Source organism: Hymenobacter lucidus (assembly GCF_020447265.1).
Lineage (GTDB): Bacteria > Bacteroidota > Bacteroidia > Cytophagales > Hymenobacteraceae > Hymenobacter > Hymenobacter lucidus.
Window position 1 is genome coordinate 1 of the sequence record NZ_JAJADR010000016.1, and the last position, 50050, is coordinate 50050.

The 50050-nt window shown below is 59.5% G+C and carries 44 protein-coding genes; 23 read left to right on the forward strand and 21 right to left on the reverse strand.

What is annotated here, in order from left to right; translation table 11 throughout:
- Nucleotides 1–379: 379 nt before the first annotated feature.
- From LGH74_RS24475 to LGH74_RS24495, 5 genes are all read left to right on the forward strand, one after another.
- A complete protein-coding gene (locus LGH74_RS24475; RefSeq protein ID WP_226180774.1) occupies nt 380–2443 on the forward strand; it encodes a BatA domain-containing protein in 2064 nt (687 codons plus the stop codon).
- 52 nt (nt 2444–2495) lie between these two features.
- Nucleotides 2496–3026, forward strand: a complete 531-nt coding sequence (locus LGH74_RS24480) for a DUF4199 domain-containing protein (protein WP_226180776.1) — start codon at nt 2496–2498, stop codon at nt 3024–3026.
- Between the two features lie 36 nt (nt 3027–3062).
- Nucleotides 3063–3590, forward strand: a complete 528-nt coding sequence (locus tag LGH74_RS24485; protein WP_226180778.1) for a DUF4199 domain-containing protein — start codon at nt 3063–3065, stop codon at nt 3588–3590.
- Nucleotides 3583–4569, forward strand: coding sequence for a glycosyltransferase family 2 protein (locus tag LGH74_RS24490; protein ID WP_226180780.1), 987 nt, complete (start codon nt 3583–3585; stop codon nt 4567–4569). The genes LGH74_RS24485 and LGH74_RS24490 overlap by 8 nt, the downstream gene beginning before the upstream one ends.
- Nucleotides 4570–4716: 147 nt before the next feature.
- Entirely contained in the window at nt 4717–5841 is a 1125-nt protein-coding gene (locus LGH74_RS24495) for a glycosyltransferase (RefSeq protein ID WP_226180782.1), read from the forward strand.
- 195 nt (nt 5842–6036) lie between these two features.
- On the opposite strand, the gene LGH74_RS24500 is transcribed toward LGH74_RS24495, so the two are convergent.
- Entirely contained in the window at nt 6037–7134 is a 1098-nt protein-coding gene (locus tag LGH74_RS24500; RefSeq protein WP_226180783.1) for a glycosyltransferase family 9 protein, read from the reverse strand.
- Between the two features lie 274 nt (nt 7135–7408).
- Between LGH74_RS24500 and LGH74_RS24505 the strand changes: the two genes are divergently transcribed.
- The gene (locus tag LGH74_RS24505; RefSeq protein WP_226180785.1) at nt 7409–7894 is read left to right on the forward strand and encodes a hypothetical protein; all 486 of its coding nucleotides are present in this window, start codon (nt 7409–7411) and stop codon (nt 7892–7894) included.
- On the opposite strand, the gene LGH74_RS24510 is transcribed toward LGH74_RS24505, so the two are convergent.
- The 3 genes from LGH74_RS24510 to purB all read right to left on the reverse strand — a co-directional run bounded on the left by LGH74_RS24510 (nt 7881) and on the right by purB (nt 12020).
- Complete coding sequence (locus LGH74_RS24510) at nt 7881–8549, reverse strand: helix-turn-helix transcriptional regulator (RefSeq protein WP_226180787.1); 669 nt, start codon at nt 8547–8549, stop codon at nt 7881–7883. The two genes, LGH74_RS24505 and LGH74_RS24510, sit on opposite strands and share 14 nt — an antisense overlap.
- 223 nt (nt 8550–8772) lie before the next feature.
- The gene (locus LGH74_RS24515) at nt 8773–10455 is read right to left on the reverse strand and encodes an autotransporter outer membrane beta-barrel domain-containing protein (RefSeq protein WP_226180789.1); all 1683 of its coding nucleotides are present in this window, start codon (nt 10453–10455) and stop codon (nt 8773–8775) included.
- 200 nt (nt 10456–10655) lie between these two features.
- Nucleotides 10656–12020 carry an adenylosuccinate lyase gene (gene purB / locus LGH74_RS24520; protein WP_226180791.1) on the reverse strand — a complete coding sequence of 455 codons (1365 nt, stop codon included), beginning with the start codon at nt 12018–12020 and terminating at the stop codon, nt 10656–10658.
- A 161-nt stretch (nt 12021–12181) separates the two neighbouring features.
- Here purB and LGH74_RS25170 point away from each other — a divergent pair, with 161 nt between their 5' ends.
- Entirely contained in the window at nt 12182–14326 is a 2145-nt protein-coding gene (locus tag LGH74_RS25170) for a transglycosylase domain-containing protein (RefSeq protein WP_226180793.1), read from the forward strand.
- Between the two features lie 71 nt (nt 14327–14397).
- Here LGH74_RS25170 and LGH74_RS24530 read toward each other — a convergent pair whose 3' ends face one another.
- Genes LGH74_RS24530 through hemG form a run of 3 tightly spaced genes read right to left on the reverse strand, consistent with a single transcriptional unit; the run spans nt 14398 to nt 17537 of the window.
- On the reverse strand, nt 14398–15339 hold the full coding sequence (locus tag LGH74_RS24530; RefSeq protein ID WP_226180796.1) for a TerC family protein: 942 nt from the start codon (nt 15337–15339) through the stop codon (nt 14398–14400).
- Between the two features lie 42 nt (nt 15340–15381).
- Nucleotides 15382–16188, reverse strand: coding sequence for a polyprenol monophosphomannose synthase (locus tag LGH74_RS24535; protein ID WP_226180797.1), 807 nt, complete (start codon nt 16186–16188; stop codon nt 15382–15384).
- A 17-nt stretch (nt 16189–16205) separates the two neighbouring features.
- Entirely contained in the window at nt 16206–17537 is a 1332-nt protein-coding gene (gene hemG / locus LGH74_RS24540) for a protoporphyrinogen oxidase (RefSeq protein WP_226180799.1), read from the reverse strand.
- 83 nt (nt 17538–17620) lie between these two features.
- Here hemG and LGH74_RS24545 point away from each other — a divergent pair, with 83 nt between their 5' ends.
- Nucleotides 17621–18157, forward strand: coding sequence for a D-glycero-alpha-D-manno-heptose-1,7-bisphosphate 7-phosphatase (locus LGH74_RS24545; protein WP_226180801.1), 537 nt, complete (start codon nt 17621–17623; stop codon nt 18155–18157).
- A 439-nt stretch (nt 18158–18596) separates the two neighbouring features.
- On the opposite strand, the gene LGH74_RS24550 is transcribed toward LGH74_RS24545, so the two are convergent.
- Nucleotides 18597–18746, reverse strand: a complete 150-nt coding sequence (locus tag LGH74_RS24550) for a hypothetical protein (protein WP_226180803.1) — start codon at nt 18744–18746, stop codon at nt 18597–18599.
- Between the two features lie 102 nt (nt 18747–18848).
- Nucleotides 18849–20249: a type III PLP-dependent enzyme domain-containing protein gene (locus LGH74_RS24555; RefSeq protein WP_226180805.1), complete on the reverse strand. Its 1401-nt coding sequence runs from the start codon at nt 20247–20249 to the stop codon at nt 18849–18851.
- 268 nt (nt 20250–20517) lie between these two features.
- Between LGH74_RS24555 and LGH74_RS24560 the strand changes: the two genes are divergently transcribed.
- The 9 genes from LGH74_RS24560 to LGH74_RS24595 all read left to right on the forward strand — a co-directional run bounded on the left by LGH74_RS24560 (nt 20518) and on the right by LGH74_RS24595 (nt 30443).
- A complete protein-coding gene (locus tag LGH74_RS24560) occupies nt 20518–21492 on the forward strand; it encodes an arginase (protein ID WP_226180807.1) in 975 nt (324 codons plus the stop codon).
- A 307-nt stretch (nt 21493–21799) separates the two neighbouring features.
- Nucleotides 21800–23593 (forward strand): arginine--tRNA ligase, encoded by a 1794-nt coding sequence (argS, locus tag LGH74_RS24565; protein WP_226180809.1) that lies wholly within the window; start codon nt 21800–21802, stop codon nt 23591–23593.
- A gap of 71 nt (nt 23594–23664) precedes the next feature.
- Nucleotides 23665–24246: an LOG family protein gene (locus tag LGH74_RS24570; protein WP_226180811.1), complete on the forward strand. Its 582-nt coding sequence runs from the start codon at nt 23665–23667 to the stop codon at nt 24244–24246.
- Between the two features lie 115 nt (nt 24247–24361).
- Entirely contained in the window at nt 24362–24961 is a 600-nt protein-coding gene (locus LGH74_RS24575; RefSeq protein ID WP_226180813.1) for a glutathione peroxidase, read from the forward strand.
- Between the two features lie 134 nt (nt 24962–25095).
- The gene (locus LGH74_RS24580; RefSeq protein ID WP_226180815.1) at nt 25096–26052 is read left to right on the forward strand and encodes a 1,4-dihydroxy-2-naphthoate polyprenyltransferase; all 957 of its coding nucleotides are present in this window, start codon (nt 25096–25098) and stop codon (nt 26050–26052) included.
- A gap of 28 nt (nt 26053–26080) precedes the next feature.
- Nucleotides 26081–26647: a hypothetical protein gene (locus LGH74_RS24585; RefSeq protein ID WP_226180817.1), complete on the forward strand. Its 567-nt coding sequence runs from the start codon at nt 26081–26083 to the stop codon at nt 26645–26647.
- A gap of 175 nt (nt 26648–26822) precedes the next feature.
- On the forward strand, nt 26823–27422 hold the full coding sequence (locus tag LGH74_RS24590; protein WP_226180818.1) for a glutathione peroxidase: 600 nt from the start codon (nt 26823–26825) through the stop codon (nt 27420–27422).
- A gap of 225 nt (nt 27423–27647) precedes the next feature.
- The gene (locus LGH74_RS25000) at nt 27648–27782 is read left to right on the forward strand and encodes a hypothetical protein (RefSeq protein WP_262904773.1); all 135 of its coding nucleotides are present in this window, start codon (nt 27648–27650) and stop codon (nt 27780–27782) included.
- Between the two features lie 138 nt (nt 27783–27920).
- The gene (locus LGH74_RS24595; RefSeq protein WP_226180820.1) at nt 27921–30443 is read left to right on the forward strand and encodes a DUF5686 and carboxypeptidase-like regulatory domain-containing protein; all 2523 of its coding nucleotides are present in this window, start codon (nt 27921–27923) and stop codon (nt 30441–30443) included.
- Nucleotides 30444–30866: 423 nt separating this feature from the next.
- Here the strand turns inward: LGH74_RS24595 and LGH74_RS24600 are convergent, their stop codons facing one another.
- From LGH74_RS24600 to LGH74_RS24610, 3 genes are all read right to left on the reverse strand, one after another.
- On the reverse strand, nt 30867–31442 hold the full coding sequence (locus LGH74_RS24600; RefSeq protein WP_348533010.1) for a hypothetical protein: 576 nt from the start codon (nt 31440–31442) through the stop codon (nt 30867–30869).
- An 11-nt stretch (nt 31443–31453) separates the two neighbouring features.
- Nucleotides 31454–32614, reverse strand: coding sequence for a zinc-dependent alcohol dehydrogenase (locus LGH74_RS24605; RefSeq protein WP_226180822.1), 1161 nt, complete (start codon nt 32612–32614; stop codon nt 31454–31456).
- Between the two features lie 529 nt (nt 32615–33143).
- On the reverse strand, nt 33144–34814 hold the full coding sequence (locus LGH74_RS24610) for a DEAD/DEAH box helicase (protein ID WP_431357461.1): 1671 nt from the start codon (nt 34812–34814) through the stop codon (nt 33144–33146).
- 220 nt (nt 34815–35034) lie between these two features.
- Between LGH74_RS24610 and LGH74_RS24615 the strand changes: the two genes are divergently transcribed.
- On the forward strand, nt 35035–36207 hold the full coding sequence (locus LGH74_RS24615; protein WP_226180824.1) for a CaiB/BaiF CoA transferase family protein: 1173 nt from the start codon (nt 35035–35037) through the stop codon (nt 36205–36207).
- Between the two features lie 162 nt (nt 36208–36369).
- On the forward strand, nt 36370–37218 hold the full coding sequence (locus LGH74_RS24620; protein WP_226180826.1) for a hypothetical protein: 849 nt from the start codon (nt 36370–36372) through the stop codon (nt 37216–37218).
- A 289-nt stretch (nt 37219–37507) separates the two neighbouring features.
- On the opposite strand, the gene trpS is transcribed toward LGH74_RS24620, so the two are convergent.
- The 7 genes from trpS to LGH74_RS24655 all read right to left on the reverse strand — a co-directional run bounded on the left by trpS (nt 37508) and on the right by LGH74_RS24655 (nt 44081).
- Nucleotides 37508–38485 carry a tryptophan--tRNA ligase gene (trpS, locus tag LGH74_RS24625; RefSeq protein WP_226180828.1) on the reverse strand — a complete coding sequence of 326 codons (978 nt, stop codon included), beginning with the start codon at nt 38483–38485 and terminating at the stop codon, nt 37508–37510.
- 96 nt (nt 38486–38581) lie between these two features.
- Nucleotides 38582–39334 (reverse strand): queuosine precursor transporter, encoded by a 753-nt coding sequence (locus LGH74_RS24630; RefSeq protein ID WP_226180855.1) that lies wholly within the window; start codon nt 39332–39334, stop codon nt 38582–38584.
- 46 nt (nt 39335–39380) lie between these two features.
- Nucleotides 39381–39704, reverse strand: a complete 324-nt coding sequence (locus LGH74_RS24635; protein ID WP_226180830.1) for a hypothetical protein — start codon at nt 39702–39704, stop codon at nt 39381–39383.
- 31 nt (nt 39705–39735) lie between these two features.
- Complete coding sequence (locus LGH74_RS24640) at nt 39736–40653, reverse strand: ribonuclease Z (RefSeq protein WP_226180833.1); 918 nt, start codon at nt 40651–40653, stop codon at nt 39736–39738.
- Between the two features lie 133 nt (nt 40654–40786).
- On the reverse strand, nt 40787–41161 hold the full coding sequence (locus tag LGH74_RS24645; RefSeq protein WP_045687338.1) for an STAS domain-containing protein: 375 nt from the start codon (nt 41159–41161) through the stop codon (nt 40787–40789).
- Between the two features lie 99 nt (nt 41162–41260).
- Nucleotides 41261–42034, reverse strand: a complete 774-nt coding sequence (locus LGH74_RS24650) for a DUF4198 domain-containing protein (protein ID WP_348533011.1) — start codon at nt 42032–42034, stop codon at nt 41261–41263.
- Nucleotides 42035–42236: 202 nt separating this feature from the next.
- Nucleotides 42237–44081, reverse strand: a complete 1845-nt coding sequence (locus LGH74_RS24655; RefSeq protein ID WP_226180837.1) for a glycosyltransferase — start codon at nt 44079–44081, stop codon at nt 42237–42239.
- Nucleotides 44082–44256: 175 nt separating this feature from the next.
- On the opposite strand from LGH74_RS24655, the gene LGH74_RS24660 reads away from it, so the two are divergent.
- Entirely contained in the window at nt 44257–44661 is a 405-nt protein-coding gene (locus LGH74_RS24660; protein ID WP_226180839.1) for a hypothetical protein, read from the forward strand.
- A 71-nt stretch (nt 44662–44732) separates the two neighbouring features.
- Here LGH74_RS24660 and LGH74_RS24665 read toward each other — a convergent pair whose 3' ends face one another.
- Complete coding sequence (locus LGH74_RS24665) at nt 44733–46547, reverse strand: alpha-amylase family glycosyl hydrolase (protein WP_226180841.1); 1815 nt, start codon at nt 46545–46547, stop codon at nt 44733–44735.
- A gap of 172 nt (nt 46548–46719) precedes the next feature.
- On the opposite strand from LGH74_RS24665, the gene LGH74_RS24670 reads away from it, so the two are divergent.
- Both LGH74_RS24670 and LGH74_RS24675 read left to right on the forward strand, forming a co-directional pair.
- Entirely contained in the window at nt 46720–47448 is a 729-nt protein-coding gene (locus LGH74_RS24670) for a hypothetical protein (RefSeq protein WP_226180843.1), read from the forward strand.
- A gap of 120 nt (nt 47449–47568) precedes the next feature.
- Nucleotides 47569–47970: a DUF6960 family protein gene (locus LGH74_RS24675; protein ID WP_226180845.1), complete on the forward strand. Its 402-nt coding sequence runs from the start codon at nt 47569–47571 to the stop codon at nt 47968–47970.
- Nucleotides 47971–48187: 217 nt separating this feature from the next.
- Here LGH74_RS24675 and LGH74_RS24680 read toward each other — a convergent pair whose 3' ends face one another.
- A complete protein-coding gene (locus LGH74_RS24680) occupies nt 48188–49534 on the reverse strand; it encodes a YfcC family protein (protein WP_226180847.1) in 1347 nt (448 codons plus the stop codon).
- Between the two features lie 134 nt (nt 49535–49668).
- On the opposite strand from LGH74_RS24680, the gene LGH74_RS24685 reads away from it, so the two are divergent.
- Nucleotides 49669–49911 carry a hypothetical protein gene (locus tag LGH74_RS24685; RefSeq protein WP_226180849.1) on the forward strand — a complete coding sequence of 81 codons (243 nt, stop codon included), beginning with the start codon at nt 49669–49671 and terminating at the stop codon, nt 49909–49911.
- The last annotated feature ends 139 nt before the right edge of the window (nt 49912–50050 follow it).

Sequence of the window (50050 nt, forward strand, 5' to 3'; positions counted from 1 at the left end):
AGCGCCTATGGTACTGCCTTCACCGGCGGGAGAGTCGGTCGCCGCCAACCTTTTCTTTGCCAATGCCCCCTCCGCGCCTCGTGCTGCGGACGGGGCATTGCTCGTTTACAGCCCTCCCTACCCGCCCCACCACTCCTCACTGGATGGGGTAGTTAGAGGGTACATGGTGGATTATCCTTTACTTTTTGAAAGGATAGGTACAGAATAACTCTGGCAGCTGAGCTTCCTTTCGGATATTCCTGTGGCATTTTTATTAGGATACATTCAATTAGAGCGGCTGTATTTGATTAACGGCCTTTGTGTGGCTGCTGAAATTGATTCTGGATTGAGTAAGTAAGGCAACTTTGATTGTTACCTTCACATACTCATTTTGATCCTGATGGCTTTAGCGTATCCGTGGTTTCTGTTGGGCCTACTGGCCGTAAGTATTCCGATTGCAATTCATTTTTTTGAATTACGTCGGCCGCAGCGGCTCTTATTTACTAACGTTGGCTTTATTCGAGAAATAAAGCTTGTCACCGCCCGGCAGCGAAAGGTGAAGCATTTATTGGTGCTGGCCGCGCGTATTGGTTTTGTGGTAGCATTGGTGCTGCTCTTCTGTCAGCCTTTTCTACCGGCTCCCGAACAGAAGCTGCTTGGTGAAACAGGGACGGTTGCTGCTATTATTGATGCATCCCCGAGTATGGTGGTGGAAGGCAAAGCCGATACACCATTGCTGGACGAGGCTGTGGAGCAGGCGGAAGAACTCACAACCGTATATCCGGCCTCCGCACGCTATTTGCTCCCTACAGTTTCCTCGTCTCTGCTGTCAGCAACAGCTTTCCAGACTGCAGTCCGGCAGCTTGCTGTAACGGGGCAGGCCAAAAGTCTGAACTCTTGGTTAGGGCGGGCTGGTAGCACCGAGAAAGCTCAGCAGACATTCGTTTTCTCTGATTTTCAGAAGAAGGGAATAACTCCACAGCAGCTGCTGGCCGACAGCACTAGTCAGGTGTATCTGGTGCCGCTACAGGCCAAGGAAACGGCGAATATATACGTAGACAGTGTGCTGCTGGACGATGCCTTTGTGCGCTCTAGTGCTGATGTGAGTCTGCGTGTGCGGCTACGTAACGGCGGTATGCTGGCTACCTCCAACGTTCAGGTTAAAGTATTTGTAGGAAGCCGGCAGGTGGCGGCGTATCAGGCCAGCGTGCCGGCTCATGAGAGTGTGGTAACGGCAGTGCAGGTACAGCTACCCGATGGGGCAGTACAGCCATGCCGGGTAGAGGTGGAGGACTTCCCCGTGACGTTTGATAACACGTATTATTTCACGCTGCAGGCTTCCCCACAGATTCGCATCATAAACATTGGCGCGCCGCAGACTGCCCGGGCCGGCCGTGTATATGCCAATGAAACCATGTTTGCGGCCAGCAGCAGCGCGGCTCAGGGGCTGAATTACAGCCAGCTTAACGCGGCTAATCTGCTGGTACTAGAAGAAATACCCCGTCTTGATAATGCTTTGCGCGAAAATCTGCGACGGGCAGTGTTGCAGGGCGCTACATTGGTAATTGTGCCGCCAGCCGGGGGCACCGAAATGCAGGAAGAGTACAGCCGATTGTTCCGGGAACTGGGCATCGGGGGCGTGCAGTGGGAGAAAAGCCCTGGCACTACGCCCGTGTTGCAGGACGTAGCCGCTCCAAACCTGCAGAACCCGTTCTTCCAGGATGTGTTTGCCGCTTCCAACCAGCGGGCAGTAATGCCTAAGGCTGCCCCAGTGCTACGCTGGTCCCGCTCGGGCACGGATGTACTGAAGATGCGCAACGGGGACGGATTTCTGGCGGGCTTCACCAGCGGTAAAGGTAAAGTTTACCTTTTTGCCGCACCGTTTCAGCCCAGCTACTCCGATTTTACCCAGCATGCCCTGTTTGTGCCCGTGATGTACCGCTTGGCGATGCTCAGCTACCAGACCGAGCAGCGCGTGGCCTACCGGCTCAACCAAAGCACCATTGCCCTTAACCTGGTGCTGCCGGCCGGCCGGAGCCAACGAGATGAGCCCGTGGTGAGCTTGCGCAAAGATAGCCTGACGGTCGTTCCGGCCCAGCGCTGGGAAGCTGGCACGTTGCGGCTCACGATTCCGGCTACGGTACAGGAGGCTGGTTTCTATCAGGTGGTGTACAACAACCGGGTGCTGACTACGCTGGCCCTGAACATCGACAAGGACGAATCGGAACTGAGCTACTATTCGGCAGCAGAGCTGCGGCAGCTGATCGGGCCGAACCGGCCGAACATTCAAGTGTATGAGAGTGGTACCGACCGTTCGGTGGCGGCGCACTACAAAGCCCAGCGTGTGGGTACGCCCCTGTGGCGCTACTGCCTGCTACTGGCTCTGGTGTTTCTGCTGACCGAAGTGTTGCTGTTGCGCTTTATGGGCCGCCCGCAACGAGTAGCGGCCGCAGTAGCGGCCTAAGGCATAATTCGGGCAAAGTCCTCTATCTTGCCGCCTCACTTGCTTTTCGTCCGTGTCGTCTGAAGTTACCCCTGCCCAAACTGTATTGCGTACGGCCCTGCGTTTTGGCGTCGGCGCTGGTTTGTTGTGTACTTTCTGGCTGCTGGGCCTGTTGCTAACCGGCAATGACCCCTTCGGGCCCAAGCGGCTTATGTCGCTCTTTATTCCCCCGGTGGCCGTAATTGCCAGCCAGTGGATGCTACGCAGATATTTGCAGCCGGAAGGCCCGGGTATGAAGCGCGCCATCAGCGTGGGGCTGCTGACGGGCTTGCTGGCGGCCAGCACCTCGGCTATGGGCGTGTATGGGGTGGCCCAGTTGGCCGGCCCCGAGAAGGTTGAGGCTAGCAAAGCTTCCATGATTCGGATTGCTCAGGGCTCCAAAGCCGACTACTTGCGGCAGCCTGGCGGTAAGGAGGCATACGAGCGCACGATTCAGGGGCTGAGGGCCCTGAACCCCCAGGGGCTGGCTACCGACGACTTCATGAAGAAGCTGCTGTTTGTGCTCTTGCTGAGCTTCCCCGGCGGCGTATTTCTGCGCAAATAGTACCTATCGTTTTACCGTTTTACTACCCTTCGGAACATGGAAAACTCTACTGCTCCCGCCGCTTCCACCACCAGCATTGCCATCCGGTATGGCTTGCTGGCCGGCCTGGTGATGTGCCTGCTTTCGTTTGTCATCAGGCTGCTGTTCACCGACCCTGCCAATCCGGTCAATAACGTTATTTATCTGGCGCTGATTGCCGGAATCATTTTGGCGCATAAGGACTATAAGCGGCAGCATCAGGGCTTCATGTCATTTGGGCAGGGGCTGGGCTTAGGCCTGCTCATTGCTTTGGTGGCAGGAGTGGTATCGGGTCTGTTTTCTTACGTCTACGCCGAGTTTATTGACCCGGAATCTGTAACGAACATGATAGAAGGCATGCGGGCGAAGATGGAAACCGAAGGCCGCAGCCAGGACCAGATAGATACGAGCATCAGCTGGATGCAAAAGATGATGACCGGCCCGTTCATGATAGCCACCGTAATACTGGGCGTGCTGTTCTGGGGGCTGATTATTTCCCTGGTTGCCTCGGCTTTCACCAAGCATAACCGTCCCGAGTTTGAGTAAGCGTTTGTCGTCCCATTTCCCCGTTGAGCTCTCCATCGTCATTCCCCTGCTCAACGAAGCCGAGTCGTTGCCGGAACTCACCCGCTGGATCAACCGGGTACTTACCCAGCACGGGCTGACCTATGAGGTTATTCTGGTGGACGACGGCTCGACGGACAACTCCTGGGACGTAATTGAGGAATTGGCCCAGACCGATACCCACCTGCGCGGTATCCGCTTCAACCGCAACTACGGCAAGTCGGCGGCCCTGAACACGGGCTTCCGGGAAACGACCGGCCGCGTGGTGTGTACCATGGATGCCGACCTGCAGGACTCGCCCGAAGAGCTACCCGAGCTCTACCGCATGATTGTGGAGGAGCGCTACGACCTGGTGAGCGGCTGGAAAAAGAAGCGCTTCGACCCGCTGAGCAAAACTATTCCGACTAAGCTCTTCAACGGCGCCACCCGCTGGATTTCGGGTATCAGCCTGCACGACTTCAACTGCGGCCTGAAAGCCTACGACCAGCGCGTGGTCAAGAGCATTGAGGTCTACGGCGAGATGCACCGCTACATCCCGGTTATTGCCAAGTGGAACGGCTTCGGGCGCATCGGCGAAAAGCCCGTGCAGCACCAGGAGCGCAAGTACGGCGTCACCAAGTTCGGGCTGGAGCGGTTCGTTTATGGCTTCCTGGATTTGATGTCCATTACCTTCGTGAGCCGGTTTCGGCGGCGGCCCATGCACTTTTTCGGTACGCTGGGCTCGGTGTCGTTTCTGCTGGGCATGCTCATTACGCTCTGGTTGGTGGGCGAGAAGATGTACCTGGCGTTCCACAATATGCGCGCCCGCGACGTGACGGATCAGCCCCTGTTTTTCCTGGCCCTGGTAGCCGTTATTGTGGGCATGCAGCTGTTTCTGGCGGGTTTTCTGGCCGAGATGGTGCAACTCAACGGCCCGCGAATCAATGACTACCTGATTCGGGACAAGCTGAACGTCGAGTGAGGTAGTGCAGTCGTAGCAAGCCATGTCGACCAGCGGGAGACATCTCACGTGCAATGGTAATCTGATTACTATTGCACGCGAGATGTCTCCTCTCTGCTTGAGGCGCAGAATGATCGACAGGAAGTTTTTACTTTACCCTGATAACCTATGAAAGTCGTCATTATCGGTCCGGCTTACCCGCTGCGCGGCGGCCTTGCTACCTACAACGAGCGGCTGGCGCGGGCATTTCAGCAGGCCGGGGATGAGGTACGGCTCGTCACGTTCAGTTTGCAGTACCCCGACTTTCTGTTTCCGGGTCAAACCCAGTTCAGCACCGAAGCCGGCCCCACCGACCTCGACATTGAAGTCAGCATCAACTCCGTCAATCCGCTGTCGTGGTGGAAGGTGGGGGAAAAGCTGCGCCGCGAGAAGCCCGATCTGGTCATCTTCCGGTTCTGGCTGCCGTTTATGGGGCCCGCCCTGGGCTACATAGCCCGCCGCATCCGGCGCAACCGCCACTCGCGCATCGTGGCCATTACCGACAACGTCATTCCGCACGAGAAGCGCCCCGGTGACCGGCCGCTTACGCGCTACTTCCTCGCGGCCTGCCACGGCTTCGTGACCATGAGCCGCGCAGTGCTGGCCGATTTGCGCCGGCTCCACTTCAAACAGCCCGCTCAATATCAGCCCCATCCGCTCTATGACAACTTCGGCCCGCTGAAGCCCAAACCTGCGGCCGTGCAGGCTCTGCAACTCGACCCACAGTTCGGCTACCTGCTTTTCTTCGGCTTCATCCGGGCCTACAAGGGGCTCGATATACTGCTCGAAGCCTTTGCCGACGAGCGGCTGCGCCAGCTGCCCGTCAAGCTTATCGTGGCCGGCGAGTATTATGAGGATGCCGCGCCCTACGAGGCTCTAATCCGGCAGTACGACCTGGAAAGCCGCTTGGTGCGGGCCACCGACTTCATCCCCAACGAGAAAGTAGCCGACTACTTTTGCGCCGCCGATATGGTGGTACAGCCCTACAAAAACGCCACCCAGAGCGGCGTCTCCCAGATTGCCTACCACTTTGAGCGGCCTATGCTGGTAACCGACGTGGGCGGCCTGGCCGAACTCATTCCCGACGGTGAAGTGGGCTACGTGGTGAAGCCCACCCCCAAAGCCATTGCCAACGCCCTGGTTGATTTCTACGAGCACCGACGCGAAGCTGAGTTTACGGCCGGCGTGTGGGCCAAGAAAAAGGAGTTTTCGTGGAGCGAGATGATAACAGCTCTAAAAGCCGTAGCGGGGTAGGCGTATAAAGGTTTCGTCTGTCATCAGGAGCGGAGCGAAGCAATCCATCCTCTGAAATGTGACGAGCTTCCTTCAGTGAAAAGCCCTTTCCCATGCGCAACAGGAAAGGGCTTTTCTGATAAAAGGTCATTTTGTGCTTCGCAGAGGATGGATTCCCACGGCTGCGTCTTGCAAGGACACACAACTCAAACGGCGTTACACCGCCACGCTGGCCTGCACTGCCCCAAACACCTTCGCAGCCGGCAGCTCTTCCATGCAGCTAGTGCCTAGCTTGCAGCTGCCCCGGTAGAAGCATACGCACGCCCGCTCGGGCTGCACGATCTGGCCGCGGCCGTAGAGGTCGAATTCGTAGGGGTTGAAGATATTGTTCATCAGCACCGTGGGTTTCTGGAGCGCGATGCTGATGTGCATGGCCATCGTCACCTGCGTCACGATGCCGTCCATCTGATACATAAGGTTGATAAACTGCTCCAGCGGAAAGGTGCCCAGGTAGGCCGCGCCGGTAGCGGCGTATAGGCGCTGGTTGCGCTCATCCTCGGCCGTGCCGCCCAACAATACCGGTGCGTAACCGGCCTGCTGCAGCTTTCCGATTAGCTCCAGCCACTTCTCGTCGCTCCACAGGCGCGTCGTCCACCGGTCGCCGCAGCCGGTGTTCAGGCCGATGCGGGGCTTGCCCACCGGCAGGGCGCTCCAGTCGTAGCCTTTGTCCTGGTGGGTGTCGAAGACGTACTCCTCGTGCCGGAACTCGTAGCCGCAGAGCTCGAATATCTCCTGCACGTAGGGCTTTTGGTTTAACTGGCTCAGCTCGTCGAACACCCCGGTCAGGAACTTGTGGTTGGCCAGCTCATTGCCGGGCCAGGCCACGCCGTACTCTGGGTGCAGGGTGTAGCCGAATTTCTGGGTGGCCCGAATGGTGTCGTGCAGGGCGCAGGCTTCCTTGTCCTTATCGAGGTTGAAAAGCAGATCAAACTCGCGGGCCTGCAGCTGCAACACGCTGGTTAAATCCAGCTTCAGAATCTCGTCAATGGCCCCGCTGGGCAGAATGGCGGGCGTGAGCGTGAGCCAGGTGATTTTGCTGTTGGGGTAGTCCTGGCGCAGGCGGCGCAGCAGGGGCGTGGTCCGGATAACGTCGCCGATGGCCCCGAGCTTGATGATGAGGATACGCTGCTCAATGGGCGCGTAGCTGGGGCAGCCGGCACACTGGTAGCCGTGCTCTTTGTTGGGACGGCAGGGAATATCACCACGGAAGTGGCGGCAGTCGGGATGAACGGTAACGCCGTTGAGAGAAGCCATGCGGGAGGGAGTATCCCGCAAAGGTAGCCGAAGGGGCGACGCCTGCCGCAGCCCGCTTCGAAAAAGCTCCCTCACGGCAAGCAGTATCTCCGGAATTTGTGTCAACTTACTTTGTGACAAAAAATTTTGCCACAAAGTAAGTTGACACAAATTTTCAGCAGGCCGCTGCTACTATCGTATGGCACTGAGTAATTTCTCTCATGGCCGGGGGCCAACCCCGTTTCTTGGCCGCTTACAGTTGGTGCAGGCTCATTTTGGCCTTGCTCAGCAGCGCGTGGCCGACTTACTGCTCGTGCCACGGGCCACTCTGACGATGGACGAAAAGGGCCAGCGCCTAATGCCCCTGGCCGCCAACCAGCGCCTCGATGCGCTGCGCCGGCTGCTGCCGGTACCCTACGGCCCCGCGCCCGCGCCGCCCTTACCGGAGCCACGCCTCTCGCACGAGGAGCAGCAGCAGCTACAAAGGCGGCAGCGGAAGATTGCTTTGGAAGAATACCAGCCCCAGGAGGCCCTGAACCGGGTGCAGCAGCGCCTGCGCCAGGCCCAGCTGCGCCTGCAGGTGCTGCCCGCGCTGCGGGAGGCTTTCCCCGACGAGTGGGGGCAAACCTGGCTGAACACCTTCGAGGCCGAAGCCCGATTGTGGCTGGAGAGTGACGCCGGCACACCCGCGCTGCTGGCGCTGCGCCTGCGGGTACTGGCCTTCGAAAAGGATGAAATAGCCCGGCTGCTGGCTGCGCAGGAGCGGCCTACACCAGGTTGAAGGCCCGGGCGTAGAGGCCCAGCTCGGCCGCCGACTGGGGCTGGAGCTTCTGGCGAATGTTGCGGCGGTGTGTTTCGGCCGTTTGCACCGAGAGGTGCAGGGTTTGGGCAATCTGGGGGGAGCTGTGGCCCAGGGCCAGATGGCGCAGCACTTCCCGCTCCCGGCTGGTGAGCGTGGCAAAGGTGGCGGCGTTGCGGCGCAGAAACTCGTTTTCGTCGAGCAGACGCTGCACCCGCATGGCTAAGTGGGTTTCGGGCTGCACCGGCGAGGCTACGCAGAGCAGCAGCAGGGGCGCGCCCTGAGTATCGTGCAGCAGCAGGCGCATGGAGGTGAAATACCAGGTCCAGGGCGTGTGGGCATTGGCGCGCACCTGCTGAAAAAACGTAGCCACCGGCCCCAACTCGTTTTGCTCAATCAGCTGCCAGATCTTGGGGGCGTACTCGGCCGCATCGGCCGGATTGAAAAACCGCGTGTGGTAGTCGGCGCCCAGGGCCCGCAGCTCTGGCATGGTAATCTGGAGTAGCTCCAGCCCCCACGGCGACATATACTCCACGCCCTGGGTCTGAATGTTGTTGATGATAATGACGCCTGGGTACTGGGCCGCCGTAGCGGCTATTTCCGCCACTTTATGCGAAATGGCTTCTTCGTTGGACATGCAGCAGGTGGTAAATGCAGATAGGTTGGATCGGAGCGAGGAGCGGCCCGGAGGCCAACAGCTAACATAGAGAATATTCAATGACAGTTGCAATACTCCACGACCAAACAGCAAAAAGCCGGGACGAACTGCCCGCGCAGTTCATCCCGGCTTGCAAGCCGATTGATTTCAGGAATACTTACCGAGGCCAATTAGCTGCACGCATAGGTGCAGCCAACCAGCATTATTCCACTACCAGCTGGGTACGGCTCAGGCCGGCTTCGAGTAGGTAAAGGCCGGGCGTGAGGCCGGCCGTGGGCACCAGTACTTCCTGGCGGCCAGCTGGAATGCTGAGCTGACGAGCAACGCGGCCTAGTCCATCCCGCAGCACCAGCGGCTGGGCAGTTGGGGTGGCCGCGGGCAGGCGCAGTGTAATCGAAGCGCCGGCGGCAGTGGGATTGGGGTACACAACCAATGACGCGACGCCGGCCGCCTGGCGCACGCCTAGCATCAGGCCGGAGGTGCGGGTTACGAAGCCCGTGTCGTCGGTCGAGGTAGTCGACGTCAGAGTAGTAAAGTCAATGGTGGTAGTGCGTAGGTAGAGCCCGGCAATGGTAGCTTCACCGGAGCTGTTCAACGCTAGGTCCACAACGGTTTCATCACTGCCGCCCCCGGCCCGGACCGCTTGCGTCCAGGCCGAGCCCTCGACGTTAAGGCGGGCCACAAATAGGTCGTAGGAGTTGCCGCCAGCATCGGCATTGGTGAGCGACAAACCGCCAAACGGGGCACTAGGACTGGTAAACAACCCACCAACCGTGGCCTGCCCATTAGCGCTGATGGCCACTGCCAAGGCGGCTTCGGAGCCGCTGCCACCAGCCTGCACAGCCTGGCTCCAGATGCCAGCCGGGGTAAATCGGGCAGCAAAGACGTCGGAGGTACCGGTAGTGCCGCCGGCATTGGTCAGGGGCAACGTCCCAAAGCTGATGGTCGGGCTATTGAACGAACCCACAACGGTGGCATTGCCGGCGGCATCGAGGGCCACGCGCCGGGCTTGGTCAGACCCAGGGCCACCCATGCGGGCAACCTGGGTCCAGGTGCCCGTGCTGCCCAGACGGGCCACAAATGCATCATTGGTCAACCCCGCCGCATCTGCGTTGGTCAGCGAGAAGCTACCCACGCTCATGCTTGGGCCCTGGAAAGAACCTACTACCAAAGCCGTGCCGTCGGCCGCTAGGGCTACTCCTTCACCCCGGTCGTCGCCACTGCTGCCCGCGCGGACCGCCTGCGTCCAGGTACCGGCGCTGCTTAAGCGAGCCACAAAAACATCGGCTGTGCTACCGGTCGGATTGGTATTGGACAGGGTCGTGGAGCCGAAGCTGGTCGTGGGACCGTAGAAAAAGCCCGTTATGATGGCATCACCAGCGGTATTCAGGGCCAGTGCCGCCGGGTAGTTTGCAGCCAGGCTGCCGCCCTGCACGGCCCGCGTCCAGGTGCCTGTGCTGCTGAGCTGGGCCACGAAGACCTCGGCTCCGTTGGTAGTACCTGCTTTGGCCAGGCTCGTAGCGCCAAACTCGGCGGTGGCGCTATAAAAACCGCCCAGCACGGTGGCCGTACCATCGGCGGCCAGGGCCATGGCCCTGGCGTAGTCTTCGGCTGGTCCGCCGGCCCTTACGGCTTGGGTAAAGGTGCCGCCGCTATTCAGGCGGGCGACAAACACGTCCCGGTTGCCGGCGCTGGTGAGCGTGAAGCTGCCCAGCCTGATAGTGCCGGTGAAGTCGCCGGCTACCGTGGCCCCGGAGGCGTCGGTGGCGCTGGCGTAGATGCGGGCATTACCGGTACCGGTGGCAGCGGCCACCCATTGCCAGCTTTGCGCCTGAGTTAAGCCGGGGCCCGCCAGCAGCGCGGCTAGTAGTAGAATTTTTTTCATAGAGGTAGAATAAGAAAGAGACGTATTGGCAACAAATACGAAAGCGGCTTAGAAAGTCATACAAAACCCATTAACCCGTCATGTCGACTATTCTGCACTTCAAGCCTAGCGAGACATCTCACGTGCTGAGGTTGCCAAAGTAATCTGGTTACTGTTGCACGCGAGATGTCTCGCTAGGCTTGGCAGTCTTAACAGCTTCACTAGATGCCCACGTAAGTATGCGGCGTAATGGCCCGCAGCTCCGTCTTCACGGCTTCACTCACGTCCAGCGTGTCGATGAAGGATTGGATGCTGGTTTCGGAAATGGCCTCGCCGGTGCGGGTCAGAGCTTTGAGGGCGTTGTAGGGGTCGGGGTAGGCCTCGCGACGCAGCACAGTCTGGATAGCTTCGGCTACCACGGCCCAGTTGGCGTCCAAGTCGCGGTGCAGGGCCGCTTCGTCGAGGGCCAGCTTGTCGAGGCCGCGCTGCAGCGAGTTCAGCGCAATAAGCGTGTGGCCCAGCGGCACACCCAGGTTGCGCAGCACCGTGGAGTCGGTCAAGTCGCGCTGCAGGCGGCTGATAGGCAGCTTGGCGGCCAGGTGCTCCAGCAGGGCGTTGGCTACGCCCAGGTTGCCCTCGGCATTTTCAAAGTCGATGGGGTTCACCTTGTGCGGCATGGCCGACGAGCCCACTTCGCCCGGCTTGATAGTCTGGCGGAAGTAGCCCAGCGAAATGTACTGCCACACGTCGCGGGCCAGGTCGGTGAGGATGTTGTTGAGGCGCTTGAGTCCGTCGCAGGTGGCGGCCAGGTGGTCGTAGTGCTCAATCTGGGTGGTAGGCTGGCTGCGGTGCAGCCCCAGGCGGTTATTCACAAATACGTCGGCAAACTGCTTCCAGTCGACCTGCGGGTAGGCTACCTGGTGGGCGTTGAAGTTGCCGGTAGCCCCGCCGAACTTGGCTCCAAATGGCACCTGGGCCAGCAGCTCCACCTGGGCATCGAGGCGGGCCACAAACACCTGGATTTCCTTGCCCAGCCGCGTAGGTGAGGCCGGCTGGCCATGGGTACGGGCTAGCATTGGAATGGCGGCCCACTCGGCGGCGCGGGCGGCCAGCTGGTTGCGCACCAGCGCGTAGGCCGGCAGCAAAGAATGCAGCAGCGCGTGCTGCAAACTCAGCGGAATAGCCGTGTTGTTGATATCCTGCGAGGTCAGGCCGAAGTGGATGAACTCCAGGTAGCCGCCCAGGCCCAGGGCCGCAAACTTGTCGCGCAGGAAGTATTCCACGGCCTTCACATCGTGGTTGGTTACTTTCTCGTGGGCTTTCACCGCCTCGGCATCGGCCAGGGTAAAGTCCTTATAGATACCGCGCAGCGCCCCGAAAACAGCCGCATCCACGTCCTGTAGCTGGGGCAGAGGCAGCTCACAGAGCGCAATGAAGTATTCGACCTCGATGAGCACCCGGTAGCGGATCAGAGCCAGCTCCGAGAAATAGGCGGCCAGCGGCAGCGTTTGGCGGCGGTAGCGGCCATCGAGGGGCGAAACGGCAGTAAGTGGGGAGAGGGCAGCGTAGTCGGCAGCAGCAGTCATGCGTAGAAGGAAGTTGGCCAGAGTGCGCCAAAGGTAGCAAATGAGGCGGCGCGGCTACGGCCCGCGCAGTGCTTTTCGCTACCTTTGTTACCCGAGCGGCGGCAGGTTCGGCACGAAACTGGCCTATGCCTGCCGCTTCTGTTTCTTCTCTCCCCGTTCGCGTGACTTCAGCTACAAAGAAAAAAATAGGCATTGGCCTGGGCATCCTCGTGGTGCTATTGGGCGTGGCCCTAGGCGTATTTCTGCTCAAACGACAGGAACTGCTCGACTACGCGCTGCAGCAGGTAAAAGCCAAAGTAGAGCGGAAATATCCAGTTAGCCTGACGCTGGGAACCGCTCGTTTCACCGACCTCAACACCGTGCGCATCGATGGTATGAGCATGGTGCCCACCACCGCCAGCGCCGATACGCTGCTGCGAGCCCGCCAGCTCACGGTGTCCCTGAGCGTCCGGTCATTGTTTGCCGGGCGGCCCGTCTTCAGCAACCTCGAAATCAGTGATGCCCAACTCACGGCCCGCAAAACGGCCCGTACCGACAACTTCTCCTTCCTCTACAAGAAGAAGGGTGCCAAGCCCACGGTAGCCCGCGACACGACCAAGGGCGTGAACTACGGCCTGCTAGCCAACCAACTGCTCGAAGGCGCTTTCGACAACATTCCTGAGGAAGCCGATTTCCGCAACTTCCTCGTGACTTACAGCAGCCCCACCCACGAGGCTCGCATCACGATGCCACGCTTGGCTATTGAAGATGGCGACATCAGCGGCCAGCTTACGGCCGTCGTCGATTCGGTCGAAAACCGCGTGGGCGTGCAGGGCCACGTCGAGCCCGGCGACTATGCCCTCAATGCCGAGGTGTTTGGTCTGAACCGCCGCCCCGTAACGCTGCCCTACGTGCTGCGCCGCTACGGTGCCCGGGTGCAGTTCGACACGCTGCGCTTCAGCCTGACCGATAAGGAGCTGGACGACGACGAACTGACGGTGCGCGGCACCGCTTCGGCCGCCAATTTCATCGTGAATCACCCGAAGCTCTCCGACCGGGACGTGCGTTTCCCGCGCGGCGGTATCGAGTTTGTAGCCCGGCTGGGGCAGGCGTTTGCCGCCCTGGAAAAAGGCACGAAAGTGACTTTGAACCGGATGGAGTTCTTCCCCGTCATCAGCATCCGCAAGCTGCCCGTAAACGAGCGAGTAGTGGGCAAAATGATCAACGGGCTGCGCAAGCGTAGTGAAACCCTGGCTGGCCTACAGGTGAAAGCCGACGTGGAATCGGCGGAAACGGCGGCCAATACGTTTTTCGCGGCCTTGCCCGAGGGTATGTTCAACACCCTGGAAGGCATGCAGGGTGAAGGCACGCTTACCTACCGCCTGCACCTGGCTCTGGACATGAACCAGCTCGACAGCCTGCAGTTCAGCTCGGGCCTCACGCCCAAGAACTTCCGCATCAGCCGCTTCGGCCGCGAAAACCTGAACAAGCTCAACGAGGACTTTCTCTACACGGCCTACAACGACCAGGGCGACTCCATCAAAACCTTTGCCGTGGGGCCTTCCAACCCGAAGTTCACGCCCTACAACGAGGTGTCGGACTACCTGAAAGCTGCCATCCAGACGGCCGAAGACCCGCGCTTTATGACCCACAAGGGCTTCATGGAAAAGGCTTTTGTGAAGTCGGCCATCCAGAACATCAAGGAAAAACGGTTTGCCCGCGGCGGTAGTACCATTTCGATGCAGCTGGTGAAAAACGTGTTTCTGACCCGGCAGAAAACCGTGACCCGCAAGATTGAGGAAGCCCTCATCGTGTGGCTCATCGAGAATACCCGGCTAGTATCGAAGGAGCGGATGTTCGAGGTCTACCTGAACATCATCGAGTGGGGCCCCAAGGTGTACGGCGTAAACGAGGCGTCCCGCTTCTACTTCGATAAGCAGCCCGCTAGTCTGAACCTGTCGGAAAGCCTGTACCTGGCCAGCATCATTCCGCGGCCCAAGCGCTACCAGGCCTCGTTCAACCAGTACGGCGAAATGCGCAGCAGTGCCCGCTACTTCCACCGCCTCATTGCCGACTTGATGGAGCGCAAGGGTATGATTTCGGAGGCCGACCGCAACAGCGTTACCTACAACCTGAGCTTCCCCGGCCGGGCGCACGGCTCCATCTTCCGCGCCGTGCGCCCCGACACCACTCGTACCACCTTCGCCGCCGACTCCACCCAGTTTGAGCCGCTCAACCTGATTGATCTGCTGGGCGGCGAAGCTCCCGACGCGGGCGTAAACACCAACGCCGTACCGCCCACTGAAGCCACGCCGCCGAAGCAATAAGTAGCTACATTAAGAACAGAAAAGCCCCGCCGAATGTCTTTCGGCGGGGCTTTTTGGTAATAGGTACGGCCTTATTCAATTGGGGGCAGGGGCGGCGCATCCTTACGCGGAAAGAGCAGCGACAATACCACGGAGCCCAGCAGCAGCAAGCCCACCACGCCCAGCGAAATGCTCATTGGCAGTACGTAGTAGTCGGCAATGAGCAGCTTGCCGCCAATGAAAACCAGAATGAGCGAAAGGCCATAGTGCAGATAGTGAAACAGCTGCATCAGGCCGGCCAGAGCGAAATACAGGGCCCGCAGCCCCAGCAGCGCAAACACGTTGGATGTATAGACGATAAACGTGTCGCGGGAAATGGCGAGAATGGCCGGAATGGAGTCGACGGCAAAGACCACGTCGGTGGTTTCGACCATGACCAGCACCACGAAGAGGGGCGTAGCAAACAGGAGCCGCTCTTTACGCACGAAAAACTTGCCGCCTTCAAACTTGCTGGTGATGGGCAAATGGCGGCTCAGAAATTTCACCACCGGGTTGTCGTCGGGGTTAATTTCGGGCTCCCCGGCATTCAGGGCCATCTTTATGCCGGTGTATACCAGGAAAGCGCCCAGCACGTACATCAGCACGTGAAACTTGGCTAACAGCGCCGCCCCGGCCAGGATGAAGATACCCCGCAGCACCAGCGCCCCGATAACACCCCAGAACAGAATGCGGTGCTGGTACTGCAGCGGCACCTTGAAGTAGGTGAAGATGAGCAGGAAGACAAACAGGTTGTCGACGCTCAGTGACTTCTCAATCAGGTAGCCGGTCAGGAACTCCATGCCGGCCTGCTTGCCCATCGTACGGTACACGAGGTAGTTGAACCCCAACGACAGCGCCACCCAGAACGCACTCCAACTCAACGCTTCCCGCATACTGACCACGTGCGCTTTGCGGTTGAACACCAGCAAATCGAGCATCAGCATAGCCAATACAAAGGCGTTGAAGCCAACCCAGAACGGGAGCGTGTTTTCCATAAGCGCACCAGCGGCGGCCAGCGGTGCCGCGCTACGATGAGCTTACCGGGATTCGGGGGCCGGGGTTGCAGTCTGGGCCGAAACAGCCGGGCCGGCGGCGCCCACCGCAGCAGGAGCTACCCGGTCGAAGGTGCGAAACAGGCTGCTAAGCTTCATCTGCACCACCCCGAAAAAGGCCTCCTGGAAGATGCCCTTGGTCATTTTGGAAGTGCCTCGTGTGCGGTCCGTGAAGATAATCGGCACTTCTTTGATGCGGAAGCCATACTTATAAGCCAGCCACTTCATCTCGATCTGGAAAGCATAGCCCACAAAGCGGATCCGGTCGAGCGGAATGGTGCGCAGCACGCGGGCCGTATAGCATTTAAAGCCGGCCGTGGCATCGGCAATGGGCATGCCGGTAATCATGCGCACGTAGGCCGAGGCAAACCACGACATCAGCACCCGGTCCATGGGCCAGTTCACCACGTTCACGCCCTGAATGTAGCGCGAGCCAATGGCCAGGTCGTAGCCCTCCACGGCGCAGGCATCGTAGAGGCGCAGCAGGTCGTCGGGGTTGTGGGAGAAGTCAGCGTCCATCTCAAACACGTACTCGTAGCCCCGCGCCAGGGCCCACCGGAAGCCGTGGATGTAGGCCGTGCCCAAGCCCAGCTTGCCGCTGCGCTCTTCCAGAAACAGCCGGTCGGGAAACTCCTGCTGGAGCGTCCGGACGATGCCGGCCGTGCCGTCGGGCGAGCCGTCGTCGATAATGAGCACGTCGAAGCCTCTGGGCAGCGAAAACACCTTGCGGATGATCAGCTCCGCATTTTCGCGCTCATTGTAGGTTGGTATCAGGACGAGCCCCTTATTCATTGGCCAAAGATAAAGATTCAGTTTGCGCCCTTCGCAATTTTTTCGGCCAAGGCGCGGGCGTGACGGATGCAGTCGGGCACCCCAACCCCGGCCCGCCAGTTGGCGGTGGTGTAGATATTGTCGGCCACGAGCTGGTCGGCGGCGGTGTGGGCCGGCCCGATGAGGTGGTCGAACTGCGGAATAGCCCGCTCCCAAGAGTACCGGTACTGCCACGTGGGTTGCACCGCCCGGATTCCGTAGAGGCGGCTCAGCTCGGCGTGTACCTGCTGCAGTTGCTCGGCGGCCGGTTGCCGCGCCTGTGCTTCATACTGCGTACCCCCAACAAACGTGGTAAACAAAACGTGTCCGACCGGCACCCTATTCGGATAAATGGAGCTCGTCCAGATGCTGCCGGCGGCGTAGGGCTGCTCCACTTTGGGATGCAGCGCCCCGAAGCCATCCAGCGGATGCGTAACGTCGGCGCGCTGGTAGGCGGTATACACGGCCGTCATGGGCGGGTAATAAACAGCTGCCAAAGCAGCGGCCGCCGTCGGAAACAGCGGCTGCAGCAGGGGCGCGGCCGCGTAAGTGGGCAATGCCAGCACCAGCGCATCGTAGGGCGTGGCGGTGGGGCCGGTACTGGTGTCGAGTTGGTACTGGCCCTGCGCCGTGCGCGTCAGCGCCGTTACGGCCCGGCCGAAGTGGGCACTGGTGAGCTGGGCGGCCAGGGTTTTGGGCAATACCTGCAGCCCGTCGTGCAGCGAGATAATGCGCCGCCGCCCACCGGCCGCGCCGCTTTTGGCCAAGCCCTTCAGCACCGAGCCGTAAGTTTGCTCCAGCTCGGCCATTTTCGGAAAGGTCTTGTGGAGCAGCAGCTGTTCCGGGTCGCCGGCATATATGCCCGAAATGAACGGATTAAGGGCATAATCCACGATTTCGGAGCCGAAGCGGCGGCGAAAAAAGCCGGCCAGGGTTTCGGTAGGGTCGGGTGGCTGGGCTGGGCGGCGCAGCTCGCGCAGGATGCTGAATTTAGCTTTCAGACTGAAAAAGCCACTCATTAGCAGGCCGGGCGGCGAGCCGGGCAGCTTCTGGTACTTGCCAGCCCGCAGCACGTAGCGGTTGGCACTCACGGCGGCGGTTTCCTCAATCTGGTCGGTGAGGTGAAGGTCTTCCAGCAGGTCGCGCAGCTCGTCGCTGAGCTGCAGCGAATTGGGGCCAGTTTCGAGCAGGTAGCCGTCGTGGTGTTCGGAGCGGATGTTGCCGCCGGGTAAGGGGCTGGCCTCAAACAGGTCGTAGGTCACGCCGGCCCGCTGTAGGTAAAAAGCCAGGGTGAGGCCCGAAATACCGCCGCCAAGAATTGCAATCCGCATAATGCACTGGGTAATGAACGGGCAAAGGTAACCGCCCGCCCGCAGTTATAAGCCCCTGAACCGGAATCTGTAGCTTTGACGGCATGAATGCAGCAGTAACCTCCGCGGCGGTCCGCGAGAAGGCCGTGTTCCTGGACCGGGACGGCGTATTAAACAAAGAAATTGGCCATTATGTGTGGCGGCCCGAAGAATTTGTGGTGCTGCCCGGCGTGCCCGAAAGCCTGGCCCGCCTGAAAGCCGTCGGCTACCGGCTGATTGTCGTAACCAACCAAGCCGGCATTGCCAAGGGACTCTACACCGCCCGCGAGGTGCAGGCCTGCCACGACAAGCTGCAGGCGACCTGCCACCACGCCATCGACGCCTTGTACTTCGCCAGCGGCCACCCCAGCGTCAGCGAATCATTGATGCGCAAGCCCGACTCGCTGATGCTGGAAAAAGCCATAGCCCGCTTCCGCATCGACCCGACCCTGAGCTGGATAGTCGGTGACCGGCTCCGCGACCTGGAAGCCGGGGCCCGGGTAGGCGTGCGCGGCATTCTGGTAGGCGAGGGTGAAGAAGCCCGCCCCGAGCGCTACGCCTCCGACCTGCGCGCCGCCACCGATTTAATTCTCAGTAGCTGAGTTGAGCGTTGAGCAAGAATTAGAAAAATCGAACGGCCCGTTTCCTGCGCAGGAAACGGGCCGTATGGTTACTGACACACGCTACTTTACTGGCGCTCGGGTTGGGCGGTGATGGCCAGTACCGGCGAGGCAACCTGAGTGGCCGGCTTGGTTGCCGAATACGCCGGACACTTGGTACGGCAAGAGCTGAAGGCAGCGAGAAATCCAACAGCCATAATCAACAGCTTTCTCATGGGTAAGTACAATCGGTGAAGTGAGGGAATAGGTCTACAGCAACAGGAGCAGCAGCTTTCGACTCTTTTAACGATTCTATAACCTCAAAATTGTACTTATTCGTTCAACACAAAAAGATGACCTTTATTCACGAAAAACGCCGGCCTTCTGCGGGGCAGAAAGTCGGCGTTTATGCAATCGGGAGACAGTGGCTAAGCCACCGTAACTACTGGCGCTCGGCGGGCGTAGCAGCCGAAGCGGTGATGGTAGAAGACACCCGGTTGGCCGATTTAGAGCCGTAAGCGGGGCATTTCGTCTTGTTGCACGCGCTCAGACCAACGAGGGCCACGGAGGCCAATAAGAGTAGCTTTTTCATCCCGAGAAAAACCAAAAGAGTTGTAAGAGAAACTATACCAGTATCAAAAGTACAATTTCTGGCCCGGACGTTCAACTATCCGGACCAGAAGTTTTTGGGCGGCTAGTTTTGGTAGCCCAGAATGCGCATCATCGACTCGCCGGTCTGCTCTTCGGCAAACACCCGGTCGGTAAGCGTGCCGTCTTCGGCGCGGTCGAGGATAACCATTTTGGGGGCCGGAATCAGGCAGTGCTTCACGCCGCCGTAGCCCGAAAGGCTTTCCTGGTAAGCGCCGGTGTGGAAGAAGCCCACGTAGAGCGGCTGCTCGTCGGCGGGCTTGCGCTCGGGCAGAAACACCTGGTAGATGTGCTTCTCGGCGTTGTAGTAATCCTGGGAGTCGCAGGTGAGGCCGCCGAGCTGGATTTTCTTGTACTTTTTGCCCCAACCGTTGAGAGCCAACATGATAAAGCGTTGGTTCAGGGCCCAGGTGTCGGGCAGGTTGGTGATAAACGAGCCGTCAATCATGTACCAGAGCTCCTTGTCGTTCTGCAGCTTCTCGTCCAGAATGCTGTAGATGGTAGCGCCCGACTCGCCGACGGTAAAGATGCCGAACTCGGTGAAGATGTGGGGCTCGGGCACGCCTTCCTCGCCGCAGATGCGCTTGATGGTGCGCAGAATTTCCTCAATCATGTAAGGGTAGTCATACTCCTTCTGAATCGAGGTCTGGATGGGCAGGCCGCCGCCGATGTCGATGGTGGTGAGGGTGGGGCACACCTTGCGCAGCTCGCAGTATTTGTGCACGAAGCGGCTTAGCTCCGACCAGTAATACGACGTGTCCTTGATGCCGGTATTAATGAAATAATGCAGCATCGTGAGCTCGAAGCGCGGGTCCTCCTTGATTTTCTGCTCGTAGAGCGGAATGGCGTCGGCGTAGCGGATGCCCAGGCGGGAGGTGTAGAACTGGAAGCGGGGCTCCTCGTCGGAAGCCAAGCGCATACCCACGTTGCACTTCTCGCGCACGTTGTCGTGGTAGTAATCTACCTCGTTGGGCGAATCCAGAATCGGCATGCAGTTCACGAAGCCGTCGTTGATGAGGCGCGTGATTTCCGACTTGTATTCCTCGGTTTTGAAGCCGTTGCAGATAATAAACGTGTCTTTCGACACCTTGCCCTTAGCGTGCATGGCCCGGATGATGTTGGTATCGAACCAGGAGGAGGTTTCGATGTGCACGTTGTTTTTCAGGGCTTCCTCCACCACGAAGCTGAAGTGCGAGGCCTTGGTGCAGTAGGCGTAGGAATACTGGCCCTGGTAATCGGTTTTCTCGATGCCGATGCGGAACCACTCCTTGGCCCGCTGAATCTGGGACGAGATTTTAGGCAGGTAGGTGAGGCGCAGCGGCGTGCCGTACTTCTCCACCAGGGCCATCAGGTCGATGTCGTTGAAGCGCAGCTCGTTCTGCTCGACGCGGAACTCCTGGGTGGGAAAATCAAAGGTTTGGGAAATCAGGTCGTGGTAGGTATCCATTGACGGGGTTAGTTGTCAGTTGCTGGTTGTCGGTTGTTAGTGAAATTGTTGATTATCAGTAAGCAGAACAATACTGACAACTGACAACTAGCAACTGACAACCAACTTTCCGAACTTAGTGCCCGCAAAGATACCCCGCCTGCGGGGTTTTGGTTGTGCTTTGTTCGTTGGTCGCGGCGGAAGGTCCGTACGCGCTAAGCCTGAGAGGAATTCCCACCCGCTCAATCGGCAAGCTCAAACCCTTTTACCTTTTATTGCCCATGTAAGTATGCGCCGCATCAAGCTCATCGAAGTCCGCTCCGAACTCGGGGCCGGGACTCGTGGGGCCAGTCTGGGGGTCGATGCCCTCCGGATTGCCTGTCTCAACAAAGGCTGTGACTATTTCCGCCGCTTCAACGCCGTAGCCGTGCCGGATCAGAACCACGTCTTGTTCGAGAAAAACCATTTTCCTTTTGCCAAACACATCGATTCGGTGTACACCGTGCAAAAGGCCATTGCCAGTACCGTGGAGCAGACGCTCCGGTTCGGCGAATTCCCAGTAGTGCTGGCCGGCGACCATAGCAACGCCGCCGCTACTATTGCCGGCATCAAGGCGGCCAACCCCTACAAGACGCTGGGCGTGGTCTGGATTGATGCCCACGCCGACATTCACTCGCCCTACACCACGCCCTCCGGTAACATCCACGGCATGCCGCTGGCCATGGCCCTGAACGAGGACAACCGCGAGTGCCAGCGTAACGAGCTGGACCCGGAAACCGAATTTTTCTGGCGGCGGCTGCAAAACCTGGGCGAGGAAGGCCCCAAACTCAGCCCCGAGCACTTGGTGTATGTAGTTGTGCGCGACACCGAGCACGAGGAAGACGCGGTGATTGAGCGCCTGGGCATCAAAAACTTCAAGCTGCCCGAGTTCAAAGCCAAAGGCGCCCGGCAGATAGCCCGCGAAATCTACGAGCGGCTGCGCTTCTGCGACCTGGTCTACATCAGCTTCGATGTCGATTCGCTGGATTCGCGCTTCTCGAAAGGCACCGGCACGCCCGTAGTCGATGGCCTGAACGTAGAGGAAGCTATGCAACTCTGCCGCGCCCTGCTGGAAAACGACCGGGTGGTGTGCTTCGAAATGGTGGAAATAAACCCCACGCTCGACAACGAGAATACGATGGCCAAGAATGCCTTTGATATTCTGGAAACCGCCACCGATGCCATTCTGGAGCGCCTGCGCATGGAAGATGTGACGAGCCGGTAGGAGCTTCCTTTCAAGAAGAACGTCATGTCGAACAAAGTGAGACATCTCGCGTGCTGACGTTGCCAAAGTAACTGTTATGCTCCACCTAGCGTCCGCGAAACTGGAGTATCCTTCCCACATTGGCAATTGATTACCATTGTGCGCGAGATGTCTCGCTTTGTTCGACATGACGTTCAATGGTAAGCACCGCCGAAGCCGCGCCGCAGGTTCCTGTTTGAACCCGGCGCGGCTTCCGCTACTTTTGCCTTAGTATTTCCCGCCGCTTTTCCCGGAGCCCACGGCGGGGCTCCTATTAACCCAGCACCCCGTGCAACAACTCGAACAGGATATCAGAGCGGCGCTGAGCGCGGCTATACAGCAGGCTTTTGGCGTTACGGTGGCCGCCGACCAGCTCGTGATTCAGCCCACGCGCAAGGAATTCGCCGGCTCTTTCACCCTCGTAACCTTCTCGCTCACCAAAGCCCTGGGCAAAGGTCCCGAGCAGATCGGGCAGGCCCTGGGCGAGTGGCTGAGCGCCCACGAGGTGCGCATCAGCGGCTTCAACGTAGTGAAGGGCTTTCTGAACCTGGAAGTGGCCGACCGGGAATGGCTGCGCCTGTTCCAGGGCCTGGTGCAGCAGCCCGACGGCACGCCGGTACTCACCGGCGGCCCCCAGGATGTGGTGGTAGAGTATTCGTCGCCGAATACCAACAAGCCCCTGCACCTGGGCCATTTGCGCAACAACTTCCTGGGCTACTCCGTGGCCGAAATTCTGAAGGCCACCGGCGCTACCGTGACGAAGGCCAACCTGGTCAACGACCGGGGTATTCACATCTGCAAGTCGATGCTGGCTTACCGGCAGTACGGCAACGGCGAAACTCCGCAGAGCGCCGGCATCAAGGGCGACCATCTGGCGGGTAAGTACTACGTGCTGTTTGAGAAGCATTACCGGGAGCAGATCAAGCAGCTCGAAGCCGAGGGCGTGGCCACGGATATTGCCAAGAAGCAGGCCCCGCTGATGCTCGATGCCCAAACCATGCTGCAAAAGTGGGAGCAGGGCGACGAGGAAGTTATTACTCTCTGGAAGCAGATGAACGGCTGGGTGTACGAGGGCTTCGATGAAACCTACAAGACCATCGGCGTCGACTTCGACCAGTATTATTACGAATCGGGCACGTACCTGCTGGGTAAGGAGCGGGTGGAGGAAGGCCTGCAGAAGGGCGTGTTCTTCCGGAAGGAAAACGGCTCGGTGTGGGTCGACCTCAAGGAAGAGGGCCTCGACGAAAAGCTGCTGCTCCGCGCCGACGGCACCTCGGTCTACATCACCCAGGATTTGGGCACGGCCGAGCTCAAGTACCAGGATTTCGGCTACGATTTGAGCGTGTACGTCATTGCCGACGAGCAGAACTACCACATGCAGGTGCTCAAGGCCGTGCTCAAAAAGCTCGATAAGCCCTACGCCGACGCCATTCATCACCTCAGCTACGGCATGGTCGATTTGCCTTCGGGCAAGATGAAGAGCCGGGAAGGCACGGTAGTAGACGCTGACGAGCTGGTGCGCGAAGTGGTAGAAGCGGCGAAAGTAGCCACGCTGGAAAAAGGCAAAATCGAGGGCCTGACCGACGACGAGCAGGCGCAGCTGTTCCACACCCTGGGCCTGGGCGCGCTGAAGTACTACCTGCTGAAAGTAGACCCCAAGAAGCGGATGCTCTTCAACCCCGAGGAGTCGGTGAGCCTGGAAGGGCACACGGGGCCGTTCATTCAGTACTCCCACGCCCGTATTGCCCAGCTGCGCCGCAAGGCCCAGCAACTGGGTATCAGCGAAAAGGCCGATTTCCTGAATCTTGGTGATTTGCAGAAGTCGGAGCGGGAGATGATTGAGGAGCTGGCCCGCTACGCCAACGTGGTAACGGAAGCCGCCCGTACCTTCTCGCCCGCCATTGTAGCCCAGTACGCCTACGATCTGGCCAAAGCTTACAACCGTTTCTACGCCGAGGTGCAGGTGCTGCAGGAGCCCGACGAGGCCAAGCGGGCCTTCCGCGTGGCGCTGTCGGCCCAGACGGGCCGTGCCATCAAGGCCAGCATGCAGCTGCTCGGCATCGAGGTGCCCGAGCGGATGTAGAAACCAGTAACGCCCCTCTTTGCAATAGGAGGGGCGTTTTGCTGCAAGATGATTTAACAACAACCACCGATATGAAAAGCGTTGCCGTGTATTGTGGGGCCAGCCCCGGATTCGATGAAGTATACCGCCAGCAGGCCGACGCCATGGGCCAGGAGCTGGTGAAGCGCGGCATTACACTGGTGTACGGCGGCGGCCGGGTGGGCCTGATGGGCGCCGTGGCCGACAGCGTGATGCGCGGCGGTGGCAAGAGCATCGGCGTCATTCCCGACTTTCTGGCCGACAAGGAGCTGGCCCACACCGGCCTCACCGAGCTGCACATCGTGAAAAGCATGCACGAGCGGAAGCTGCTGATGGCCGACCTGGCCGAGGGGTTCATTGCTATGCCCGGCGGCTTCGGCACGCTCGAAGAGCTGTTTGAGGTGCTGACCTGGGGCCAGCTGGGGCTGCACAAAAAGCCCAGCGGCGTGCTGAACGTAGGCGGCTTCTACAACCACCAGCTGCAGTTTCTCGACAAGATGGTGGAGGAGGGGTTTCTGCGCCCCGAAAACCGCGCCCAGCTGCAACAGGATGCCTCGCCCGCCGGCCTCGTCGACAAGATGTTGGCCTACGTGCCCACCGACCTGGAGAAGTGGCTCACCGTGCCGCGCACGTAAAGTCTGCCCCCGACCCGGCGCAAACGACTACCTTGCCGGCCGGAAACATTGCCTCTGAACCGGTGGTTACGCTGGTGTTATTGCTGCACCGGTTTTGCTGCCTTTACCTCATCCTATGAAATCTGTGCTTGTACTCCTGCTCGGCGCGTTGGCGGCTTGCGGTTTATCCTCCAACACGACTACTACTCCCTCAACTTCTGCTGCCATGACGACCACCACTGCCTCCGAAACCACCGCCCGCGGCTCCGTATACGACTTCAGCGTGCAAACCATCGACGGTAAGCAGGTGCAGCTCAGCCAGTTTAAAGGCAAAAAGCTGCTGCTGGTGAACGTGGCCTCGGAGTGCGGCTACACGCCCCAGTACAAGGAGCTGGAAGAGCTGCACAAAAAGCACGGCGACCGGGTGGTAGTACTAGGCTTTCCGGCCAACAATTTCGGCGGCCAGGAGCCCGGCACCAATGAGCAGATTGCCACTTTCTGCGAGAAAAACTACGGCGTGACCTTCCCCATGTTCGCCAAAATTTCGGTGAAGGGCGACGACACGGCCCCGCTTTACCAGTTTCTGGCCGATAAAGCCAGGAACGGCATCGTCGGTGAAGCTCCCGACTGGAATTTTTGCAAGTACCTGGTTGATGAGCAGGGCCACGTAGTGGGCTTCTACAAGTCGAAGGTGAAGCCGATGAGCGACGAGCTGGTAGCGGCTATTCTGAAGTAATCTGAGGATATTTCTTTGCGTTTTTCGACCGTCATGTTGAGCTTGTCGAAGCATCTCTCCCGCAGTAGTAAATGATTTTACCATTGCCCGCGAGATGCTCTGACAAGCTCAGCATGACGTTCTTTTGTGTTGTTATGGCTTCTTCTGCACCTGCTTCCAACTCCGCTGCTGCACCCGTCAGCCCCGCTAAAGCCTGGATTTCGGCGTTCCGGCCCCGCACGCTGCCGCTGGCTCTGGCCAGCATCATGATGGGCGGCTTTCTGGCGGCGGCCAACGGTCAGTTTCGGGGTGCGGTAGTGGGCCTGGCAGCTCTTACCACCATTCTGCTCCAGATTCTGAGCAACCTCGCCAACGACTACGGCGACTCCCAGAACGGGGCCGACAGCGTGCATCGGGAGGGACCGCAGCGGGCGGTGCAGTCGGGAGCCATTACCCCGGCCCAGATGAAAAAGGCCATGGTGCTGTTTGGTGCGCTGTCGTTCGGGGCGGGTATTGCGTTGCTGTGGGTGGCGCTGGGCTTGTCGGGCCTGTGGGTGTTCCTCTCGTTTCTGGTGCTGGGCTTGTCGGCCATCTGGGCGGCCGTCAACTATACGGCCGGCTCGAAGCCCTACGGCTACGCGGGCCTCGGCGACGTGTCGGTGTTCATTTTCTTCGGCCTGGTGGGCGTGTGCGGCACCTACTACCTGCAGACGCGGCAGCTGCCGCTGGCAGTGTTGTTGCCCGCCGCTGCCCTGGGCTGCTTTGCCACGGCCGTGCTGAACGTGAACAACATCCGTGACATTCGCTCCGACGAGCTGGCCGGCAAAATCACAATTCCAGTGCGGCTGGGGCCGGCGCGGGCCCGGCGCTACCACTGGCTGCTGCTGCTGCTGGGCTTCGGTTGCGCCGTACTGTACGTGGCCCTTCGCTATAATACTGCTCAATACTCGCCCTGGGAGTGGCTGTTTCTGCTCGCCGCCCCGCTGTTTTTCTTCAACGGCCGGCAGGTAAGCCAGCGGCAGGAGTCGATGCAGCTCGACCCGCTGCTCAAGCAGATGGCCATGAGCACCCTGGCGTTTACGCTGCTGTTTGGGCTGGGGCAGGTGCTGTAGAGTTCAGTAATCTAATACTCTGTGAACGATGGCAAAGCGCTGGGATATGAACCTGATACCACTGCTGGTATTAGCGGCCTGTTGTCTGTACACAGTCTACGTTGTGCTGAGCCAGCCACTGTATGTAGATGGCACAGAGTATGCCCGCAGCTTCGACGTACATCATTGCATAGGCTTCGTCGTGCTGACGCTCACGCTCGGACTGTATTGGATACAAAAAGCCTATTTCAAGTACGCGGTTCTGCTGTTGCTCGGGCTCTGGCTAAGCGGAATATCTAACTACCTGCCAAGTAGCTTTGGTATTGGGATGGGCTTCGGTGAAGCCAGTATTTCGTTGCAGCTCGTGGCGTTGGTATTTGTGGTTGCTTACTATATAATTAATCGGGAAAGAGCAAATAAGAAGGTTGTGGAGCTTACAGCGGTGAAACCGGATTCAGCAAAAGCCCGGCGTATCAGGGAAGAGGAGGTTGAGCAGTTTGAGCAGAAATTCCAAGCGTATTCTATCGAAAGGCTACGCCTGATTGTCGAAGAAAAAAAGCTGGTCAGCAACGCGGTTGAAGCGGCGCAAAAATTATTGACCGAACGGATAAAGTAAAGCCGCCGCTCATTCGTCTTCCCCGGAAGAACGGGCTGCCGCTCGGCTATTTCGGATGCTGGCTGAACAATGCCGGCGGCCGGGAGTTGTAGCAGCACCTCGTTGAGAAAATACTCACCGGTCTAGCAAATTCCCAGGGGTTGCTTTGCCGCGCTATACTTTTAAAGTCCAACCTATGGCTTCATTTCGCCAAAAATTCCTGAAAGCTTTGTATCCGCTCATCATGCGGCTCAGCAAGTCGGGCAGCAAGGGGAAAGTGCTGGAAAACAAGCAGACCGCCGCGCCGGCCACGTCGTTTCATAGCCTCAGCGGCCAGCTCAACACCGGTCAGCCGCTCGATTTCAGTCAGCTCAAGGGCAAGAAGGTGCTGCTCGTAAACACGGCTTCCAACTGCGGCTATACCAACCAGTACCAGGAGCTGCAGCAGCTTTCGGAGCAGTTTGCCGACGAGCTGGTGATTCTGGGCTTTCCGGCCAACGACTTCAAGGAGCAGGAAAAGGACAACGACCACGCCATTCAGGAGTTTTGCCAGGTCAATTTCGGCGTGTCGTTTCCCCTGATGAAAAAGAGCGTCGTAGTAAAACAAGCGGCGCAAAACCCGGTTTACCGGTGGTTATCGGAAGCTCGCCAGAATGGCTGGAACGAACAGGCTCCCGACTGGAACTTCTCTAAATACCTCGTCAGTGAAGACGGTAACCTGACTCATTACTTCGGCCCGGCGGTTTCGCCCCTAAGTGCCACCATTACCAGCCGCATCCACCCGTCGAAAGCCTAGCCTTTCGGCCCGCTGGCCCACGGTTCCGCTCCCTCTCTCCCCGTATTCCCACCCTGTGTATCCTGCTGCCTGCGGTTGGCGGCCTGGTTGTGCCTTGCATAGCCGGCCGACAGTTCGTGGTATTGTCTTTTTTTGCTGCTAATAGGGTTTTTCCGGGCTATCTTTGCGGTGGCAATTACTCTAAAAACTCTTCCGGCGGCTCATTCTCTTTCCAGGAGCTGTGCTATGCGCCGTGCCACTACCCCTCGCCCCGATTTCAATCCCACCTCTTTCTATCCGCTGTTCTTTTATGCGGGCCTACTGGGGTTCGTGTTTCTCTCCATCTTTTTTACGCCTCTGATTCAGTTGCTGGCCGATTAGTACAGTCTGCTAACGCTCAATAGGTTTCCGGTGCAACCGCCCGGTCCCGTTGCGGCTCCTGAGCTTGACAATTGCCAGGCTTCCGCCCCCGAATCAGGTGGGCCATCTGGCCTGAAGGCCGCTGTTTTTCGCTATTTCATGAAGCTTTATTACTCGCTGCTCCTCTTCGTGTTGAGCACCCTCACCAGCCCCATGGCGGGCCTGGCGCAGCGTATTGTCATTACCGGCCGCGTTACGGAAGCAGCTTCGGGTCAGCCTGTGCCCTTCGCTTCTATTTTCGTGAAAGGCACTACGCTGGGCACCACTGCCGACGACAACGGCCGCTACACGCTCACCGCTACCCAGTTCATCGACTCGGTTTCGGCCTCGGCCATGGGCTACCGGCCCCGCAGCCGCGCCGTGAGCCGGCAGCTCGAGCAAACGGTGAACCTGGCCCTGGTATCGTCGGCCGTGTCGCTGGGCGAAGTCGTGATTCGCTCCACCGAAAACCCCGCCTTTGCCATTCTGCGCAAGGTGCAGCAGCACAAGCGTCAAAACGACAAAGCCCGCCTCGATGCCTTCGAGTTCGACAGCTACAACCGCATCGAGGCTTCACTCTCCGACATTACCGACCGGCTGGCCCGGCGTAAGGTTATCCGCGACATGACGGCGCTGGCCGGCTCGGTGGGGGAGATGGAACGGAATGCCCAGGGCAAGCCCACGGTGCCGGTGTTTGGCTCCGAGGTAGTGTCGCGCTACTACGTGCGGCACCGGCCCAACCGGGAGCGGGAGGAAATCCGCCACTCGCAGCTCTATGGCGCGGCCCCGCGCGATGGTACGGTGCTTTCCCAGCTGCTGGGCTCCTCGTTTCAGGACTACGATTTCTACCCCAACTGGCAGGTCGTGATGGGTAAGGATTTCATTTCGCCCATTGCCGACGGCTGGCGCATCACCTACGACTACGACCTGGAAGACTCGGTGATGGTGGGGCAGGACCGCTGCTACCAGCTCAAGGTGTTTCCGCGCCGGGCCCAGGACCTGGCTTTCACTGGTCGCATCTGGATTACGACCGGCACCTACGCTCTGCGCCGCCTCGACCTGACCGTGGACCCCAAGGCCAATATCAACTTCGTGGATCAGATCCGGATTCTGCAGGATCTGGCTCCCACTACGGCCGGCCCCTGGCTGCCCAGCCGCACGCAGGTAGTAGTGGGGCTCAAGCCCACGCCCAAGCAAACCGGCCTGCTAGTGCGCTTCATTACCATCAACAGCAACTTCCTGGCCCAGCAGCCCCATGAGCTAGCCTTCTACGACCAGCCCCTGGCTACCGCCGCCGACGCGCTGAAAGTACCCGCCGGCTTCTGGGCCCAAAACCGTCCTGATACGCTCTCCGCCCAGGAAACCCGCACCCTCACCGTGCTCGACTCGGTGGGCAAGCTGCCCTCGGTACGCACGTTTTTGGAAATAGCCGACCTAGTGGTGAATGGCTATCAGCCCCTGGGCAAGCGGGAGCTGGTGGAGCTAGGGCCGGTGGCCTACAGCTACAACTGGAACAACGTGGAGGGCAACCGCCTGCGCCTGGGTTTGCGCAGTACCCCCAACCTGAGCCCCGACTGGCTGGCGCAAGGCTACCTGGCCTACGGCACCCGCGACGGGGAATTCAAGTATGGCCTTTCCGCCGACCGGATTCTGAACCGCCGTAACTGGACGGTGGTCAGCCTTAAGCACAGCTACGACCTAGATTTGGTGGCTTTGCTCGACAACGATATTGCGCTGGAAAGCCCCTTGTTTGAGGTGGCGGCCCGCTTCGGCAACATTAAGCCCCTGCTGCCCCTGTGGCGCGAAGTAACCAGCGTGACGGCCCAAACGGACCTGTTTCACAACTTCACCCAGAAGGTCACGCTCCGCCATCAGCGCTTCGACCCGCTCTACAACTTCGCCTACTACACCAGCCCCGCCCAAACGCCCGAGTCGCCCACGGCCCACCGGTTTCAGCTCTCGGAGGTGGTCTTTGAGTCGCGCTACGCCCCCGACGAGGTGCAGATTCAGAATCAGAACCACCGCACGGCCGTCGGTATTCGGAAGTGGCCGGTATTTACGGCCCGCTACACGCTGGGCCTGAACGACGTGCTGGGCAGCGACTTTAAGTACCACAAATTCAATTTTGCCCTCACCCACAGCCTGCCCCTGGGCCAGCTCGGCCGCACCGAATACACCCTCGACGCGGGCTACATACCCAGCACGGTGCCGTATCCGGTGCTGAAGGCTCACCTGGGCAACGAGTCGCCGATTTATACCTCCAACGCCTACAACCTGATGGGGTACTTCGAATTTGTGAGTGACCGGTACGCCTCACTGCACGCCGAACACTACTTCGAAGGGCTGCTAATCAACTCGGTGCCGCTGCTCAAAAAGCTCGACTGGCGTCTGGTAGCCTCGGGCAATGTGCTCTACGGCAGCCTGCGCGACGCCAACCGCCGCACCACCCCCGACGTGGACGCCGCCGGCCAACTCGTGCCCACTTACCGCGGCCTGGGCAGCGCGCCCTACGTGGAAATGGGCTACGGCGTCGAAAACATCCTGAAGTTTATCCGCGTCGATTTCCTGCACCGCCTCACCTACCGCGACCTACCCGGTGCCCGCAACTTCGGCGTGAAAGTCTGTGCTCAGTTCAAGCTGTAGCTTCAGCGGCGTATTCCAAAATCTAGAACGCCTTCCCGAGGCTTCAGCAGGGCATTGCAAAACGCGGAATGCCCTGCTGAAGCCTCGGGAAGGCGTTCTACAATCCGGAATGACAGGCGGAATCTTTTCACCGATCCGCAAGAAGAAATCCCCTGGGCATTCCTTGTGATGACTCAAATCTTCCGAAAAGCCAGGAGTTCAGGAAACTCATCACCACTCTGAGTTTCCTGAACGTTGAAAAGTGAACGAGTTTCTTGAACTCAATCTGGTGGTCTGTAGGGCATTTTGCCATGCCAGAAGACGTGGATAGACAGTAGTGCAGAAAGAGGAACGTTTAAAATTGGAGCTGCTTCCCCATAAAGGGGGAGCTGTCGCTCGCCGCTTCTGCATGGTCGCCCGCAACCCTATTACGCCATCCGCTTCTTAGCGGTAGCGGGCGGACATCCGGGCTTTTTTGCCGTTTCTGCGGGATATGAGCATCACCGCGCCGGTTACCGCCAGCGCGCCCACGGCCATTTTCTGGATCATGCCGGCGCGATTTACCTTCCACTCGGCCCGCCAGCCCCGCTCCACCCACAGGTTGGGAATGATGCCGTGGGCGAGGTCTTCGATGATGCCCTCATACACGTTCACGCGGTCGGCCAGAATCAGCGTCATCCAGTGCGTGGCCGTGGCCTCGCTGAACTTGTAGGCATACCGGCGGATGGCCCCGCTCAGGCCCTTGGGCGGCGTGGAGGTCCCAAACACCCGCGTGACGTTCGGCCGCTCAATGGAATGCAGGATTTCCATGTCCAGCGGCTGTTGCGGGGCCTTTTCGTAATCAAGCCGCTGATGGTCGGCCCCATTGGCGTGCTTCATGGGGTAGGTCGGGTCGTTTTCCGGGTCCGCGTCCATGCCCCAGCCGGGGAGGTCCTTGGGCTGGGCGGCGATTTGGCGGTCTGATTGCGTCGGGCCAGCCATTGCTCTGCGGGCCGGGCGCGTTTGCACGTTCGTTGCCATATCGGGGAGAGTTAAGCCGCGTACGCCCGCGGCGGGATTAGCAAGGGTTTGATGATGTTGTCGCGTTTGGCTGAAAACATGTGGTAGGCATCGGGTACTTCTTCCAGCGGGACGCGGTGCGTGATGAGGCCTTTGGGGTTGAGCCGGCCGCTCATCACGTGGTCAATCAGCTTGGGTAACAAGCGTTTCACCGAGGCCTGATTGCCGCGCAGGGTGATGCCCTTGTTCATCAGGCTGCCCATGGGCACCAGGTTCCAGGGCGGGCCGTACACGCCGATAACCGACACGATGCCCCCTTTTTTCACCGAGTTGATGGCCCAGTGCAGGGCCGTCGCCGTGCCGGCTTCAAACAGGAGCTGTTTCCCCAGAATGGTTTGCAGGGCGTCGCCGGAGGCTTCGCAGCCCACGGCGTCGATGCAAACGTCGGCCCCATACCAGTCGGTGGCTTTCTTGAGGAACACCACCGGGTCGTCCATGTCCTTGAAGTTATAGGCCTCGCACTTGGCGTAGTTACGGGCAAATTCCAGCCGGTAATCCAAGTGGTCGATGATAATGACGCGCCCGGCGCCGAACAGCCAGGAGCAGCGGGCGGCCATGATGCCCACGGGACCGGCCCCGAATACCACCACCGTGTCGCCGGGCTGGATGCCGCCCTGTTCGGCGGCCTGGTAGCCCGTGGGAGTCACGTCGGTCAGCATCACGGCGTCTTCGATGTCCATGCCTTCCGGAATCACGGTCGGGCTCACGTCGGCGTAGGGCACCCGCACGTATTCGGCCTGCCCGCCGTCGTAGCCCCCGCCGATGTGGGCGTAGCCAAAGAAGCCCCCGACGGCCGTCGCTTCCGGGTTGGCTTCGTGGCAGTTGCCGTAGAGCTCCTGCTTGCAAAACGGGCAGGTGCCGCAGGCAATGTTGAAGGGCACCAGCACATGGTCGCCCACTTTGAGCTTTTGCACGCCGGAGCCGACGGCTTCCACCACGCCGGTAAATTCGTGGCCGAAGGTCATCCCCACGCGCGTGTCGGGGACCATGCCGTGGTAGAGGTGCAGGTCCGACCCGCAAATCAGGGAGCGGGTGACGCGCACAATGGCGTCGTTGGGGTGTTTAATTTCGGGGTCGGGCCGGTTGCGGTCCGCGCGGACACGGTAGGGCCCGCGAAAATTCATCGCTAACATAGACCAACAAGGTTAAGAGGAGGTTGAGAAAAGGCAGGCGGTGAACCCGCAGGGCTCACCCAGCACAACGAATTCTTCTGCCCGCTCCGAATAGGACGAAACCCTCCGAGATGAATGAAGCAGAAGGCCGAGGCGATTCTCCCCCGAAGGGGCGCAGAGCGTCAACTACCGGTAGAAACTTTTTGTACGTGCGGACTGGGGGAAGGGATAACCGAAAAACACTGATTTCTGGGCGTTTTATACGGAATCTTCGGCGTTATGACCGGTCTTACGACTTACTCAAAAAGAGGAAATGGCAAAGACCCGTTACAATTCCTCTTGCTTTATGCTGGCAGAAGCTGTTGGCAATACCAGTACAGTAAAACGGTCATTTTCATTGAAAGAGCGGCGAGTATCGCTCATCGTGCTATGCATTCCGTTTTTTGAGAGGTCACCAACAATAATAAAAAAGCGTTTCAGCTTATGGCTGAAACGCTTTTAAAGTTTGGGTAAGGACAAGGAGCAGTCAGGGCCTTTTTGTTGCTAAAATCTACTCGGCGCTGGGAGCGGCCGGGGCTGCCTGGGGCGTTGCTTCCGACGAGCCTTCCGGGCGTGGGCCCCGGCCGCCGCGGTTGCGGCCGCCCCGCTTACGGCGAGGCTTGTCGTTTCCGGCCTCACCTTCGGCGCGTGGTTCGCGGGGTGGGCGGGCTTCTCCTTCGGGGCGTGGGGCGCGGGGCTCCCGGGGAGGGCGAGCTTCGCCTTCAGGACGAGGAGCACGCGGTTCCCGGGGCTCACGCGGCGGGCGGGCTTCCCCTTCGGGGCGGGGTGGGCGCTGGTAAGGCACGGCCGGCGCGTGGCCGGCATCAATGGCCGCCAGGGCCGCCTGAGCGTTGGCAATGCGTTCCTTGTGGCGCGGGTCTTTTGGGTCGGGAGCGTCGCGGCGGGGCGGGCGGCCCCCTTCGCTGCGGGGCTGGCCGCCTTCGGGGCGCGGGCCCCGGCTGCCACCGCCGGAGCGACCACCCCGCTCGGGCCGGCCGCCTATTTTGCCACCCAGGCCGCTGAAGCGCTTGGGGTCAAATTCGGGCGCTTCGCCCAGGCCGAGGCTTTCGGTGATGTTGAGCTTCTCGATTTCGCGCTCGATCAGCTTTTCAATCTTGATAACGCGGTCCTGATCCTGGTCGGCAATGAAGGTGATGGCCGTGCCTTTGGTAGCGGCGCGGGCGGTACGGCCGATGCGGTGCACGTAATCCTCGGCGGCCCGGGGAATATCGTAGTTCACCACGTGGCTCAGCGAGTCGATATCAATGCCGCGGCTGAGCACGTCGGTAGCCACCAGAATCGGAAACTGCTTGTTTTTGAAGTCGCGCATGATCTGCTCGCGCTCTTCCTGGGTGCGGTCGGAGCTGATGCCCTGCGCCACATAGCCCAGCTTGTTGATAGCGCGCACGATGCCCGCTACAGCTGCTTTCTGGCTCGTGAAGAGCACCATGCTCTGCACTTCCTGGGTTTTGATGATATGCTCGAGCAAGTAGATCTTCTGGCGGTCGAAAGCCATGTAGAACTGCTGGTCGATGCCGGCGGCGGGCTTGGATACGGCCAGCCGGATTTCCTCGGGGTCCTTGAGAATCTGCTTCGAAAAGTCGCGGATCTTGTTGGGCATCGTGGCCGAGAACAGCAGCGTCTGCCGCTCCTTGGGCAGCTGGCGCACAATATTCAGGATGTCGTCCGAGAAGCCCATGTCCATCATCTTGTCGGCCTCATCGAGCACGAGGTACTTGATCTGGTCGAACTTGACGTAGCCCATCTGCAAGTGCGCGATGAGGCGGCCGGGGGTAGCAATGATGATATCGGCACCCGAGGTGAGGGCGCGCTTCTGCTGCTCCCAGTTCTCGCTCTTGCCGCCGCCGTAGATGGCAATGCTGCTTGCTTCCACGAAGTAGCCAAAGCCCGTTACCTGCTCGTCGATTTGGGTGGCCAGCTCACGGGTGGGCACCAGAATCAGGGTGGAGGTATTGCCGTGCTTGGCGTGCGAAATCTTGTCGAGCAGCGGCAGCAGGTAGGCGGCCGTCTTGCCGGTGCCGGTCTGGGCGCAGGCAATCAGGTCTTTGCCCTCGATAATTTTAGGAATAGCCTGTTCCTGAATGGGCGTGGCATTCAGGTAATTCATGGCATCTACGCCGGCCAGCAGGTCGTCGTGGAGATTAAAATCGGTAAACTTCAAGGTACAGCGAAGTAATAGTGAGAAAAGGCTGACCCTGTTTTTCGGCCAGCGAACCGCTTGATTTGGGAGTAAATATACAGGTTTTCCGAGGCCTGCTGTTCAGGTAGAATTCGGCTGGCGGCAATAGTCAAAAGCCGGTAGCTTTGCTTCGCATGACGTTCTTACGCTAAGCAGCAAACCGCCATGTCCCCTCAAACCAGTAGCCATCAACCAACACCCAATGCCGCTTTCCAGTTCTGCTCATCCCGACTCTACCGCCCCGCTGCCCTTCGCCGACCTCACCGTGCTGGAGCTGGCCAGCGTGCTGGCCGGGCCGCAGGTGGGGCAGTTCTTCGCCGAGCTGGGCGCTACCGTACTCAAAGTGGAAGCCCCGGCCGGCGACGTAACCCGCACCTGGAAAACCCCGGCTGAAGCCCCCGAAACCGATGTGTCGGCTTATTTCAGCTGCGCCAACTGGGGTAAGCAGTCCATCGTCGTTGACCTGACTACGAATGCCGGCCAGCAGCAGGTACAGCGCCTGGCCGCCCGGGCCGATGTGGTGCTGGCCAGCTACAAGCCCGGCGACGCGGAAAAGCTGGGTGTAGATTATGCTACCCTCAGCCAGCAGAATCCGCAGCTGATTTATGCCCACCTCACCGGTTACGGCCCCCAGGCAGCGCGGGCCGGCTACGACGCCGTGTTGCAGGCCGAGGCCGGCTTTATGCACCTGAACGCCCAGCCCGGGCAGGAGCCGCAGAAAATGCCCGTCGCCATGATTGACCTGCTGGCCGCCCACCAGCTCAAAGAAGGCGTGCTGACGGCCCTCTACCGCCGGGCCTGCACCGGGCAGGGCGCCTTGGTAGAAGTGTCGCTGCTGGACAGCGCCTTGGCCTCGCTAGCTAACCAGGCCGCTACCTGGCTGGTAACCGGCCACGATCCGCGCCCCCTGGGCTCGGGCCACCCCAGCATCGTACCCTACGGCACGGTGTACCCGGCCAGCAATGGGCGTAGTCTGGTGCTGGCCGTGGGCGCCGACCGGCAGTTTCGCAACCTGTGCGCCGCGCTGGCACGGCCGGAATGGGCCGCCGATGCCCGATTTCAAACTAACGAAGCCCGCGTGGCGCACCGCCGGGAGCTGGAAACGTTGCTGCGGCAGCGCATTGGCGAAGTAGACAGCGACGAGCTGCTCGGGCAGCTGGAAAAGCTGGGCGTGCCGGCCGGGGCCGTGCGCACGGTAGGAGAGGCCCTCACGCTGGAATCGGGGCAAAAGATGCTGCTGCCGGCTGCCAAAGGTGGGTTTCCGGGGCTGCGGACGGTGGCTTTCGGCAGCAGCGGCTGGCCTCAGATCGGGCAGCTGGCCGCGCCGCCGCCCCTGGGCCAGCACTCAGCTGACTGGGAAGCACAAAGCGAATAAAAAGCCCGGACACAACTGCCAAACCTAGTATTTGCGTAGGTTATAGCAGACAACGGCTGGTTTCGGCGTTGCCGCTAAGGCAGCCGGAGCGTCGGGCTGGTGTCTGTTGGCTTTACCGCCCGCCGGTTGAGCCCACTTTACCTCATCGTTCTGCTCCTTCTTATGCCCCATACAACCCCGCCATCTGCCATTGCCACTGCCGCCGAATCGGCGGTAGAACAAGCGCAGCCCGTAACTCCGGCTGCCGAAACCTCCGCTGGCGCCACGGCTACCAACAACCTGCCTACCGCCGCGCCCGGCTCGCCCACCGAAGCTCCCGCCGACCGCCTTGACCAGATTTTCGAGGGTCTGCAGCAGAAGTCTATTGCCAAGCAGGCCATTTTCCGCAACACCCGCGCCGCTTTCGATATGCTCCGGCTCGTGTCGCAGGAGCTGGTGGTGGAGTTGAGCCGCAAGATTACGCCCGTCGATGCCAACGTGCTGATTGAGTACCGGCCGGTAAACGACATGGAGTTTCACATCAAGTTCAGCGGCGACCTGCTCATCTTCGTGATGCACTCCAACATTGTCACCTTCGCCGAAGACTACGGCCCGATGGCGTCGAAATACGTGGAGGAGGACTTTCGGCGGCGGTTTTTCGGCCACATCATGGCCTATAACTTCATGGCCGACAGCATCAAGTACCAGCGCCTCAACGACCCGGGCTACTTGGTGGGCCGCCTGCTGATCAACATCGAAAACCACTACTACCTCGAAGGCGTGCAGCAGCTGGAGCTACCCGACAACGACATGGCCGACAACCTGCTCACGCCCGACATGATGCGCCTGTTCGTGGAAAGCGCCATGATTGCCGCCGTCAACAACGACCTGATTGCCCCGCCTATGCAGGACATCCAGAAAATTACGGTGAAGCAGAAAGTAGAAAACCAGCAGGTCAGCCGCGGCAGCAAAGTCGGCTTTAGCTTCTCCAGCGAGCAGCAGCACCAGTCCGTGGATGGGCTGCTTTATTAATATGGGAAATGTGGGTTAATGTGGAGAATGTGAGAAATGTGCTCATGTGCTAAACCCCGTCATTGCGAGGCGCAGCCGTGGCAATCCGTCCTCTGAAATGTGCTGAGTGTCCTTCAGTGAAAAGCCCTCAATCGTTGGTACGGTTGAGGGCTTTGTGGTAAAAGGATGTGACTACCTGCGTCGAGGACGGATTGACGCCGCTTGAGGCGCGGAATATCATTCTTCCTCGCAATGACACATTCAGCACATTGCCCACATTAGCACATTAGCACCTGAGCACACTAAAACTCTACCGCCGCAGGTAGCCTACTTTCTCGCGCACGTTGTTCAGCACCTGGCTACCGTAGGCCTGGGCTTTTCGGGCGCCTTCGGCGAGGCGCTTATCGACTTCCGGCAGGTTGTTCATGTAGAAGTTGAATTGCTCCCGCTCGGTGGCGAAACGGTGCAGAATCAGCTCGTACAGCTCCTTTTTGGCGTGGCCGTAGCCGTAGCCGCCGGCCAGGTAGTTCTGGCGCATTGCTTCGGTTTCGGCCGGCGTGGCCAGCAGCGCATACAGCTTGAAGGTCACGTCCGTGTCCGGGTTCTTAGGTGCTTCGAGCGGGGTGCTGTCCGAAATGATAGTTTTGATGACTTTGAGCAGCTCCTTTTCGGGCAGGAAGATGTCGATGATATTGCCGTAGCTCTTGCTCATTTTCTGACCATCCACGCCCGGCACCAGCATCACCTGCTCATCCACGCGCGACTTGGGCAGCACGAAGGTTTCGCCGTAGCGGTTGTTGAAGGCCGAGGCAATGTCGCGGGCAATTTCCAGGTGCTGCACCTGGTCTTTGCCCACGGGCACGATGTCGGCGTCGTAGAGCAGAATATCGGCCGCCATCAGCACCGGATACGTGAACAAGCCCGCGTTGACGTCCGACAGCCGGTCCGACTTATCCTTGAACGAGTGGGCATTGGCCAGCATCGGGAAGGGCGTGAAGCACGAGAGGTACCAGGTCAGCTCGGCCACCTGCGGCACATCTGACTGGCGGTAAAATAAGTTCTTCTCGGTATCGAAGCCGCAGGCCAGCCAAGCGGCAGCCACCGCATAGGTGTTCTGGCGCAGCACTTCAGCGTCGCGCACGGTGGTCAGCGAGTGCAGGTCGGCAATGAAGTATAAGGACTCGTTGGCTGCCGATTTCGACAGCTCAATAGCGGGCAGAATAGCACCAAGCAAGTTGCCCAAATGGGGCCGGCCAGTGCTTTGGATACCGGTGAGGATGCGGGACATAATTGGTTTTTGGGTGTTCGGTTGTGGTTTTTGGCTTCTGATTAATCCTGGTGGCCAAACGGCCAAAAGCGAATATCCAAAAACCAAAAACCAGTTCTATACGCTCACATCGGCTGCGGCTTCCTGTTGCAGCTCGGTGGTTTCCTCCGCGCCCAGGTACCGGTCGATGAGGAAGTGGGCCAGGTAGAGCACGGGGGTGAGCAGAATAGCTGCCGCGAATTTATACCAGTAGTTGGTATTGGCCACGCTCAGCACCTGCTCGAAGCTCCAGTTGCCGAACACGTAGAAGGCCACGTACAGCACCACAAAGCTGTCGACGAGCTGGGAAACGAGCGTGGAGCCCGTGGCGCGCAGCCACACGTAGCGGCCCTTGGTAGCCCGGCGCAGCGCCTGAAATACGGTGGCATCGAGCACCTGCCCGATACCAAACGCCGTGAGCGAGCCGGCAATGATACCCAGGCCCTGCCGGAAAATCATCTGGTAGGCAAAGTCGATGTTGATGGCCCGGCCCTGCGGGTCTTTGCTGTTTACATCGAGCCAGAAAGCAGCCGGCGGCAGCTTGGTGGTGGCATAAATGACCAGGAAGGCAAACAGGATGAGCCCGGCCGTGAGGTAGCTCACGCGCAGCACGCCTTCCTTGCCGAAGTACTCGTTGATAATGTCGGTCGTGACAAACACCACGGGCCAGATCAGCACGCCGGCCGTCAAATTATCAGGCCGGCCGATGAGGGGCTCCAGGGAAAATATCTTGACGCCAATAATTTCCGCCAGCAGCGCATTGACGATAAAAATACCGCTCAGCACTAGGTAGAGCTGCGTTTTCTTGTGGGCGAAGGTTTTCAAGCAGATAAGGTTTTGGCAATACCGCAAGTGGGCAGTAAAGTGTCAAGTCGAATCAACGATGAGAAATTATAGTGGATTTCAATACCCAGCTTTGTCCGTGCCGGATGAATGTGGCTTTCACATATGCTTCGCCCCAGGGGCCATTGGCATTGGTGTTATAAATAGCAGAGTCCAGATAAATACTGTGGGAAGGCAAGGCTGATATGGAAGCATTAGGCCCGCAAATGGCTGCGAGTTCTCGGTTTTTGGGAAGCTGCGCCTTGAGGTAGCAATAGCGCTGGTCGTTATAAGTGAGAGCATTGAAAACACTTTCTGCCAGACCAGCAAGAAGTACCGTTGCCAGAACGGTGATGTAAAACTTCCACTTACTGCGCATACACCTTTGCTATCTGTGCTGCCTCTTGATCTTACTCCGGAATGCTCACCGTGGTGCCTTCCGTGGCCAATTTCACCGGCCCGAATACGGCTTGGGCTTCGTGGAGCAGCGGCTCAAGGTCGCGGTAGCGGGAGGAGAAATGCCCGATGAGCAACTGCCGGGCCTGCGCTTTTTTGGCCAGCAGCGCTGCCTGTCGGGCCGTGGAGTGGTGCGTAACGGCGGCTCGGTCGCGCATATCATCCAGAAAGGTAGCCTCGTGGTAGAGCAAGTCTACGCCCTGCACCAGCTCGGCCAGGCTTTCGGTATAGAGCGTGTCGGAGCAGAAGGCGTAGCTGCGTGAGTGGTTGGGCGCGGTAGTTACCTGCTCGTTGGCAACCAGTGTGGCACCGGCTTCGTCCACCACATCTTCGCCCTGGGCCAGGCGACTGAGCTGCGCGGGGGTGAGGCCCTCGGGCAGGCGGGCTTTGTCGAGGTGGCGGCGCTTGGGCTTCTCGCGGAACAGGTAGCCGCAGCACGGAATGCGGTGGCGCATGGGCAGCGTGTGCACCGTCAGGTAGCGGTCCTCAAACACCAGCGCGTGCTGCTCGGGGTCGACGGCGGTAAACTGCAGATCGAACGAGAGCTGGGTGTGGGAATAGCGAAACTGGGTGGTCAGAATCTCATCGAGGCCGGCGGGGCCGAACAGCTGCACGGGCTCGGTGCGGCCCTGCAGGTGCATGGTACTCAGCAGCCCGAACAGCCCGAAGAAATGGTCGCCGTGGAGGTGGGAGATGAAGATGGTGTGCAGGCGCTGGTGCCGCACTTTATACTCCACCAGGCGGCGCTGGGTACCTTCGCCGCAGTCAATCAGGTACGACTGGTTGCCCACCGTGAGCACCTGCGCCGTGTGGTGCCGATTGAGAAAGGGCGTGGCCGAGGCACTACCCAGGATTTTCAACTCAAACTCCAAAATAAGCTGGTAGCTAGTAGCGGATGGCCGTTCGCGCTTTTAAAGATGAGAAAAGAAAAAGCTGCTGGCAGTTAGGCGCTAGTTAGAAAACTAACAGCTAACTGCCAACAGCTCACAGCTTCTAGTAAACGAACTACTCTTTGCTGGTCAAATCCCGCTCGATGGCGTGCAGGAAAATCCGGTCGATGCCTTCTTCCACGGTGGGCAGAATGTGCAATACCGACTCCAGCTTGGAGATGGTGATGAGTTTCATAACGTGGTCCTGCAGGCCGGTGAGCACCAGCAGGCCGCCGGTTGAGTTGCACAGGCGGTTGGCAATCAGGATAGAGCTGAGGCCCGACGAGTCGGTATACTTTACGTTGCCCAGATCCAGGATCAGGTTGTTAATGCCTTCAGCATTCAGCTTCACGAATTCCGATTTCAGATCCGGAGCTACTGTGGTGTCGAGCTTCTTCTCGTCAATGGTGATAATCGTGTAAGTTTCCTTTTTATCAATCGAGTACTTCATGCCGTCGGTGGTTCGAGTTTAATAGAGTTGCGAAGGTAAGAAAAAAATGTTCGAGTACGGAAGGCCTGCGGGGCTCTCAAGGTAGGGAAAAAACCGAAATTATTTCAGTCCCTTACCAGCAATTCCGAAGGTAAGCGTTGCCCATGTACTTTGCCAATCGGCGGTTTTTCGGTCGGCAGCTGGTTCCATATATACCGTGCTAACCATATAATTGCCGGTACTATTTAAGCGAAACAGCACTCGTCCGTTTTTGTTGGTGTATAATTTACTGACTACCGTGGGCTGGCCCGCCGCGCGCTGCCACACCTGCACTAGCGAGGCCGGTAGCGGCTGGCCCTTGTACAACACCAGGCAGGTAAGTGAGGCGTTGGGCTTGAGGGCGTAGGGGTTTTGCTCGGGTACTATTTCCAGCGGCTGCGCGGTGTGCCGGGCAAAGGTCCGGAGGGTATCGGGGCGAGTGGGGCCTGCCTGCACCAGTGTTTTGGCGCAGCGCCGGTACAGTTCCCGGCCCGGCGTAGTGGCTTCGCCGCGCTGCTGACGCTGGGCTATAGTGCGCTCCAGGCCGTTTTCCTGCAGGTAAGCGGTAAATTTCGGCCCGTCAAGCTCAACAAAAGCATTGGTAGTGCTGAATGCCAGCAGATGCACGCCAGGCTGCCGCAATTCGACGCTGGTATTGAGCGTATCGGCCCGGGTAGCAAGTGTTGTTAGGTCGGTAGTGTCGTGGGGGGCGTAGTGTACAAAGCTGGTGAGCCGCGTGCTTTTGCCAGACCAGCGGCTACCGGTGAAACTACCGCCCACAAATACGTGGAGGTTTATTTTGTCGCCGGCCGTTACAAAAAAACGGGGCGGTAGCAACCAGAATTCGTGCGCCACGGCCGTTGCAGCCAGCAGCGGTGAAAGGCAAAGCGCACATTTTAAAATTCTGAAATGGTAAAGCACCCGACTAATTTGTGCAATTGAAAATTAAGAAGCCATGAACTTCGTTTGCCGCAAGCAATAAAGCCGGATTCTGATGATTCAGAATCCGGCTTTCGCAATTAATACGGAGCCATAATTCCGTATAAGTTGACTTAAATTACTGCCTCTCCAGGGCCAGCGTGTAGGCCCGATCGTAGTGCACGCGCAGGTTTTTCCAGTCGTAGAGCTCCGCCGAGCTTTCCACGTTGTTGCGCTGCATGATTCGCTCCCGACGGTTGAGCTGCACGAAGTTCCACAGCATTTCGGTCAGTTCCTCGGCCGACTCGTCGAACGTTTTTTCCTGGCGCTTCACCACGTAAATGCCCTTGGCTTCGTGGTCGGGCACGGTTTCCATCACATAGTCGCCAAAGCCCGACAAGTCGGAGGTAATGGCCGGTACGCCGCGGGCCACGCATTCGAGCGGGGTGTAGCCCCAGGGCTCGTAGTAGCTTGGGAAAATGCCCAGGTGGCAGCCCCGCACAAACTGGCCGTACTCCATACCGAACAGGGGCGAGGTGGGCGACACGAAATCGGGGTGATACACGATTTTGACCCGGTCGTGCTGGTTGTTCACCAAGTTGGAGCGGCGCAAAAAGTTCAGGATATCGTCGCCGGCGTCATCCACCAGGTTGTGGGTAATAACGGGCGGCAGAGTGTTGGTTTTCCAGCTTTGTAGCGTGCGGCGGTAGCGCAGCTTCCAATAGTCGTCTACCAGGGCGTCGAGGTCGGGCAGGCGGTGGTCGGTGCTGGCGGCGGCGGCGTAGAAGAGCCGCTCGCCCACCTGCCGCTCGATGGCTTCGCAGGTTTCCTGCACCTCATCCAGAATGGCCCGGCTTTGCAGCACCTGCGGATTGATACTGTGGAACGGCCGCTTGGTGATGAAAAACATGACCACCTGGCCCTGCAGGCCGCTTTGCTGGAGGCGGTAGTTGAGGCGGGCCAGGGCTTCCAGGGTCAGATCGAATCCTTTATTATGGTATTCGTAGCGGCCCGAAGTGAAGAGGTACAGCGTTTCATCCAGATCAAAGGAGTAGCTCTGGAAGAAGTGCGCCATTACAAACTCGTGAATCTTGGACTTGTAGAGCTGGTGCAGATTCTGAAACTCGTGCAGAGCCACAAACCGCTCGATGTTCAGGCCGTTGGGCAGCACCGCATCCGGAATTCGGTCGAGCAGGTAGATGCACTCGCGCACCGTCAGCTCGCTCACGGTGGTGAAAACGTGGCTGCCGTGGGCGGCGGCCCGCTCGATGCGCACGGCTGTTTCGATGTTGAAATGTACCGCCTCAGCCGCCCAGTTCACCTGCATCAGGTGGTCGTAGAAATTGGGGTCGTTCATGGCCAGGTAGCGGCCTAGCAGCGTGGCGTGGGTGGTAAACACGATGTGCACCGGTACCTGCTCACGCCGCAACTCGGGAATGGCCACGCCGGTCATCCACTCGTGGAAGTGGGCAATAACGCGGTGGGGCGGCACTACGGCCCCGGCCAGCAGCTGCAGAAAGTGCTTGGCCTGGTGGCCAAAAGCCTCTACCTGGTGCAGCAAATCGTCGTTGTCGGGCGTCGGGATGCCGTGGTGGTGCCAGAGGTCGGCCTTGATCTGGCCGAGCCGGTCGTAGGCCTGGTAGGGGTTGATGAGCACCACGCGGGGCTTGCCCGTGACGAGCCAGTGGCCGTAGTGCACCTCGAAACCCTGGGCGCGCATCTGGCGCACGGCCGAGGCAAACGGGTCGTCGGCGGGCAACTGGTCGAAGGCATAGTCTTCCAGGGGCTCAAACTCACTCTGGGCCTGCTGGGCAAAGTAGGGGCCGAGCAGGCAGTACCGGTCGTCCCAGCCGAGCACTGTGGCTGGCACCTTCGAGCGAATGACAGTGTAAATGCCCCCAACCTGGTTACAGACTTCCCAGGCAACTTCGACAAGCAGGGCATCGGGCGAAATAGCTTCGGGGGTGGGCAGCGGTGCTTGCATACGGCGGGTTTTGGGCGTGGATTGGCAAGATATGCCGGCTAACCTGAATTCCTAGCAGGAAAAGGCCGCTGCAACGGCCAATCAGGCGGCCGACAGCCGGTGCCGGCCCCGCTGACTGCAACTATCGGCTTACATCCAGTATCTTAGCAGAAGAATCGTTATGCATCCATGAGCTATGAAACTACTCGTTGCTTTTCTGACTATCCTGCTCAATTTCATGTCGTTTTGCAGCAACGAGGAGCCTAAACTCCCGCAGCTGGAGTTTAAAGTAGTGGCCTACCAGCGCACCGTGGACGCGCAACAGCGCAACCCGCGCCTCCGCTGGATAATTGAGCAAGTACCGCTGGACTCGTTGCCGGGCGCGGGCCCCCGGTACTTTACCCAGTATAAAACTTTCAGCCTGACCGATACGCTGGTGTACCGCCCTGGCCACCACTTCAAGGCCTATTGGTTTGTCATGAGCGACGTCCTGCAGGAAACTCCCTGGAAAACTCCTGCTGAGTGGTTGTCGGTAGGGCCGCTGCCGCCGGGCTACACGGCTAATCCGGAAGTAGAATTGACGCAGGTTTCGAGCTTGTAGCCGAAAGCCCGCCATAAAAAAGCCCGCCCTGTTTATATGGGGCGGGCTTTTTCAATGGGTTAATGCTCAGCCTAGGCTTCCTGTGAAATGATGAGCACCGAATACGGCGCCAGCCCAAAGGCGGCATGAAACGGCTGCGCGTCGTAGTCACCATCTTCGGCCTGGGTATCCACGCTTTCGAAGTTGCCGAACTCCTCATCGTAGCCTTCCCAGTCGCTGTTGAAGCGCACGCGCCAGTGGCCACCGGCCGGTAGCCCAATGGTGTAGGCAGCGTGGGTCTGGTCGGCGAAGTTGGCCAGAATGATGGTTTCGTCGCCGGCCCCGCCCTGGTCCCAGCGGCGAAAGGCAATAATCTTATCCACGTCGTTGATGTGCAGAATTTCGGTGTGCTGACCCAGCAGGCCGCGCGTGTGGCCGTGCAGGTTGCGGCGCAGGGCAATCAAATCCCGGTACAGATTGACCAGGCCCCGGTGCTGCTCGGCGTGTTCCCACTCTAGGGGAAGATCATCGGAGAAGTAGCCGTCGGCCAGCATTTCCTGGCCCTGAAACATCATCGGAATGCCGGGCGCGGTAAAGACCAGCGCTGCCCCGAGCGTGGCACGCTTCTTCGGAAACCAGCTGTGCGCGTCGCCGGGCATGATTTCCTCCGTCACCCGCGACTTACCGTTGGCCACCTCATCGTGCGACTCAGTGTAGATGATGCGCTCAAAGGCGTTGCCGTTGTAGGTCTGGGCCAGAATTTCGGCCACGGCCGGCAGGTGGCGGTCCGCGTCGTGGGGCGCGGTCAGCGCGTCGCGGATGATGTTGACGAAAGCGGCATCCCACTGCGCAGCAAAGCCCTGGCCGTCGTGCTCGGCGGCGCGGGTAATGTAAGGGTTACCCTGGAGGTCTTCGGCAATGGTGATTTTCCAGGGCATTTTTTCCTGAATTTCCTCATTAATCCACTTCATCAGGCTCCAGCCTTCGGGCAGGTCGCGGGAAGGGTCGCTGGAGCCGTCCACGTTGCGGATGTGGGAGATGGAGTCGCAGCGCAGGCCATCCACGCGGTAGTCTTCGAGCCACATCAGGGCATTGTCGCGGATGTAGTGGCGCACTTCGTCGCGGCCATAGTCGGGGCGGTTGTGGCCCCAGGGTGTTTCGGCGCGCCAGTCGTTGTAGAAGTAAATGCCGCCACCGTCATTTTCGCTCCAGCCGTCGAACTGCCAGAGGTCCAGGTCGCCGGGGCCGAAGTGGTTGTACACCACGTCGAGAATAACGGCAATACCGTGGCTGTGGGCCTGCTTTACAAGTTCCTTGAAGGCCTGGGGGCCGCCGTAGTCGGTTTCGAGGGCAAACGGATGAGCGGGGTTGTAGCCCCAGCTGCGGCCCCCGGGAAACTCGGTGGGCGGCATGATTTCAATAGCATTGATGCCCAACTCGCGCAGGTAGTCCAGCTTTTCGGCCACGTCGAGAAACGTGCCGGGCCGCTCGGGGTCGGGCGCGTTAAAGGTGCCCACGTGCAGCTCGTAAATTACCAGCTCGTTCCAGGCCGGCATCTGAAACTGGTCGTCGGCCCAGTCGAAATCGTGGCGGGGCACTACCGAATTGCCGGCCGAGTGCGTGACTTCACGGGCGTAGGGGTCGTTGCGGGTCAGCTCCTGGTCGCCGTTGCGCAGCCAGAACTTGTATTCGGTGCCGGACTCAAGGTCGGCAATATCGGCGGCCCAGTAGCCGTCGGCTTCGTGGGTGAGCGGGTGGGCGGCGGGGTTCCAGTCGTTGAACGGGCCGACGACGGCCACGGCATCAGCATTGGGGGCCCACACGCGGAAAGTGGTGCCGTTGGTATGTGGCAGGGCGCCCATGCCGCTTTGCAGCGTGGGTGCGGAGGTTAGGTCAGTTTGGGGCATTAGAAGCAGTAAGAAGCGCGGCCTAAACAGCTGGCCGCTATGGGCTTCTAACTCATTATGTACTGCTCAGGTTATGCGGCGGCCACAAACCAGCTGAATCTGAACGGGAAAGGCTCTTTCTGGCAGTACGCAACCGTTGTGGAGCCGGCAAAAAATACCGTGCTTGGCCCTCATGAACGCGCCAGCTACCACCCCGGAACGAATTACGCTCTACGACCACCGTCACGCCCGCCGGCAGCGCGGCAAAGCCCTGTCGCACATCGTGCCGGCCCTGGTGTTGCTCACCACGGCCCTGGGAGCCATAACGGGCGCGGAAAAGCTGACGGCCGTAACGGTGCTGGAGTTCGTGGTGGGCGCGGCCTACCTGATTCTGCTGGTGCGGGAGCTGCGGCAACTCAGGCGGCACGCGCATCACCAGGAGCGGGTGGCGTGGCTGGAGCTGGCCGCGGCCGGCATTCTGGCTTTGGAAGGCTACCACATTTTGCACCGCCACCACGAGGCCGATGTGGCCCGGGGCGTGCATACGTTTCACGTGCTGCCCTACCTCTATTTCGGGCTGGCCTTGGTTTTTGTGGTTCTGGCCTTCAATCTGTACCGCATCAACCAGCGCCGCCACCTGCATTTGCACGCCGAGGGCTTTGGTGGCCGGGTAGGGCTGCTCAGCCGGGCATTTCAGTACCGGTGGGCCGACGTAGACCGGGTGGAGGCCCGCGGCGCGGCCGACGTGCTGGTGCACCACACCAATGGCCAGCAGGAGCTTATTTCCTTTGCCCGCCTGCACAACGGCCCCGCCTACCGCGACCAGCTAGTGGCGCACTTCCGGCAGCGGCAATCAGGCGAGGAAAAAAAAATACCGAAAAGGCGGGGGAATAGCCTGAACGGGCGTTTTTTCAGCTATTGATAATTGATTGACGGGAATAATTAGCGGAGTTTTGTTGTTGCTACCAGGTATGGCTGCCCCGGCGGCAGCTGCCTTTCACGAAGCGCCGCGCTGGTGCTTTTTCTCCCTAACTCTGCTTACATGGCTCGCCCTAAACCCGTTGTCTACGGCCTGTATCCTTGGACGCCCGACTATGGCTTCCGCTACATTCATCCCGCCAACCGGCGCACCTTTGAGTGGTTGGAACCGATGGGCAAACTGTTCGAAAAAATCGACGAAACCGAAGACTGGATCCTGCTGCGCTACGACGAGCAGCAGTTTAAAGTCAGCGGGGAGCTGTTTACGGAACTCACCGACAAGCCTCCGTTCAGCTTCGGCGACCTGGTGGAAGAAACTGCGCCCGAGCCCGGCCGTCCCGCCCACCACGGCCTTATTTCCGACGTGTACTGGGATGAGGCCCAGCACCGCGCCCGGTTTCAGCTGGTGGAGAAGAAGCGGAAAATAAAGCGAATTTTCGAAGCTGAGGAATTGCGGCTGGCCTGAGGAAAAAACGTGTCCTTGCGAGGCGCAACTGTGGCAATCTGTCCGCTGAAATGTGCCGAGCCTTCTAAAGTGAAAGCCCTTTCCCACGTGAGCAGGAAAGGGCTTTCCGGTAAAAGGACGAGTCGTACTGCGCAGAGCACGGATGGCTTCGGCTTACGCTTCGCAAGGACACGGAACGACATTTAGCACATTACCCACATTCCAATACATTCGCACATTAATTTAGCCCAATAGCTATACCAACGACTACCGCCGCCACAGCCAGGGCTAGCAGGGCTAGATAGAGCGGCAGCACGAATTTCCACCAGGCATCGAACCGTACGCCGCAGGCGGCTACAATGGCTACCAGGGCCCCGTTGGTGGGCGTGATAAGCTCGCACAGGCCCGCGCCGTACTGGAAGGCCAGCACCATGACTTGGCGCGGCAGGCCCAGCAAATCGGAGAGGGGCGTGAGGATGGGCATGGTAAGCACGGCCTGGCCGCTCACGCTGGGTACGGGCAGGTGCAGGGCCGTGTGCACGCCAATCATACCCAGAGCTGAGAGCGTGACGGGCAGTTGGGCCAGCGGGGCCGACATGCCATTGACGATAGTATCGACGATGTGGCCCTGCTCGAGCACCACGAAAATGGCGCGGGCAAAACCGATGAGCAGGCCCGAAAAGGCCAGGTCGCGGAAGCCGGTAATGAAGGCCTCGGCGGTGCCGTTGAAACCCAGGCCGCCAACGAGGCCGGCCAGCACGCCAAAGACGAAGAAGAGGGCTGCCATCTGCTCAAACTCCCAGCCCAGATTCAGGACCCCGTAGACGAAAACGGTGAAGGTGAGCAGCAGGAGCAGCAGTACCAGGCCGTGCCGGCCCGCGCCCGACGTATCGGTTTGCTCCTCGGCCAGCAGCTCGGGCACCACCCGGTTGCGGGCCGCGTAGCGCATTGTGCCGCCAATCCAGATAACGAGGGCCAGGGCCAGAAAAGCCAGCCGGAATCCCGCGCCCGAGAGCAGCGGCAGCTGGGCCAGCTTCTGGGCAATACCCACCTGAAACGGGTTCATGGGGCTGAAGGAGGCGCCCACGGCAGCGGCCCCGATGCTGACGGCGGCCGCCGTAATAACGGGGTAGCCCAGGCGGCGCATTAGCACCAGTAGCACTGGTATCAGCGGAATAATTTCCTCCTGCATGTTCTCCAAAACGCCCATCGTGGCAAACAGGAGCGAAATAATCGGGATAACCAGCACCTCCTGCCCGCGCAGCTTGCTCAGCAGCCAATTGACGCCCCGCTGCAGCGCCCCAGTCTGGTCCACGACCGTGAAAGCGCCGCCGGCCAGGAACACGAAGAAGATAACCCCGGCGGCATCGGCCATGCCTTTCGGAATGGCAACCATGGCCGTCGGTAGCGAAACGGGCGAGGCGGGCACAGGGTGATAGGAGCCGGGTACCACTACGTCGCGGCCGGTGGCGGCATCGGCGTGGCGGGCAAATTCGCCGGCTGGCAGCACGTAGCTGAGCAGCATGGCCAGCAGAATAAACCCGGTCAGCAACACGAGCGGGTGGGGAAAGCGGAAGGTCTTCATCAAGGAAGCAAAGGTGAGAGAGCCGGCAATAATCCGCGAAAAATAGGAGGAATCCGCCAGCTGCTGCCGAACTTACCCAACCAGTGCCCCCGGCCGGAACCCGCACCGGGCCCGGTGTGGTTGTGGGTCCGCTTATGCGTTTAGTCTCTTTCAAACAGTTGCCCATGGGCCAGCAGGCCGACGTGCTGCGTCGGTGCGGGCACTTCCTGTCCGACCGAACCGAGGACAGCTTCGAGCTGCGCCTCTACGCGCTGGGCGACTTTTACGCCGAAATCTGGCGCAGCCGGGGCGAAGAGCACATTCTGTTCATTCACCTCTTTCAGCACCCGCAAGGGTTGACGCCATATCTGGAAAATATTCGGCTGCCGGAAGTGTGACGACCACTAGTGAGCGAATGATAACAGGTGCTCCATTTAAGGTGAGAGCGTAGCCCGTTGCTGGTAGAAGGGCCGCCATATATTACCTCGGGCTTCTACCTGGCCAGGTAGAAGCCCGAGGTAATATATGGCGGCCCTT

Bases quoted from the DNA above. Each gene is read 5' to 3' on its own strand.
- LGH74_RS24670 (WP_226180843.1), top strand. From the start codon at position 46,720: ATGAACGCGCCAGCTACCACCCCGGAACGAATTACGCTCTACGACCAC.
- LGH74_RS24485 (WP_226180778.1), top strand. From the start codon at position 3,063: ATGGAAAACTCTACTGCTCCCGCCGCTTCCACCACCAGCATTGCCATC.
- LGH74_RS24475 (WP_226180774.1), top strand. From the start codon at position 380: ATGGCTTTAGCGTATCCGTGGTTTCTGTTGGGCCTACTGGCCGTAAGT.
- LGH74_RS24495 (WP_226180782.1), top strand. From the start codon at position 4,717: ATGAAAGTCGTCATTATCGGTCCGGCTTACCCGCTGCGCGGCGGCCTT.
- LGH74_RS24675 (WP_226180845.1), top strand. From the start codon at position 47,569: ATGGCTCGCCCTAAACCCGTTGTCTACGGCCTGTATCCTTGGACGCCC.
- trpS (WP_226180828.1), bottom strand. From the start codon at position 38,485: ATGTCCCGCATCCTCACCGGTATCCAAAGCACTGGCCGGCCCCATTTG.
- LGH74_RS24510 (WP_226180787.1), bottom strand. From the start codon at position 8,549: ATGTCCAACGAAGAAGCCATTTCGCATAAAGTGGCGGAAATAGCCGCT.
- LGH74_RS24635 (WP_226180830.1), bottom strand. From the start codon at position 39,704: ATGCGCAGTAAGTGGAAGTTTTACATCACCGTTCTGGCAACGGTACTT.
- LGH74_RS24580 (WP_226180815.1), top strand. From the start codon at position 25,096: ATGGCTTCTTCTGCACCTGCTTCCAACTCCGCTGCTGCACCCGTCAGC.
- hemG (WP_226180799.1), bottom strand. From the start codon at position 17,537: ATGCGGATTGCAATTCTTGGCGGCGGTATTTCGGGCCTCACCCTGGCT.
- LGH74_RS24620 (WP_226180826.1), top strand. From the start codon at position 36,370: ATGCCCCATACAACCCCGCCATCTGCCATTGCCACTGCCGCCGAATCG.
- LGH74_RS25000 (WP_262904773.1), top strand. From the start codon at position 27,648: ATGCGCCGTGCCACTACCCCTCGCCCCGATTTCAATCCCACCTCTTTC.
- LGH74_RS24680 (WP_226180847.1), bottom strand. From the start codon at position 49,534: ATGAAGACCTTCCGCTTTCCCCACCCGCTCGTGTTGCTGACCGGGTTT.
- LGH74_RS24660 (WP_226180839.1), top strand. From the start codon at position 44,257: ATGAAACTACTCGTTGCTTTTCTGACTATCCTGCTCAATTTCATGTCG.
- LGH74_RS24590 (WP_226180818.1), top strand. From the start codon at position 26,823: ATGGCTTCATTTCGCCAAAAATTCCTGAAAGCTTTGTATCCGCTCATC.
- LGH74_RS24535 (WP_226180797.1), bottom strand. From the start codon at position 16,188: ATGAATAAGGGGCTCGTCCTGATACCAACCTACAATGAGCGCGAAAAT.
- purB (WP_226180791.1), bottom strand. From the start codon at position 12,020: ATGACTGCTGCTGCCGACTACGCTGCCCTCTCCCCACTTACTGCCGTT.
- LGH74_RS24665 (WP_226180841.1), bottom strand. From the start codon at position 46,547: ATGCCCCAAACTGACCTAACCTCCGCACCCACGCTGCAAAGCGGCATG.
- LGH74_RS24595 (WP_226180820.1), top strand. From the start codon at position 27,921: ATGAAGCTTTATTACTCGCTGCTCCTCTTCGTGTTGAGCACCCTCACC.
- LGH74_RS24615 (WP_226180824.1), top strand. From the start codon at position 35,035: ATGCCGCTTTCCAGTTCTGCTCATCCCGACTCTACCGCCCCGCTGCCC.
- LGH74_RS24645 (WP_045687338.1), bottom strand. From the start codon at position 41,161: ATGAAGTACTCGATTGATAAAAAGGAAACTTACACGATTATCACCATT.
- LGH74_RS24530 (WP_226180796.1), bottom strand. From the start codon at position 15,339: ATGGAAAACACGCTCCCGTTCTGGGTTGGCTTCAACGCCTTTGTATTG.
- LGH74_RS24570 (WP_226180811.1), top strand. From the start codon at position 23,665: ATGAAAAGCGTTGCCGTGTATTGTGGGGCCAGCCCCGGATTCGATGAA.
- LGH74_RS24515 (WP_226180789.1), bottom strand. From the start codon at position 10,455: ATGAAAAAAATTCTACTACTAGCCGCGCTGCTGGCGGGCCCCGGCTTA.
- LGH74_RS24600 (WP_348533010.1), bottom strand. From the start codon at position 31,442: ATGGCAACGAACGTGCAAACGCGCCCGGCCCGCAGAGCAATGGCTGGC.
- LGH74_RS24655 (WP_226180837.1), bottom strand. From the start codon at position 44,081: ATGCAAGCACCGCTGCCCACCCCCGAAGCTATTTCGCCCGATGCCCTG.
- LGH74_RS24550 (WP_226180803.1), bottom strand. From the start codon at position 18,746: ATGAAAAAGCTACTCTTATTGGCCTCCGTGGCCCTCGTTGGTCTGAGC.
- LGH74_RS24605 (WP_226180822.1), bottom strand. From the start codon at position 32,614: ATGTTAGCGATGAATTTTCGCGGGCCCTACCGTGTCCGCGCGGACCGC.
- LGH74_RS24555 (WP_226180805.1), bottom strand. From the start codon at position 20,249: ATGGATACCTACCACGACCTGATTTCCCAAACCTTTGATTTTCCCACC.
- LGH74_RS24545 (WP_226180801.1), top strand. From the start codon at position 17,621: ATGAATGCAGCAGTAACCTCCGCGGCGGTCCGCGAGAAGGCCGTGTTC.
- LGH74_RS24685 (WP_226180849.1), top strand. From the start codon at position 49,669: ATGCGTTTAGTCTCTTTCAAACAGTTGCCCATGGGCCAGCAGGCCGAC.
- LGH74_RS24500 (WP_226180783.1), bottom strand. From the start codon at position 7,134: ATGGCTTCTCTCAACGGCGTTACCGTTCATCCCGACTGCCGCCACTTC.
- LGH74_RS24585 (WP_226180817.1), top strand. From the start codon at position 26,081: ATGGCAAAGCGCTGGGATATGAACCTGATACCACTGCTGGTATTAGCG.
- LGH74_RS24560 (WP_226180807.1), top strand. From the start codon at position 20,518: ATGCGCCGCATCAAGCTCATCGAAGTCCGCTCCGAACTCGGGGCCGGG.
- LGH74_RS24575 (WP_226180813.1), top strand. From the start codon at position 24,362: ATGAAATCTGTGCTTGTACTCCTGCTCGGCGCGTTGGCGGCTTGCGGT.